Source organism: Nesterenkonia marinintestina (genome assembly GCF_025420485.1).
Taxonomy (GTDB): domain Bacteria; phylum Actinomycetota; class Actinomycetes; order Actinomycetales; family Micrococcaceae; genus Nesterenkonia; species Nesterenkonia marinintestina.
Genome location: NZ_JAOEFD010000007.1, coordinates 113,448 through 156,259, shown reverse-complemented (window position 1 = coordinate 156,259; position 42,812 = coordinate 113,448). Strand labels below are relative to the sequence as shown.

The window sequence follows — 42,812 nt, the reverse complement described above, 5'->3', positions numbered from 1 at the left end:
AATGTCACCGATGTCCTGACACAGAACTGTCACACAAGTCCTGAGACATCACACGAAGTAGTGTCGCATCCTCGGCAGCAAATGTAGAGAGATGGGCTGTTTCAAGACATGAAAGCCGACCGCGACTTCTCATTCGCCGGAAACGATGGTAGAAATGCCTAACTGGTCGATTCGAGTGTCGACCATGAAATCGGACCGGTTTTCGAAGGACTCTGTTTATGAGCGCTCTGAGAGATGCTGACTTGAGGCTTGGGGATTTGGACATCGGCGAGATCGACGCCGAGTCGGACGCCGGCCTAGACGACTATTTCGTTAGGACTCCGTTCGTTGATCGAGCCATGGAGGGCCGACGCACACTCTTCCTGGGACGTAAGGGGAGTGGTAAATCGGCACTGTTCGGTCAGCTTCCGCGACTCGTTCGTGAAGCGGGTCAGAATCGGGTGGTTATCTCGATTACACCCGACCACTACGCATGGTCTGCACTGAAGGACTATAAGGAGCAGGGGTTGCTGGCGGAACAAGCCCACACCAATGCTTGGAAATTGACTTTGGCGATCGAGGTCGCGACAGCGGTTACTTCCCTCAAGCTGACGTGGACAACCGGTACGAGAAGGTCAGTAGACAAGCTGCAGAAATTCCTAGAGGACAATTTTGGAACAATAAATCCCGGAATTGCGGATACCGCAAAATCTATACTAAAAGGACTAAACTCCTTTAATTTTTCTGCATTCGGATTCGGTGTCGGTATGTCGAGCGACCCAAACAATGAACAGGCGCTCACCCCGGCATTGGCATCTCAGATCTTCACCGTCATAGGTGACGCAGTATGCGAGATTGGTGTGATGGTCACGATTGATCGTTTGGATGACTCGTGGGATGGCTCAGAAGAGGCGAAGAGTCTCTTAGTAGGTCTGTTGAAGGCCAGCAAAGAGATCAACAGTCAGTTGAGCAAGCGAACAGGCGACCTGGGTCTCCGTATCTTGGTATTCCTACGTTCCGATATCTATGATGTGTTGCAATTCGACGACAAGGATAAGCACCGTCCCACCCAAACGCCTATCGAATGGACCCCGACGGAGCTGGCACAGATGCTTGATGCTCGCCTACCGGACGGAATTGTCGTAGGACAACTCTTTGAAGAGGGCACTATGAGAGGTTCAATCGCGCCATTTAATTATATTGTGAAGAGAACATTCCTACGTCCTCGAGAGGTCCTTCAATTCTTAGATGAGTGCATAAATATTGCTGGTCTGGATGCTGTAGAGATATCGAAAGCAGACGTGCAATATGCTGAAAAGCGATATAGTTCATGGAAAGTAGATGATCTACGGCAGGAATATATAAAAGTATTCCCGGATTTTAACCGTCTTTTGGAATGCTTGAGACAGGGTGTACATCGATATGATTCATTGGATGAACTTACGCAACTACTCGAATCTAAAGATCCTGAATTAGTCGATAAGTATGGAGCTCGATTTCTCTTGGAGAAACTTTTTGAATACTCTGTTATCGGAGTTCGCCTCGCCGACACTGGACCAACTCGGTTTAGAACCGAAGATCCGGAACTAATGCTTCCCGGTTCCGCGGCCGCATACGTTCACCAGAGTTTGCACAAAGGTCTAGCTATTGTAGAGAAGCGCGCTCCAGCAAGTGGATAGTTGTACGGAAATACTTCACCCAGAGCTATGGTCGAATGAGCCTCTCTCACTGAGGACGTGGTATCCCGTTGACTAACAAATAGCGGTACGCAATGGATGTGACAAGCTCTATAAACTAGAGCCCCTGTCGGTTGGGGTGCTGGCGCTGTGTGGTCTTGGATTAGTTTTCCCGTATGCCGGCCTTTTGGCGCTGCTTATGGCAGTCTTCAATTTGGGGGACCTGTCCACGCTGGCTATGATGAATGAGGTTTCATGACCGGATCCTCAACATGAATGCGTAGGGCCTTCCGGCTAGTTGGATAATACTTCAGCTGGCCTGCGAAAAAGGGCAGTCTGAAGCGTTTTAACTTGGCCCGAGACTTTGCCGTTTGACGCCATTGACGAGGTGGTTTGCGTTGCGGAGTTTAGTGAGTCCGGTGTTACGGTCGAAAGGATCACTGGAGACTTCAGTCTTGACCCCATGACATGGTATGAGCCGATGTCCCGCACCGATATTGATCAGAGTATCAAGTCCAGCGAATACCGTATCGAAGCCATTAAGCTCCTGACGTTAGTGAGATGATATTGGGCCGATCAGTTGGTCGGATCGGCTCGGCGAAGGGTTGGTACAGGTAGTCCGGAAATCCCAAGCGGGGCCACGAAGCTGTCCCGGCCCGCCGGTTTACCGTGACCTTTTCATCGGGGCGAGGAGCACGGCGGGTCCGGCGCGTGTTCATGGCAGGGTCGCCGAAGCAATCCTGGTGATTGATATCACGTAAGTGGAGACTTCTGAGGACAGGCTCAATCTTTGCGAAGTCAACCATAGCTTCTCACACCGAATCGTCGATAGTGGAGCGACTGGAGTAATGGTCAGAGTGGCCATTAAGGTGTTCAGAACGTGGTCGCCACGCGTGTCGATTTTCCTGGCCGTGTGGTGCATTGGGTTGAAAGACTTCCGTGCCGAATCCGGAATTCTATGCGTGCTTTGACTTGTTATCGCGTGCTCGGATCCGTGCTCCGGATGGGCTTGAGCGGGGACAAGACCGGATCGGAAGGCTTCGTAGCGCTGCTGTCGAACAACGTCCTGTACCGCCTCCTCTGGAGCAGTCGCGGACCGTTGCACATCGCCAAGGTCATCCAAATCGGGCGAACCTACTACCGCGGGCGCTGGGGACCTCACACATAGACCGATTCACCCCCACAGAATTCAGAACCATCACGAACACGACTGGCACACTGGCGGCGCGACAAGAACTAGTCAGCTAACCATGTAGCAGGCTCGAGTTGCAGAATCAGCAATGGTTCTACCTCGTGCACTGTCACCGGCGACGCTTGCGACCTATCATTTGACTCATGACACTGCCTGCTCCCTTCATCAACGCCGACATGGGTGAGGGTGTCGGTCTGCATCGGTTCGGAAACGACGAGACTCTGATGGAGATCGTCGACGCGATCAACGTGGCCTGCGGGTTCCATGCGGGGGATCCCGAGGTGATGGCCGAGACAGTGCGCCTGGCTGGTGAGCACGGTGTCGTCATGGGTGCCCACCCCGGATTCCCCGACATCCCTGGATTCGGACGTCGGCGGATAGATGTGGCACCCGGTGAGGTGGAGAACCTCATCCGGTATCAGGTCGGGGCGCTGCAGTCCTTCATCCGGGTTGAGGGGCTGGACCTGCACCACATCAAACCTCACGGTGCCCTCTTCGGTCTTCTGGCCGGCGACGAGGACCGCATGCGTGAGGCGGCCCGAGTGAACTTCCAGTACGAGGTTCCGTTCTTCGGCCTCGCGGGAACAGCCCACCAGACCGTGTGCGAAGAGATGGGCGTCCCGTTCATCAGCGAGCTCTACGTCGACCTCAACTACTCCGCGGAGGGGAAGCTCCTCATCCGCCGCAGACCCGAGCTCGCAGACCCCGAGAACGTCCGCGATCGAGTCACCCGCGCCCTCGCCGGACGCCCCATCCTCTCCGAGGACGGAGCCGAAGTCATGATCGAGTTCCAGAGCATCTGCGTCCACTCAGACGCCTCCAACTCACCTGAAGTGGCCTCCACAGTCCGATCGGTCCTGGACGCCCACCGATGAACGGAAGAACCGCCCCCACCCCCCCTCCCCGTCGTTCGAAAGGCCCCACATCATGGCTGAAGTCATATCCCCGCTCCCCGGCACGTTCTACGCCGCACCGGCCCCCGACGAAGATCCGTACGTCAACGAGGGTGACGACGTCGAAGCCGGACAGGTCATCGGGCTCGTCGAAGTGATGAAGCAGTTCTCCGAAATCAAGAGCCAGGTCGCCGGAACCGTCAGCTCCATCGAGGTCGCCAACGGGGACGCCGTCACCCCCGGCACCGTCGTCGCGGTCATCGAAGAGAAATAGTCGTGCGATGAAGCGGCTCCTGATCGCCAACCGTGGCGAGATCGCCCGACGCATCCTGCGCTCGGCGAAGGTGCGTGGCCTCGAGACCGTCCTCGCCTGCTCCGAAGCCGACGAGGACAGCGTCGCAGCTCGCGAGGCCGACTCCTTCGTCGTGATCGGTCCAGCCCAGGCCCAGAAGAGCTACCTCAACATCGAGGCCATCCTCGAATCTGCCCGAGACAGTGAGGCCGATGCGGTCCACCCCGGGTACGGGTTCCTCTCCGAGAACCCCGACTTCGCACAGGCCGTCATCGATGCCGGCCTCACCTGGGTGGGACCGTTGCCGGAGACCATACGCCTCATGGGAGACAAGGCCGCCGCCAGGCGAGCGGCGGAGGAGGCAGGAGTCCCCATCCTGCCCGGAAGCGACGGGCTCGTCGACGACAAGTCTCAGGCCCACGACGTCGCGGAACAGGTCGGATTCCCCCTGATGATCAAAGCCGCCGCCGGCGGGGGAGGCCGCGGAATCCGTGTGGTCCGAGAGGCCTCCGACTTCGACGGCGCCCTGGACCAAGTGCGCACGGAAGCCCAAGCCTCCTTCGGCGACTCCCGGTTCTACATCGAACGGTTCGTCGAGCGGGCACGCCACGTCGAAGTGCAGATACTGGGCGACGGAAACACGGCGATTCACCTGGGAGACCGTGACTGCAGCATGCAGCGGCGTTCGCAGAAAGTGCTGGAAGAGGCCCCAGCACCGAAGCTGCCCGACGACATCCGTGAACAGATGCGCAGCTCCTCCGTCGCGCTCGCCGAATCCTGCGGCTACACCGGTGCCGGCACGGTGGAGTTCCTCTACGACCCGCAGCGCCGCGAAGCCGCATTCATCGAGATGAACACGCGCCTGCAGGTCGAACACCCGGTCACCGAAGTCATCACCGGCATCGACCTGGTGGCCGAACAGCTGCGCATCGCCGACGGCGAGGCCCTGGAGCTGGACCAAGGTGACGTCGAGTTCCGAGGACACGCCTTCGAGTGCCGCCTCAACGCCGAAGACCCGACGCAGAACTTCTTCCCCAGCCCCGGACGCATCACCGGGCTCACCTGGCCCGACCGTCCCTCGGTGCGCGTCGACTCAGCCGTCGAATCAGGATCCGACGTCGCGCCCTACTACGACTCCATGATCGCCAAACTGATCGTCCACGGCAGCGACCGAGCCGACGCCCTGGACGAACTTCGACAGGCCTTGGACGAGACCACCGTCGACGGGGTGGCCACCACGCTGGACCTGCACAGAAGCCTCGCAGCCAGGCCGGAACTGGTCGAGGTCACGCACCACACACACTTCATCGAGGAGACGCCTGATGTGTTGCCGAAACCGGAGCAGTCATGAGTAACCAGATCACCATTCCTGACAACGCCCGCTACACCTTCGGCGGAGACGAGTTCCTGCTGGTCGAGATCGACGAAGCGATGAGCCTGGAAGCGAACATGCGGGCCGTGGCCATCGCACGAGCACTGCAGGACCGCGACGTCGACGGTGTGGTCGAGATCTGCCCCGCCAACGCCTCCCTGCTGATCCGGTGCGATCCCGACGTCATCCATCCGCACGACCTGCGTTCCCTGGTCCAAGAGCTCGAAGAGGAGGCCAAGGCCGGCGGCCCCACCACGCTCGACACCCGGATCATCGAGATCCCGGTCTGGTACCAGGACGAGTACACCGACGCCGTGGTGCGGAAGTACCGCGAGGGCTACCACCAGGACCCCAGCGGGACCGACGTCGACTATGCGGCGGCGATCAATGGGCTCAGCGATGCCGACGAGTTCGTCCGACGCCACCACGAACAGCCCTGGATGGTCACCATGGTCGGATTCGTCGCCGGCCTGCCCTTCATGTTCCAACTGGCCGATCCCGACAAGCAGATGGAGGTGCCCAAGTACCTCAGCCCCAGACCCGCGGGAACCCCGGCGCTGACCGTCGGCCACGGCGGTGCGTTCGGGGTGATCTACTCCGTCGAGGGTGCCGGCGGCTATCAGATGATCGGCATCGCCGCAGGGCCCATCTTCGACCCCGAACAGCGACTCTCCCACTTCGAGGAGTCCATGCTGTTCTTCCGCCACGGCGACATCGTGAAGTTCACACCCATCGACGGCGACGAGTACAGGCGACTGCGGCAACAGGTGGAGGACGGCACCTTCGAATACCGGACCGTGCCCGTGCAGTTCGACTCCGGGCAGGCCGTCGAAGACCGTGAAGGCTACAACAGGACACTCATGGAGGCCCTCGATGGACGTTGAGATCATCCAGCCTGGCCTGGCGACGACGGTCCAGGACAGAGGACGCACCGGCTACTACCACCTGGGCATCCCACAGGGCGGGGCGCTCGATCAGTACTCCTACGAGCTCGGCAACGCGCTGGTCGGGAACCTCGACGGCGAGGCCGCCCTGGAGTGCACCTACATGGGCCCCGAGATCAGGGCGCACGGGCGCTGCCTCGTCGCCGTGACCGGGGCGAGTGTGGAAGTGCGCGTCAACGACGACGTCGTCCCGCAGTGGACCAGCTTCACGATGGAGACGGACGACGTGCTGTCCTTCGGCATCATCTCCGAGGGGGCACGCTTCTACATCGCCTTCGGCGGTGGAGTCGACGTCCCCGAGGTGCTGGGAAGCCGATCGACCTACCCCATCGGACGGCTCGGCGGGGTAGAGGGTCGGCAGTTGGACGACGGCGACCGCATCAGCATCGCTGGGACCGGTGCGGGTGAGGTCGGAGCCGAGATCCCCGAGGAACTGCGCCCGACGTTCCCCAAGGACCTGACCGTGCGGATCATCACCGGCCTCTACGACCACCTCCTGACCGAGAAGGGGCGGCGAAACCTCCTGGAGGAGGAGTGGAGCCTCACACCGGTGGCAGACCGGATGGGCATGCGGTTCGAGGGTCCGGGTGTGGAGTGGAAGGAACGTGAGCAGCCCTTCGGTGCTGGATCGGATCCGTCCAACATCGTCGACGCCGGCTACGCCGTCGGGTCCATCCAGATCCCGGGAGGCACACAGCCCATCATCCTGCACCGGGATGCGGTGTCCGCCGGGGGATACGCCATGGTCGGCACCGTCATCAGCGCCGACATGGACGCCGTCGGGCGTGCCGCGCCGGGGACCGTCGTGCACTTCTCGGACGTGACCATGGATGAGGCGCTGGAGGCTCGTCGGAAGCGGGGCGAGGCGCTGCGAACGGCGATCGATTCGCTGAGGTGATCACCTCCGGCAGATCGATGTGATGACAATCTCCCTCGGATGTGTCACTATGATCTGGATCACCCGATGATCCGTGCTGGAGAGCGTCGGCCCACCATGGCTGGCCGCCGAAGGAGCAAACGGCCCAGAAACTCTCAGGCAGCAGTACAGTACGGATCGGGGACTCTGGAGGGCAGGCGCGATGCGCCTCACCGATGGGGCAAGCAACCTCACCATGGTTGCCTATCTCTCAGGTATCACAACAGAGGGGCTCAGGCGTAGCCACGTCTCAGTGGCTTGCGTCGGCCGTACCTGTCCTGTGTGAGCCCATCGAGGTTTGGGAGCCTCCTATGTTGCCTTTTGCCCTGTCGGCGAGTTCGTCCACAGATATCCTCGACGTAGCGAACATGCCGATCCTCTGGGTCCTTGCCCTCGGCGTCTTCGCAGTCATCATCGTCCAGACGTTCCTCTACGTCAGAGCCGCCAAACGGGTCGCCCCGACAGTCGGCATGACCTCTGGTGAGCTCAACACCGCATTCCGCACCGGTGCGGTGGCCTCTCTCGGCCCCTCCTTGGCGGTGGCGCTGGTAGCCGTCGCGCTGTTGGCAGTCTTCGGCACACCTGCCACGCTGACCCGCATCGGGCTGATCGGGTCCGTCCAGTTCGAGACCGGCGCGGCAGCCATTGCAGCCGGAACCATGGACGCTGAGCTGGGAGGACCCACCTACACCCAAGAGGTCTTCGCCGTGGCGTTCCTGGCGATGAGCCTGGGCGGTGCGATGTGGATCCTCAGCACCCTGATCCTCACCCCTGTGCTGAAGCGCGGAGACGCCAAGGTCAAGCGCGTCAACCCCGCTGTGATCACAGTGATCCCGGGGGCCGCCCTGCTCGGGGCGTTCTTCGCCCTCGGATTCGCTGAGCTGCCCAAGTCCGGGTACCACGTCATCGCATTCGTCAGCGCGGCCCTGGCTTCAGCGATCTTCCTGGCCCTCTCCAAGGCGTTGAAGATGCCCTGGATCCGTGAGTGGTCGCTGGGATTCGCGATCCTCATCGGCATCGGCGTCACCTACGTGAGCGTCAGCGCCGGCCTGTTCCCCGCTGCTTGACAGTTCGACTCGAACGATCGGAAAGATCTCCTCATGAGCATCAATGATTCGACCACTGCGTCAGCCTCATCCCTGCAGACCTTCGACGACACCACAGCCCGTTGGGGTCGTCTGACGATGATCGCAGGGCTCATCATCTCTCTGTGCGGGCCCGTCTATCTCGTGTTCTTCTCGGGCCTCGGTGTGGACAGAGCCCTCATCCCAGTCGCCTTCCTCGCCGTCGCAGGCACCTTCGGGGTGCTGTGGTTCGTCGAGCCGGTCACCTACTTCCCGATCCTGGGACAAGCCTCCATGTACCAGGCATTCATGATCGGCAACATCTCGAACAAGCTGCTTCCCGCGGCGCTCATGGGTCAGACCACGGTCGGAGCGAAGCCGGGCACCCGCCGAGGAGAGCTCGCCGCGATCATGGCGATCGGCGGAGCCGTGGTGGTCCACCTGCTGTCCCTGCTGATCTTCGTCGGAATCTTCGGCACCTGGCTCCTCAACATCATCCCGTCAGACCTGATCGAGGTCCTGCAGACGTTCATCCTTCCCACCGTGCTGGGGGCCGTCCTGGTTCAGGCCATCGTCTCGCAGAAGCAGCCCCGCACCACGGTGATCGCATTGGTCATCGCCTCCGCGGTGGTGTTCGTCCTGATTCCGGCTCTGCCTCAGCTGACCTTCTTCGCCACGGTCATCGTGGTCTTCGGCACAGTGGCCGCCGCCTGGTTCTTCCGCAGCCGAACCGCCGAGAACACTCAGCACGAAGATGTGACCTGATTCCACCACGGGGATGAGGCACTGGTCCTCACCTCTGAGATCCAGATGATCGCCGACTTCACGAAGGACACCATGAACTCGCTGACCGTCCCTCCGCTCACCGATGACCTCCGGGAGCAGATGCACGCTCTCTACCGTCACCTTCACGCCCACCCAGAGCTGTCGATGCAGGAGCACGCGACCGCCGACCTGCTCCAACGAGAGCTCGACGAGCTGGGTGCCGAGACCTTCAGGTGCGCAGGCACCGGGGTGGTCGGGATCCTGCGGAACGGGGAGGGCCCCACTGTGGCCTTCCGCGCCGACACCGATGCACTGCCGCTGCGTGAGGAGACAGGGCTGGACTATGCCAGCAGCGCCATGGGACATCTCGAGGACGGAACCGAAGTGCCGGTGATGCACGGCTGCGGTCACGATACGCATATGGCGGTGTTGGTGACCGTCACCAAGCTGCTGACTGAACGTCGTGACCTGTGGCGAGGCACGTTCGTCGCGATATTCCAGCCCGGCGAAGAGATCGCCGCCGGAGCTCGCGCGATGGTCGCCGACGGGCTCTGGGAGCGAGCACCGGTGCCTGAGGTGGTCTTCGGCCAGCACGTGATGCCCCAGGCGGCAGGAACCATCCACTATTCGACCGGGGACGCCATGTCCATGGCCGATTCCTGGAGGGTCACTGTCCGGGGCAAGGGCGCCCATGCCTCCCAGCCGCAGGACTCCACCGATCCTGTGCTGCTGGGCGCACACATGATCACCCGCATCCAGGGGATCGTCTCCCGAGAAGTCGATCCTCGTCAGGCCGCCGTCGTGACTGTGGCGACCTTTCAGGCAGGCCTCAAGGAGAACATCATCCCCTCCTCGGCGGAGTTCACCCTCAACGTGAGGACGCTGAACCCGGACGTGAGGCAGCGGGTCCTCTCAGCCTTGGAACGGATCATCCACGGTGAGGCCGTCACCTCAGGGGCCCCAGAGCCGATCATCGAGGAGATCTCGTCCTTCCCGCGGAACTACAACGCGCCGGCAGAGACCGCTGAGCTCATCGAGACGATGAGGACCGTGCTCGGTGAGACTGACGTGGTGGAGGTCCCGCCCCTGATGGGGTCCGAGGATTTCGGAGTCCTGGGGGAGGCTGCTGGTGTTCCGTCGGTGTTCTGGATGTTCGGCGGTCACGACGATGCCACGATGGACGGTGCTGCGGAGATCCCGGTCAACCACTCTCCGAAGTTCGCACCGGTGGTCGAACCGACGCTTTCGACCGGGGTCACGGCAGCACTGACCGGAGTTCTGTCGAGGCTCGGCGTATCCCCTGCGGAGGTGCGGGACGAGGACTGAGGAAGACGCGTTCGCCGAGAACCTCAGTACACCAGGTGCGCGACCCCGATGATGATCGGGAGGCTGATCAGGGTCCGGAGCAGGAAGATCATCACCAGGTGGTGGAACTTCACCGGGATGCGGGAAGCCAGGAGCATGCCGCCGGTCTCGGACATGAAGATCAGCTGGGTGACCGAGAGGGCGCCGATGATGAACCGGGTCATCTCGGACTCGATTCCGCTGCCGATCACCGCCGGCAGAAGCATGTCGGCGAACCCGATCAGCAGAGTCTCGGAAGCCGCCTGCGCCTCCGGAACCTGCAACCACTCCAGCACCGGGACGAACGGGTAGCCCAACCAGGTGAACAGCGGGGTGTACTCGGCGATGATCACCGCCACCGTGCCCACCGCGAGCATGATCGGGATGACCGCCAGCCACAGCTCCAGTGCGTTGTAGACACCCGTCCGGCCGACCTCGGAGACCCGGACGGTGTTGCCACGGTCCACTGCGTCGCGCCAACCGCGCCGCAGGGCGGATTCCGACTCCGTCGAATGGTGGGCCTCGGCCTGCGCCGTGGTCCCGGCGGTGCCGTCGATGAACTCATCGGGGATCCGTGACAACGGTGGGATCCGCGGCAGGATGATCGCGGCGCCCAGTCCGGCGAGGATGATCGTCAGGTAGAACGGGCCGAACATGTGCTCCAGGCTCAGCTGGCCCAGGATCACCACGATGAACGTCACCGAGACGATGTTGAACGTGGTGCCCAGCACGGCGGCCTCGCGCTTGGTGTACTGCCCCTGGGTGTACTCCTGATTGGTCATCAGCACGCCGATGGTCCCGTCGCCCAGCCATGAGGTCAGCCCCACCACCGACGAGCGGCCGGGCACCCGGAACAGCGGACGCATCACCTTGGTCATCAGGGCGCCGGCGAAGTCCAGCAGCCCGAAGTTCAGCAGCAGCGGCAGCAGCAGACCCGCGAAGGCGAACACCACCACCAGCAGCGACGCCAGCCCCATGATCAGCCCACCGGTGTCCTCGCCCCACACCCACTCGGGTCCGACCTCGAAGACGATGGCCGCGCCGAGCAGCAGACCGATCAGCCGCACGATCAGCCAGAGCCGCGACGTCCGGAACAGGGACCGCCCGAGCGGGTTGTCCAGGAACGCCGGGTTCGCGACGGTGAAGACTGCGGTGCCGAGTGCGGAGGTCGCCGCGAGGCCCAGGACCATCCAGGGGATGATCGGCACCAGGGTCTCTTCGGCCGTGTTCGCCAGGAAGGCGATGGAGATGGTCACCGACCCGGCCCCGTCGGGCACCGGCACCATGAAGATGAAGATCCCGATCAGCGACGGGATCAGGAATCGGAGGGGACTCCTCCGGCGGGACGCGGTCTCGGTCATGGGCTCGATTCTCATGGACGGCGCACGGCCCGGAGGGATCCCGGGCACCCTGGGAACTTAGTCCCACCGAGGACCGAGGGCAATTCCCGTCCTGTCAGGTGACCGGTCCGTCTGCTTCACGCCTGAACGATGACGATGCCGCCGGAGATGATCGCGAACCCCAGCACGATGTACCGGAGAATGGGGCCGTCCATCCGGTGATGGACGAATCGGCTGAGCACGGATCCGACCGCCAGGAACGGGAGCAGCCACAGCGTGACCGTCATGGTCTCGGCGGAGATCTGCCCTGAGAGGGCGAGTACGACCAGCGAGATCACCTGACCGACGAGGAAGCAGACGGCCACCGTGGCTCTCAGCTCGGGCCCGCGGCTGTGCTGATAGGCCAACGCGTATGGAGGTCCGCCGACACCGGTCGACGTCTCCGTCACGCCGGTGATGAGACCGACGGATGCCAGGGCGGTTCTGTTGGGGGTGAACCGGGGCGCCAGGAGCGCCACGACGGCGGCGAGCACCGTAGACCACCCGATGAGCAGTGCGAGCTGGTGGAGGTCCACGACCACCAGGATCCACAGGCCGAAGAATGTGCCGGAGAACCGTCCGACGGTGATCCACCGGACTCCGTGCCAGTGGATCGCCCACCTCTCACGGGCGGCGACGTAGGCGCTGAGGGGGATCATCAGCACCAGCAGCATCACGGGGATGAGGCTGGGGTCGATCATGCTCACCACCGGAGCCGTGATCATCGCGAAGCCCATCCCCGTCGACCCCTGGACGAAGGCTGAGATCAGGACGGTGACCCCGATGACGATGAATGCGAGTGTGGTCATCCATCATCCTTCGTCGGGCGACTCGGCGTCGGACATGTCCGGTGTTCATCACCACCCATGTGAGGCAGCGGTGTCAGAGGCGGGCCCGATCGGCCACGAGCCGGGCCCACTGCTGATAGCCGTCTGCGTTCGGGTGGAAGCCGTCGACGGCGAAGAAGTCCTCGGTGGTGTCGAGCTGATCGGCGCCGAACCACTCGACATCGTCTCGAGCGGCGCAGACCCGTCGGGACACCTCATCCAGGCGTGAGGCACGGTCGTCGAGGTGCCGGGCGAGGATCCCCGGCAGGGCGGGGAAGGTCCCGAACTCCGGGATGCCGGTCATCAGCACCTGGTCGCCGATCGTCGCCGCAGCATCGAGCAGAGCGCCGAGGTCCGACTCCCACCGGTCGGGGGAGTGGTTCGAGAGGGCGTCGTTGACGCCCACCAGCACGGCGACGACGTCGAACCTCCCTTGTTCCGCCGAATCCTCGAGCTGGGGGAGCACGTCGCGGGTGACTTCGAAGGCGCGGGCACCATTGCGTCCGCGCACGGACCACTGCACCGCACGCTCGGTGCGCGCGGCCAGGGCTTCGGCGAACTGTGCGCAGAAGCCCTCCGTCTGCTGATCCACCCCGCAGCCGGCCGCCGTCGAATCACCCACCACCGCCACGCGCAGCGGCAGCTCAGCAGCGCCGTCGTCGGTGCCGACCAGGCCGTCCCGCGGACCCGACGCCTCCGGCAGCCGCATCCCGTTCCTGCGCACGTGCGCCCCCTGCACCGCCGCAATCGGCAGCAGCGCAGGAGGCAGTCGCTTCGTCCCTCGTGTCATGTGCCTCAGCCTACGAGGCGACGGGGAGGAGCGGACCTCAGGACTGGTCGAGCATGTTGCCGGCGAAGAAGTCCGCCAGCCCCTGGGTGTCGTCCAGCGGGAGCACGTGTGCCACGTACTGGTCCGGGCGGACAACGACGACGGCGCCGTCCCGGGAGATCCCGCGCTCCTCGAAGATGTCCTCACCCTCCAGGACGGCGAACACCTTCTCGTAGTTGAAGAGCTTGAACGGACCCACCTCCGGGCGGAAGATCGCCGGAGCGTCGGTGACCTCGAACTCGGTGTGCGTCTGCTGGTAGATCACCTTCACGTCGAACACCGCGTCACGGTCCTCATCGCTGCGGGTGAACCGGTTCACCGGCGACTCCGGCGACTCGTCCAGCCACTGCGCCCACCGACGCAGCGCCGAGGTCTCCTCCGCCGGAGCTCCCGGGTTCGCCCCGCACGCGAACGCGTAGATGCGCCACCGCCCGTCGGCGGTGGCGTGATGCCCCAGGTGCATCGGGTTGGTGTCCCCCCGACGCACCACCCGCGCGGACTTGAACCGCTTGCCCACGGTCCACCCCTCGGCCAGACCCTGGTGGTCGGCCTCGCCGGTGATCATCGACGGCCGGTACTCGGTCATGAACCCCGCCGGGAACTCGAAGGTCTTGTTGTAGAACTCCTCCAGCTCCTTCGGGTTCTCGAAGTCCTCCGGCTTCTTCGCCATCATCGTCGACCACTCGCGGTCGAAGTCGATGAGGTTCTGCGCGATCTCCTGCCGCTCACCCGAATACGTGTGCAGCAGCGAGGCCGGCGCCCGGCCGGTCAGCACCGACCCCAGCTTCCAACCGAGGTTGAACCCGTCCTGCATGGACACGTTCATCCCCTGCCCGGCCTTGGCCGAATGGGTGTGGCAGGCATCCCCGGCGATGAAGACGTGCGGGTCCTTGGACTCGCGGTCCACGTCGTCGACGTCGTCGAAGTGGTCGGTGACCCGGTGCCCCACCTCGTAGACGCTGTTCCACGCCACATGCTGGACCTCCAGGGTGTACGGGGTGAGGATGTCGTTGGCCCGCTCCGCGATCTGCTCCACCGTGGTCGCTCGGATCTCCTTCGACTGCTCGGGAGTCGCCACACCCAGATCCACATACATGCGGAACAGGTGCCCGCCCTCCCGCGGGATCAGCAGGATGGACCCGCCCGAACGGGACTGGATCGCGCACTTGAGACGGATGTCCGGGAAGTCGGTGCGGGCCAGCACGTCCATCACGCCCCAGGCGTGGTCGGCCCGGTCCCCGTGCGGGACCCGACCGATGTCCCGGCGGACCCCGGAGCGCGCCCCGTCGGCACCGAGGACGTACTTCGCGCGCACCGTACGCTCCTCGGCCTCCCGCGGACCGGCGGTGTGACGCACCGTCACGTGGACGGGGTGCTCGGCGTCGTCGGTGACCTGCAGGCTCAGGAACTCCACGCCGTAGTCCGGGGACATCCGCGACGGCGAGTTCGCCATGCACTCGGCGAATTGGTCCAGGATCCGTGCCTGGTTGACGATCAGGTGCGGAAACTCGGAGACCCCACCCGGGTCGTCGGCCGGCTGGCCGGTGCGCACGATGTGGTCCGGGTTCTCGGTATCCGGCTTCCAGAAGGCCATCTCCGTGATGTGGTACGCCTCCTCGGAGATCGACTTCGCGAAGCCGAACGCCTGGAAGGTCTCCACGCTGCGCGCCTGGATCCCGTCGGCCTGACCGACCACCAGCCGCTCGGGGCGCTTCTCGATGATGCGGGTGTGCACCTCCGGGTACTCGGCCAGCTGCGCCGCAGTGATCATCCCGGCCGGGCCGGTGCCGACGATCAGGACGTCCATCTCGTCGGGGAGCTCCTGGGGCCTGTCCAGCCCGATGCCGGCGGCCGGCTGCACTCGAGGGTCGGTGGAGACGTATCCGTGGTGGTGGAACTGCATGTCTGCTCCTCAGGGGTTGATCAGGAGTCGTCGGAGGGGATGAATTCGGCGGCCAGGCGTTCGGAGCCCCGAGCCACCAGGGCGACGTCGGCGCCGACCAGCACGAAGCTCGCCCCGGCGTCCAGGTACTTCCGGGCGGCGGCCGGATCGAAGGCGTTGACCCCGACGGGGACGCCGGCGGCGCGCACCGCCTCGAAGGTGTTCAGCACCTCGGCGACGACGTCGTCGTGGGTCTGCTGCCCGATCAGGCCCATCGAGGCCGACAGGTCGCTGGGACCGACGAATATCCCGTCGACGCCCTCGACGGCGGCGATCTCCGCGGCATTGCGGACACCCTCCACCGTCTCGATCTGCACGTACACCGAGACGTGTTCGGCGGCCTCGGACAGGTACTGCGGCACCCGGTTCCAACGGCCGGAACGCGCCAGAGCCGCACCGATGCCGCGACGCCCCGCCGGCGGGTACTGGGAGGCCTCGGCCACCTCTCGGGCCTGCTCGGCGGTGGAGACCATCGGCACCAGGATGTTCTGCACCCCCAGGTCCAGAACCTGCTTGATGGTGACCGTGTCCGCGGCGGGCACCCGCACCATCGGGGTGATGTCGTAGGCGGAGGCCGCGTGCAGCTGGGCGAGCACCGACTCCAGGCCGTTGGGGGCGTGCTCCATGTCGATGAGCAGCCAGTCCAGGCCGGAGCCGGCCATGATCTCGGCCATCGTCGCCGAGCCGGAGCACACCCAGCCGCCCATCAGCGGGCGGTCGGCCTCGGCCAGGCGGGCACGGAAGGTGGGACTCAGACGAATCGACATGACACCGTCCCCAGCTCTCGGTAGTCGCACAGCACCGTGTCCCCGGGGTGGACCCACATCGGGCGGGTGAAGGAGCCGGCGAGGATGACCTCCCCGGCCTGCAGCCCGTCGCCGTGGGCGGCCAGCTTGTCCGCCAGCCAGGCCACACCCATGGCCGGGTGGTTCAGCACCGCCGCGGCCACCCCGGTCTCCTCGATGGTCTCGTTGCGGTACAGCAGCGCCGAGGCCCACCGCAGGTCCGTGGCGTCCGGGGCGACCGGGTTCCCGCCGTAGACCATCCCGCCCATCGCCGCGTTGTCGCTGATGGTGTCGACGATGGTCCGCCCCTCCATCTCGATCCGCGAGGACAGGATCTCCAGGGCGGGGATCACGTACTCGGTGGCGCGCATGACGTCGAAGACGGTGGTGTGCGGACCGGTCAGATCCTCACCGAGGACGAAGGCCAGCTCCACCTCGATCCGCACGTTGGAGAACTGGGCGTGCTCGATCTCCGAGCCGTTCTCGAACACCATGTCCGAGAAGATCGCCCCGTAGTCGGGCTCGGTGATCCCGGTGGCCTGCTGCATGACCTTCGAGGTCAGCCCGATCTTCCTGCCCACGGGCCGACGCCCGGCCTCGATCCCCCGGCGGCGCCACTCGTTCTGCACCGCGTAGGAGTCCTCCACGGTCATCTCCGGGTGCCGCGCGGTCAGCCGCGGCACCGTGGTGCGGCTGCGCTCGGCCTCGGCCAGCTCGTCGGCGATCGCCGCGACCTGTTCTGTCGAGAGCATCAGCGCTCCTCCTCCCTCTCGTCCTGACGTGTTCAGCGGCTCAGAGCTGGTTGCCGAGCTTGTACTCGCCCTGCTTCCAGTCCGGCATGGAGTCCTCGCCCTCTTCGGCGCGGGTGTAGGAGAACCCGTCCGCCCCGATGGTGACCTCCATCTCGGAGTCGTCGGTCCGCTCCACCGTCGGCACCGGGTTGCCGTCGAGGTCGAGGACCGTGGAGGCCTCGGTGTACCAGGAGGGGACCACCGGGTTGCCCCACCAGTCGCGGCGCTGGTTGTCGTGGACGTCCCAGGTGACCACGGGGTTGTCCGGGTCGCCGGTGTAGTAGTCCTGGGTGTAGATCTCCACCCGGTGGCCGTCCGGATCCCGCAGGTAGAGGTAGAACGCGTTGGACACCCCGTGGCGGCCGGGGCCGCGCTCGATGCGGTCGGAGAGCCGCAGCGCTCCGAGCTTGTCGCAGATGGCCAGGATGTTGTGCTTCTCATGGGTGGCGAACGCGACGTGGTGCATCCGCGGTCCCGCCCCGCCGGTCATGGCCGTGTCGTGGACGGTGGGCTTGCGCCGCATCCAGGCGGCGTAGGTGGTGCCGGCCTCGTCCTGGATGTCCTCGGTGACCCGGAAGCCCAGGTCCTCCATGTAGGCCACCGCCTTGGGCACGTCGGGGGTGACCTGGTTGAAGTGGTCCAGGCGCACCAGCGCGCCCGGGGTGTAGAGGTCGTAGCGCCAGGCCAGCCGCTCGACGTGCTCGACGTCGTAGAAGAACTCGTAGGGGAAGCCCAGCGGGTCGACCACGCGCACCGAGTCCCCGATGCCCTTGGTGAAGCCGTCGGCCTCCCGGCGGACCTCGCAGCCCAGCTCGGTGTAGAAGTCGACCGCCCGGTCCAGCTCCTCGGGGCTGCGCACCCGGTAGGAGAAGGCGGCGACGGCGGCGATCGGTCCCTGGCGCAGCACCAGGTTGTGGTGGATGAACTCCTCCATCGAGCGCAGGTAGACGGCCTCGTCGTCCTCCTCGGTGACCACGAGGTCCAGCACGTCGACGTAGAAGTCCCGGGAGCGCTTCAGGTCGGTGACCACCAGCTCCATGTAGGCGCAGCGCAGCACGTCCGGCGCCGGGGACTGCGGGGTGGGGATGCGGTCGCCGGTCTGGGCGCCGCTGGCGGTGTCGGTCATGGGTGTCTCCTCGGTGGCTCGGAGCGGTAGGGGCTCGGATATGTGGTACCGGTCACGTCTATATCAGATCGTATATGATCGACCGCGGGCGGGGAAGAGGGCTGCGGCGCATTCACAGGCGCAGGGACTCGACAGGCCAGCAGATGCGCGATCCAGCCGATGAGCGCACCGATCCCGGCGAAGAGCACGATGCCCAGACGCAGCGAGTCATCGGCGGTGACGATGGCCTCGATCCACACCGACGCGAAGAGCAGGGCGCACAGGACGGTGGCCGCCGACAGCACCCAGCCCGAGATCCCGGCCAGCCGGCTCCAGGCACCCCGGACGGCGCCGCGACGCATCAGCAGAGCCCCGGCGTGGACGCCGAACGTGGTGCCCAGCAGGAACAGCACGGCGATGACGGAGTCGAGCACGGGTGCGCCCAACGGCGGTCTCCACCACGTCTGGGGCAGCAGGCCCAGCAGGGCCCAGAGGGGCAGCGCCAGGACCAGCACGCCGACGCCCACGCCCAGGGAGGCCCAGGTGGCCCGATGCAGCCTCCGATGTCCCAGACGCAGCCCGGTGCCCGGACGGTGGACGGCGATCAGGCTCAGCGGTCCCGCCGCGACCATCGCGACGACGGCGAACGCCGTCAGTCCGGGCGGTGTGAGGTCCGCGCCCGCCGGGCCGGAGAGTCCGACGAGCCACAGGCCCAAGGTCACCAGCGCCCCGAGCAGCAGCCACACGATCAGCGCTCCGAGCAGGAACGACCCCCAGGGAATCGGCCCGACGGCGACGGGAGGACGGGGCGGCACGTACTGCTGAGCCTGTTGTGCCTGCTGAGCCTGGTGAGCCGGCTGGGACGGGTCGTGCGACGGCGCCGGCTGGTGCGGCCGGTACGACTGGTACGACTGGTGCGACTGGTGCGACTGGCGCGGCTGGTGCGACGGGGGTGCACAGGTCGCGGTCACCGCCGGGACGAAGGGACCCCAGCGCGCGGGCGGCGGCCCCAGCGGCTCACGGGCCACCGAGGCCCGGTACCAGAGCAGCAGCAGGACGTAGACGGCGGCACCGCTGAGTCCGTAGCCGCCGAACAGCACCAGCAGCGACCCCGGGTCGGCTCCGGGATCCAGCATGCGGAAGACCGCGACCAGCAGCCCGCCGAGCAGCGCGAGCAGGAACAGCGGCAGACCCACGGCCGCTCCGACGAAAAGCGTCTCCCAGCGGGCCGACATGCGCATCATGAACAGCCCCGCGGCCACCGGCCAGGCCGCCATGCCCACGGCGTACCCGTAGAACGTCAGCCACGCCGTCGGATCTTCGGGGATCCCGGCGATCAGCGACCCCGCCGTGTGGACGTCGGAGCCGATGCCGACCAAAGGGGTCAGCAGCGCGGCCAGCAGCACGAGCCCGGTGGCCTGCGAGAGCAGAAGCAGCCGCAGGAAGCGGGGGCTCTGCACGCGGTAGTCGTCGTCGGAGGCGTCGGCGCGCAGGAACACCGGGTAGAAGCCCTGCAGCCCCACCCACGCGATCAGCAGGTATCCCGGTTCCACCAGCGCGGAGTCCGGCCGTCGCCCCGGGATAAGCCCGGCCCCGGCCGCGAACATCAGCAGGGCCAGGACCGCGTAGCTCAGGGTCCACAGCCCCAGCGTACGCGCCACGGCCGCCACCCAGGAGAACTCGCCCTCCGGGGTGAACCTCGTCTCCCGCGTCGGGACGCTCATCGGACCCGGTCGGATCCGTCCATGCCCAGGGGGCTCACGAGGCGTCCTTGCCGAAGACGGGGTTGTGGACCTCGCCGAGGTTGATGTGCACCGCCTGCTGATCGGTGTAGAAGTCGACGGACCGGTAGCCGCCCTCGTGACCCAGTCCCGAGGCCTTCACCCCGCCGAAGGGGGTGCGCAGGTCCCTCACGTTGTTCGAGTTCAGCCACACCATGCCCGCCTCGACGTTCTGCGAGAAGTTGTGGGCGCGCTTGAGGTCGTTGGTCCAGATGTAGGCGGCCAGCCCGTAGCGGGTGTTGTTCGCCAGCTCGAGGGCCTCCTCGTCGGTGTCGAAGGGAGTGATGGCGACGACCGGACCGAAGATCTCCTCCTGGAAGATCCGGGCCTCGGGGGAGACGTCGGCGAAGACCGTGGGCCGCACGAAGTTGCCCTCCGGGAACTCCTCCGGACGAGCGCCGCCGGCCACCAGCCGCGCCTCCTCCTTGCCCAGCTCCACGTAGCTCATGACCTTCTCGAAGTGCTCCGGGTGGACCAGGGCCCCGACCTCCGTGGCGTCGTCCTGCGGCAGCCCGACCTTCACCCGGTCGGCCTGGGCGGCGTAGCGGGAGACGAACTCGTCGTAGATGCTGCGCTGGACCAGGATGCGGGAGCCGGCGGTGCAGCGCTCGCCGTTGAGCGAGAACACGCCGAAGATGGTGGCGTCGATCGCGGTCTCCAGATCGGCGTCCTCGAAGACCACCGCCGGGGACTTCCCGCCCAGCTCCATCGAGAGGCCCTTCAGCTGCGGGGCCGCGTTGGCGAAGATGATCTGTCCGGTGGTGGACTCCCCGGTGAAGGAGATCAGCGGCACGTCCGGGTGCTTGACCAGCGGGTCGCCGGCGAAGCCCTCCTCGCCGAAGCCGTTGACCAGGTTGAACACGCCGGCGGGCAGCCCGGCCTCCTCGAAGATGCCCGGCCACAGGGAGGCCGAGAGCGGGGTGAACTCGGCCGGCTTGAGCACCACGGTGTTGCCGGTGGCGATGGCCGGGGCCAGCTTCCAGGACTCCAGCATGAACGGGGTGTTCCACGGGGTGATGAGTCCGGCCACGCCGATCGGCTTGCGGTTGACGTAGTTCGCCTGGCGGCCCGGCACCTTGAACGCGTCGTCGTGCTGGGCGACGATCAGGTCCGCGAAGAACCGGAAGTTCTCGGCGGCGCGCTTGGCCTGGCCCAGCGCCTGGGTGATCGGCAGACCGGTGTCGAAGCACTCCATCTGTGCGAGGTCCCGGCCGCGGGATTCGACGATGTCGGCGATGCGGTTGAGCACCTTCGCGCGCTCACGCGGCAGCATCGAGGGCCAGGGTCCGTGCTCGAAGGCGTCCTTCGCCGCGGCGACGGCGGCGTCGACGTCGGCGGGCTTCCCGGAGGCCGCGCGGATGTAGGGCCGGTTGGTCACCGGGTCGAGGACCTCGAAGGTCTCCCCGTCGATCGAGTCGACGAACTGCCCGCCGATGTAGTGGCGCAGCACGTCGGGCAGGTCCGCCGGGGGCTGCTGGGTGGTCTGCTGGGTGGTCGGCTCGGTCTCGGTCATGGTGTTCTTCCTCCTGCGGTGGGGGACGTCCGGAAGGTCTTCGGAGTTCGGGGTCGGCGGAGACGGCGGGCCTCAGGGGGTGCTGTGGGAGGCCTCGCGGTACGCGGAGACGGTCTTCCACCGATGGTGGCGCACCGCCATCTCCACGTCGAGGGCGTCGGCGCCGGTGCGGATGAGTTCGAGGATGCGCTGATGCTCGGCCACCGACTCCTTCGCCCGGGCGGGCACGAAGCTGAAGGTGGACCGGCGCAGACCGGCCAGCCGGTTCCAGCCGCGGCCGACCAGTTCGCCGATGTGCGGGTTGGGGCAGCGCACGAACAGCACCCGGTGGAACTGCTCGTTCAGGGAGGTGAACCGCACCGGGTCGAAGTCCTCGAGCAGCCTGCGCATCTCCGCGTTCAGGGCCTCGGCCCGGTCCAGGTCCGAGGTCGTCAGCAGCGGCAGCGCCAGGGCGGTGGCCACCCCCTCCAGGGCGCCGAGGGTCTCCATGGTGTTGTGGTAGGCGGCCTCATCGATGGTGGCGACCCGCGCGCCGACGTTCTTCTCGAACTCGACCAGCCCCTCGGCCTCCAGCCGGCGCACCGCTTCGCGGACCGGCACCGCCGAGACCTCGAGCTCTGCGGCGATCGCACCGAGCACCAGCCGGTATCCGGGGCTGAACTCCCGGGACAGGATCCGCTCCCGCACCCATTCGTAGGTGCGCTGAGACTTGCTGACCGTCGGGGCGGCCTCAGCCGTCACGTCCGCGCTCCTGCTCATAGCGGGCGCGCCATTCGGCGTTCATCGGGAACAGCCCGTCCACCGGGTGTCCCTCGGCGACGCGCGCGGCGACCCAGGCATCCTCCGACTCCTTGGTCAGCGCGGCCTCGACGACCTCCTCGGCGATGTCCGGGGGCAGCACGAGCACACCGTCGTCGTCGCCGACGATGATGTCGCCCGGCAGCACGGCGGCCCCGCCGCAGGCCACGGCGACGTCGACGTCCCAGGGCACGTGCTTACGGCCCAGCACCGCCGGGTGGGCGCCGTTGGAGAACACGGGCAGGCCGATCTCGGCGACGGCGGCGTCGTCGCGGACCCCGCCGTCGGTGACCACACCGGCGGCGCCGCGGGCCTGAGCGCGCAGGGCGAGGATGTCGCCCAGGGTGCCCGAACCGGTCTCTCCGCGGGCTTCGATGATGAGGACCTCACCTTCGCCGACCGAGTCGAACGCGCGCTTCTGGGCGTTGAAGCCGCCGCCGTGGGTCTTGAACAGGTCCTCCCGGTTGGGCACGAACCGCAGGGTCTTCGCGGTGCCGACCAGCTTGGTGCCGGGACGCTGGGGTCGCACGCCGTCGATGACGACGTTGTTCAGCCCGCGCTTCCGCAGCTCCTGGGCGAGCCCGGCGACCGGGACCTCCTCGAGCTTCTCCCGCAGGGCGGGGGACAGGGTGCGTGCCGGGGCGGGCTCAGACGCCTGCTCCGACGCCGGTTCAGACGCCTGCTCGGCCGCGCTGGGCTGCGGGGGCAGGCCGGCGGCCTCCCGGGAGCCCCAGGCCTCCTCACGCTGGTGGTCGTCCACGCTCGGACTGGAGCCCAGGGCCGGGTCGAAGGAACCCTCACCCTCGACGATGTGGGTGACCAGCCGCCCCGTCGACGGCGAACCTTCGGCGGCGGGGGCGTCGACCTCGACCTCTATCACGTCGCCGGGCACCGCCACGCTCGCACCGGCCGGGGTGCCGGTGAGGATCAGGTCGCCCGGCTGCAGGGTCAGGTGCTGGGAGAGGTCGGCGACGATCTGTACCAGCGGGAAGATCATCGCGGCGGTGGTGTCCTCCTGGACCAGCTCCCCGTTGCGCCAGGTGCGCACCCGCAGGGAGTTCGGGTCCACCGCCCGGGCGTCGATGAGCTGCGGACCGACGGGGGTGTAGCCGTCGCGGCCCTTGTTCCGCAGGTTGGAGCCCTTGTCGTTGCTGCGCAGGTCGTAGAGCCCCAGGTCGTCGGAGGCGGTGATCCAGCCGACGTGGTCCCAGGCGCGCTCCAGCGGCACCTGGCGGGCCGGTGCGCCGATGATCAGGGCGACCTCGCCCTCGAACCCGAGCAGCTCGGTGCCGGCCGGCCGGACCGCCGGGGCCCCGGAGGAGCTGAGCGAGCTGGTCGGCTTGAGGAAGTACGACGGTGCCTGGGGGCGGCGCCCACGCTCGGCCGCGCGCGACTCGTAGCTGATGTGGACGGCGATGACCTTGCCCGGCGCGGGCGGTCCCGGCGGGGGAGTCGACGGCTGTCCGGCGGGAGTCTCGTGCGGGTCGGATCCGGTCACAGGGCGTCCTCCAGAGCTGTGGTCCACATCATATGTATACCCGAAGATATACGATCCGCCCGAGGGCGACAAGAGCCGCGTTCCCGGGAGGGGACGGACGACGGGCGGGATCGTCCGGGACGGTCGAATCACACGTGTGTAGTTTCTTCACACTGTGGATAACGCCTGTGGAGAACGGGAGCCGGCTCAGCCGGCCACGAGATCCGCATAGCTGAGCATCCCCGCCCAGGTCAGGATCACCAGCAGCACCGCCGCCGAAGCCAGACCCAGCGCCTGCCAGGTCCCGCGGAGCCGTCCCCTCGGGGCGTAGGCGATCACCGCGGCGCACAGCACGCCGGTGAGCAGCCCGCCCAGATGCCCCTGCCAGGAGATGTTCGGCACCGCGAAGCTGAAGACCAGATTCACCGCCAGCAGCACCGCGATCCCGCCGACCTGCCCTCCGGCGGAGCGCATCAGCACGAACAGGGCGCCGAAGAGGCCGAACACGATGCCCGAGGCACCCAGGGTCGGAGTCTGCGGGTCGGTCAGCCACAGCACCGCCGCCGAGCCCCCGATCGCCGAGAGCACCAGCAGTGCGGCATAGCGCCAGAGGCCCAGGGCCGGCTCCAGGGTGCGGCCGATGAACCACAGGGCGAGCATGTTGAACGCCAGATGCATGGCGTTGCCCGGCGAATGCACGATCGACGAGGTCAGCATCCGCCACGGCTCGAACCACACCTCGGACATCGCCGCCGGGGCGAACGCCGTCGCATCAGTGAGGCCCGAGACGCCCAGCTGCAGCGCATACATCACCACGCAGAGCGCGATCAGCCCGTAGGTCAGCAGCGGACGCCCGGACCGCGACGCCGGCGCGCCGAACCGGGTGCGCGGAGTCGGACGGGCCGCCGCGGCCCGCCGCACGCAGTCCACGCACTGGAATCCCACCGGCGCCTGCACCAGGCATTCTGGGCAGGCCGGGCGCTCGCAGCGCTGACACCGAAGTCCGGTGGCCCGGTCCGGGTGGCGCAGACACGACGGGGCCGCCCCGGCAGGAGCGGCCCCGTCGTCGTGATGCTCAGTGATGGCGGGTCAGAGCTCGGTGATCTCGATCGTCTCGATGACCACGTCCTCCTTCGGGCGGTCGCGCATGTCGGTGCGCACCTTGTTGAGCTCGTCGACGACCCTGCGGGAGTCGGCGTCGACGACCTCGCCGAAGATGGTGTGCTTGCCCTGCAGCCAGGTGGTCGGCACGGTGGTGATGAAGAACTGGGATCCGTTGGTGCCGCGGCCGTTGCGCACCCCGGCGTTGGCCATGGCCAGCTTGTACGGCTCGGTGAAGTCCAGCTCCGGGTGGATCTCGTCGTCGAACTGGTAGCCCGGTCCGCCCACGCCCATGCCCAGGGGGTCTCCGCCCTGGATCATGAAGTCGGCGATGATGCGGTGGAAGATCGTGCCGTCGTACAGCGGCGTCCCGGTCTTCTCCTCACCCGACTCCGGGTGGGTCCAGGTGATCTCTCCGGTGGCCAGGCCCACGAAGTTCTGCACGGTCTTCGGGGCGTGGTGGCCGAAGAGCTCGAGGTGGATCTCTCCCGCGGAGGTGCGGACGGCGGCCTTGTGAGTTGCTGCAGCAGTCATGCCACCCATCTTCTCATCCCCGACGGGGGCCGCGGACCCGGTGGTGACGTCCCATGTCAGCCCTGGTCGTGTGCGTCATAGCGGTGAACCCCCGCGAGGTCGTAGGCTGGGGGGCAGAGCACACGATCCTGAATCGGAGGACATGCATGTTCGGCAAGAAGAAGAAGGCGTCCCACACCTGGCGGCACAACGTGCTGGCCGGCGTCGACTCAGCCCGGGACTGGACGGCGCCCAAGCTCGCCCAGGCCGCCGACTGGGCCGAGGACGCATACCGCAAGGGCGCCCCGAAGGTGCAGGACGCGTCGCAGCGGGCCGTGAGCCAGGCCGGCGTCGGCGCCTCCGTGGCCGGTGAGAAGATCCGCGACTACTCCTCGCGCGCGGCCTCCGGCCTCAGCGCCCAAGCGGACAAGCAGTACGGTCGGCTCTCCCCCCAGGCCAAGGCCCAGGTGGAGCAGGCCCGCGCCAAGTACGGCGACGCCAAGGCCAACCTGACGGAGAAGTACGTCCCGGAGGCTTCGGCACGGCTGGGCGACTACGCGGACCGCACCGCGAAGCTCATCCACAAGGCAGAGGTCGACCCGCGGGTCGAGAAGGCCCTGATCAAGGCCACCGGCGACAAGAAGATCGTCAAGAAGCTGCGGAAGAACTCCGAGAAGTACGCCAAGCAGGCCTCGAAGTCGCTGAAGAAGCAGCAGCGTCGTCAGTCCCGCCGCAAGGGTCTCCTCGTCTTCGGCCTCGTCGCCGCCGGTGTGACCGCGGCCGTCGCCGCCTGGCGCGCCTCCCAGCCGGTGGAGGACCCGTGGAAGAAGCCGCAGCCGGTGACCGCCAAGGCCACCGACTCGACGCCGATCAAGCCGGTGGAGACCCGGCCCGCCGCCGAGAAGGCGCCGCAGGCCGCCCCGGCGTCGGCCCCGGCCACGGAGTCCAAGCCGGCGGAGAAGCCCGCCGCCCCGGCCCCGAAGCCGGCGGAGAAGGCTGAGACGAAGCCGGCCGAGAAGCCCGCTGAGAAGCCGGCCGAGAAGCCGCAGGCCAAGTCGGCGGAGAAGCCGGCCGGACAGCAGGCGGAGACCAAGCCGGTGGAGAAGCCTGAGGCTCCCAAGAAGGACGACGGCGGCGAGGTGCCCAAGCCCAAGCCCGCCACCTGATCGTCCCTCAGACGGTCACCACGCACGTGGGGCCCGCACCGATACGGTGCGGGCCCCACGTGCGTCCGGGGTGGGCCGGGGGAGGCTACTGCCAGCGCATCATCATCATGAAGCCGGTCATCGAGATTCCGAAGCCGATGGCCACGTTCCAGTTCCCGGCCACAGCCAGAGGCAGCAGGCCGTCGGTGATGTACCAGACCACCAGCCACAGCAGGCCCAGGATGAGCAGACCGATCATCGTCACCCGATACCAGGTGGGCAGACCCTCATCCTCGAACTCCAGATGCTCGACCTCCGGCTCGGCGCGGAACGGCGACGAGCTGCGCTCGACGGCGTCGTTCTGGGGCGCAGACCCGCGGCCTCCGCGGTTCCGACGCTTCTTCGACTCTGGCACGGTGGGCTGATCCTCCCGATCGCTGCGACGCCGGAGCGGCCGGTCCCCGTCACGGGGCGGAATGCCGTCACGTCGACGTCGTCTATCCTGTCAGTGTCCTGATCTGCGGCCACCGCTGCGCCGCAGGCGCCGCATCAGGGCGTCAGTCTATCGTGCGGCCCGGCGGCCGCGGGATCCCCGCCCCACACCTCACCCCTCTGGAAGCACACCTGATGACCGCACCGACCGAGTCCCCACGGGCCCCGCGCCGCCCGGGGCCCGTCACGCGCACCGTCGGAGTCCTGGGAGAGGTGCTGCTGACCCTCGGTGTGCTGGGACTGCTCTTCGTGGTGTGGGAGGTGTGGTGGACCGGGCTCGGCGCCGACGCCGAAAGGGACCGGGCCGCGGGGGAGCTCTACGCCCAGCTCGACCACCAGCAGGATGGTGCCGACGCCACAGAGGACGACGAACCCAGCGCGGACCTGATCCACGACCTCGCCGAGGACACCGAGGTCATCGGCATGCTCTACGTCCCGCGCCTCGAGGAGGACGGCACGCTGCCCATCCGGGAGGGGGTCGGCTCCGACTCCATCGACCGCATCGCCGTGGGCCACTACCCCACCACCCAGATGCCGGGGGAGCCGGGGAACTTCGCCCTGGCCGGACACCGGGACATCTACGGGCGCATCCTCTACGACCAGGACCAGCTGGTGCCCGGAGATCGGATCTATGTGCAGAGCCCCGACGGGTACTTCACCTATGAGGTCACCGAGAGCTATGTGGTGCCTCCCGACCGCACGGAGGTGCTCGAACCGGTCCCCGGGGCTCCCGGCGAGGACCCCGGAGACGCCTCGGTGCTGACCCTGGCCACCTGCGACCCGCCCTACGTGGCCTCCGACCGCCTGATCACCCACGCGGACTTCGTGGAGGCGACGCCGCTGTCCGAGGGCCCGCCCGAAGCGATCACCGATCGGGTCGAAGCGGCCGCCGATGCGGGGACGGGTCCCGCCGCCGAAGGGGAGGACTGAGCATGTACGCGTGGATGTTCCGCCGGCTGCCCGGCCCCCTCTGGGTGCGCATCGGCATCACACTGGTGCTGCTGGCCGCCGTCGTCCTCCTGCTCATGGAGGTCGTCTTCCCCTGGACCGACCAGTTCCACCCGCTGAACGAATCGACCATGGACATCGAGTCCGCCGGCGGATCCGCCGACCCGAGGCAGGAGGGCCCACGATGAGCAGCAGGACAGGTATCCGCATCCTGGTGATCGACAACTACGACAGCTTCGTCTACACGCTGGTCGGCTACCTGAGGGAGCTCGGCGCCGAGACGACCGTGCTGCGCAACGACGCCGTCACCGGGGAGGAGGCCGGTCGGCTCGCGGCCGAGCACGACGGCGTCCTCATCTCACCCGGGCCCGGCGCGCCCCACGAGGCGGGGGTCTCGGTCGAGCTGATCCGGCGGTGCGTCGAGGACGAGGTCCCGCTGCTCGGAGTCTGTCTGGGGCACCAGGGGCTGGGGGAGGCGTTCGGGGCGACCGTGACCCACGCCGAGCAGCTCATGCACGGCAAGACGAGCACCGTCACCCACACCGGCCACCGGTCCTTCGCCGGACTGCCGGAGAGCTTCGTCGCCACCCGCTACCACTCCCTGGTGGTGGACCCGGCCACCGTGCCGGAGGTCCTGGAGGTCACCGCGGCCACCTCCGACGGGGTCATCATGGGGCTGGCCCACCGCAGCGCACCGGCCTGGGGGATGCAGTACCACCCGGAGTCCGTGCTCACCGAGGGCGGCTACCGGATGCTGGGGAACTGGCTGGAGGAGCTGGGGCTGGTCGGGGCCGCCGAGCACGCCGCGCGGCTGAACCCCATCCGCCGCGGCTGAGGACGATCACCGCCGGGCGCGGTCAGTCGTCCCCGTCGTCGTCATCACCGTCGTCATCGTCGTCCCCGCCGTCGTCGCCACCGCCGTTCCCATCGCCGTTCCCATCGCCGTTCCCGTTCCCGCCGTCGTCGTCGGTCGGGGAGTCGTCCGCCGTGGGCGAGTCGTCCTCGGTGGCCTCGTCGGTGGTCTCATCCTCGTCGGGCTCATCCGTCTCATCCTCGATGGCCTCGTCGGTGGTCTCGTCCTCGTCCGGCTCGTCGGTCTCCTCGTCGTCCTCGTCGTCCTCGTCGTCCTCATCGTCCTCATCGGTCTCGTCCTCGTCCGGCTCCTCGGTCTCGTCGTCGTCCTCCTCCGGCGTCGGCTCGGGACGCGGGGCGGTGGCGATGGCCAGGGAGACGGTGGAGCCCTGCGGGATCTGCGAGCCGCCCGTGACGTCGCTGCCGCCCGACTGCATCGAGAGCACCTGGCCGGCGGGGACGTCTCCGATCTGCCAGGTGTAGGTGGTCACCTGCAGGCCGTAGTCGTTCTGCAGCGTCGAGACCGCCTCGGACTCGGTCATACCGGTGACGTCGGGCAGTTCGACCAGACCGTTGGAGAGCAGCAGGTCGACCTCCGTGCCGCGGCTGACCATGCTCCCGGCCTCGGGATCCAGGCTGATCAGCGTGTCCTCCTCCACGGAGGGGTGGGGACCGTCGCTGACGTCGCCGACCTCCAGACCGACCTCCTCGAGGGCCTCGCGCACCTCCTCCTCGGTGCTGCCCTGCAGCCCTTCGGGCACCGCGACCTGGTCGGGTCCTGCGGAGATGAGCAGGGTGACGTCGTCGTCCGGATCCACGGAGGTGCCGGCCTCGGGGTCGGTGCCCACGGCGTGGTCCTCCTCGACCTCATCGTCGCCGACCGTCTCGATCTCCGGATCGATGTCGGCGTCGTTGAGCTCCTGGATCGCCTCCTCACGCGGCATGCCGGCCACGTCGGGGATCTCCGTGTCCTGCGCGTCCACCATGCGCATCAGCGCCCAGGCGCCGACTGCGATGAGCAGCACCATCAGCACGACCCACAGCCAGATGAGGCCCCGGCGCCGCGCACCGGTGCCGGCCACGGCGGATGAGCCCTCATGGACGGCCGGATCCTCCGGGGTCCGGGCCGAGGGCGCGGCGGCCGCCCCGGCCGCTCCGGCGGCACCCACTCCGGCCGCCGGTGCCGCGGCCACCGCGGAGACGGCCTCGGTGGGGTTCTCCTCCTGGTGCACCGCCGCGTAGGCGGGTTCGACGTGGATGCCGCGCAGCGACTCGGACAGCGCCTGGTCGAACTCTGCGGCCGACTGGAACCTCGCGTCGGGGTCCTTCGCCAGCGCCTTGGCCACCACCGACTCCACGGCCGGGGAGACGCTGTGGTTGAACCGCGAGACCCGCGGCGGCTCCTCGCGCACGTGCTGGTAGGCCACCGAGACGGGGGACTCGCCCTGGAACGGCGGACGGTTGGTGAGCAGCTCGAAGAGCACACAGCCGGCGGAGTAGAGGTCCGACCGGTGGTCGACCAGCTCTCCGCGCGCCTGCTCGGGGGACAGGTACTGGGCGGTGCCGACCACGGTGGAGGTCTGGGTCATCGTCGAGGACGTGTCCGCCATCGCCCGGGCGATGCCGAAGTCCATGACCTTCACGTCGCCGGTCTGGGTGACCATGACGTTGGAGGGCTTGATGTCACGGTGGACGATGCCGCGCGAGTGGCTGTAGCCCAGGGCTCCCAGGATCCCGGAGAGATAGTCCGCCGCCTCCTGGTCGGAGACCGGCTTGTTCAGGGCCTCCTCGATGCGGGCCTGCAGCGGGGAGCCGACCTCGGCGGCGGGCCTGGTCCCGGCGGACTGTTCGTCCTCGGAGTCGGCCAGCTCCAGGACGTCGGGGCCCTCAGGCTCATGGTCCTCGTCGAAGGGTGTGCCCGCCTGGGTCTCCCCCGGATCGGCGGCCGCGGCGTCGACGGCTCGGGTGTCGTCGTCGGCCGCCTGCCCGGACTCCGCGGCCCGGGCCTCAGCTTCGGCCCGTCGACGTCGGTCGGTCTCCTGGGTGTCCTCGCCGTCGGGGTGCGGGGTGCCGTGCATGACGTGCCGCAGCGTCACCCCGTCCACGTACTCCATGACGATGAAGGGCGTATGTACGGCGTGCTCGTGGGAATCCTCCACATCGGTGCGCCCGGTGTCGTAGACGCCCACGATGTTCGGATGGTTCAGCGACGCCGAGGACTGGGCCTCCCGGCGGAATCGGCCCTGGAACTGGGGATCGCGCGCCAGGTCCGGCCGGAGCATCTTGATCGCGACGTCGCGGTCCAGGGAGAGGTCCCGGGCCAGGTACACGTCGGCCATGCCGCCGCGCCCGATCAGCGAGGCGATCCGGTAGCGCTCATTGAGGATGCGCGGTTCTTCGGAGTCGTTCATCCCGACGTCTCCGTCTCGCCGGCGACGCCGGAACCGGAACCCTGGCTCGCACCCTGGCCCGCACCCTGGCCGGCGCTGTCGTCGGCGCCGGGATCGGAACCGGCGTCGGGCGCCGGAGGACCCTGGTCTCCGCCCGCCGAGTCGGTCGCCGTCCCGGTCTGGCCGTCCTGTCCGTCCTGACCGTCTCCGCCGGTGCCCGGGCTCTGTTCGGCGGCGTCCTGGTCCGGCGAGGCCTCGTCCTGGCCCTCGTCGTCCGGGGTCGGGGAGGCCTCATCGGTGGGCGAGGCCTCGTCCGTCGGCTCCTGGGTGCCGTCACCGTCACCGTTTCCGTCACCGTCGTCCCCGCCGCCGGTCTGGTCGTCCGGTACGGCGGTGTCCTGCTGGGTCGGCTCGGAGCGGCCCTCGGTCCCTCCGGCGTAGTGGAGGGTGACCGTGCTGCCCACCGAGACTTCACCGGTGGGGGTCACATTGACGACGATGCCGGCGGCCTGCGAGGACTCCACCTCCTCGGCGGAGACCTCCAACCCCTCGTCCTCCAGGATCTCAGTGGCCTCCTCCACGGTCAGACCCACCAGCTCGGCGGAGTCCACGTCCACCAGGTCGGAGCCTTCGGTGTAGGTCTCGGTGACCGTCGGCTGCGGGTCCGGGTCCTCGTTGCCCAGGGCGGGCAGCACCAGCGCACCGAAGACGGCCAGCAGCAGCAGGGCGATCAGCGCCACCAGGGGCCACCGCCACTGGGAACGGCGCCCGCCGCGGGAGTCCTTCGTCGTCCTGTCGTCGGTCTCGGTGGTCTGCCCCGGGTCGGTCGAACGGGTCGCGTCGGAGGCCGCGGCGGCACCTGCCGCACCTGCCGCGGGGGCCGAGGCGTGAGCCGCGGCGGTGCCGGAGGCGGCGTCCTCGGGCCGGGGGTCGTCGGAGCCCTCACCGGAGTTCGGCAGCGGACGTGCCGGATCGGAGGACTGCGACGCCGCCCCCCGCTCCTCCGGCGGCTGCTGAGGGGTGCCGGCAGAGGGTGCGGCCGCACCGGCACCTGCAGCCGCACCGGCTCCCGCCGCGCCCGCGGCCGCACCGCCGCCGGCGGACTGCCCGGCATCGGACGCGTGCGGACGGGGCACGACCTCGGTCGGCCGGGTGGCGTTCTGCGTGGGGATCAGCTGGGTGGAGTCGTCTTCGTCCTGGGAGGCCATGTGCTGCCCCATCGTCGGCACGGCGGCCACCGCACCGTCGACGTCGTGGCGCAGCAGCGCATCGGCGGCCTCGGCCAGCTTCGTGGCGTTGGCCGGACGGTCCGCCGGATCCTTCGCCAGGGTGGCCATGATCAGCGCGCGCACCGGCTCAGGCACCGACTCCGGCAGCGGAGGCGGGGCGTCGTTGACCTGCTTCAGGGCGATGGCGATCTGCGCCTCGCCGGTGAACGGCCGGTGCCCGGCCAGGGCCTCATAGGCGATGATGCCCAGCGCGTAGATGTCCGAGGACCCGGTGGCGTGCTGGCCCGTGGCCTGCTCCGGCGAGAGGTACTGCACGGTGCCCATGACCTGACCGGTGGCCGTCAGCGGCACCTGGTCGGCCAGCCGGGCGATCCCGAAGTCGGTGATCTTCACCCGGCGGGTCGGGGTGATCAGCAGGTTCCCCGGCTTCACGTCCCGGTGCACCAGCCCCTGATCGTGGGCGACCTGCAGAGCCCGGGAGGTCTGGGCGATGATCGAGAGCGTCTTCTCCCACGGCAGGGTCCGATCCTTCTCCAGGAGCACCGAAAGCGGACGACCGGGGACCAGCTCCATCACCAGGTACCCGGACCCGGCCTGCTCGCCGTAGTCGTAGATGTCGGCGATGCCCGGATGGTTCAGCAGCGCGGTGTGGCGGGCCTCGGCACGGAAACGGCGCAGGAACGCCTCGTCGCCGGTGTACTCCTCCTTGAGGATCTTGATCGCCACGGTGCGGCCCAGGACCTCGTCGGAGGCCGTCCAGACCTCACCCATCCCGCCGACGGCGATGCGCTCGGTGAGCTTATAGCGCTCACCCATGAGGATGCCGACAGTCGGCCTCATTCCTCGATCACCGCCTCGAACATGGTCAGCATATTGGGCGCCGTCAGACCCGTGCCGGTCTCGAAGACGATCCTCTCATAGGCCACAGTGACGGCGTACTGGGGGTCGTCGGCCGGGGCGAAGCCCGTGACCCAGGAGTTCACCAGATCGGTCCCGCCGATCTGCCCGGTGCCCGTCTTCGCCGCGATGTCGATGTCGGAGCTGTTCGCGCGGTGGGCGGTGCCCTCCTCCACGGCGGCCTGCATCAGCTCGGTCATGTCGTCGGCGACGTCGGAGCTGATCGGCTGCCCCAGCTCCTCCGGCTCATGCTGCTCGATGACCTGCAGGTCGGAGCCGCGGACGGTCTCGATCAGGGTGGGCTGCATCATGGTGCCGCCGTTGGCGATCGCCATGGTCATCATGTTGATCTGCATCGGCGTCGCGGTGACGTCGTACTGCCCGATCGAGGACTGGGCCAGCGCGGCGTCGGTCAGGTCCTCCGGGAAGTGGGAGGCGGTGACCGACAGCGGGATCTGCATCTCCGAGTTCCATCCGAAGTCCTCGGCGGCCTCCCGGATCGGGTCCTCCCCCATGTCCATGGCCGCCTCGGCGAATGGGGTGTTGCAGGACTGGGCGGTGATGAACGTCAGGTCCGCGCGCGAACTGGTGTGGCAGTTCCCGCCGAAGAAGTTCCCCAGCTGGGTCTGCGACTGCGGCAGGGTGATCTGGTCCGGGTTGTCCAGCATGGTGTCGGGCGAATAGTCGCCGGAGCCGAGCATCGCGGCCAGGTCGACCAGTTTGAACGTGGAGCCGGGGGCGATGGTGGAGTTGATCGGCCGGAAGTAGTAGGGGCTCAGGCCCTCCACCGACTCGATCTCGGCCTTGTTCTCGCTGAACTGACTGGTCGAGTGCACGGCCAGCTCATTGGTGTCGTAGCTGGGCCTGGTCGCCATCGCCCGGATCTCGCCGGTCTCGACGTCGGTGACGATGATCGAGCCCCGCTCTCCCTGGGCGAGGGTGTCGTAGGCGACCTGCTGCAGCTCCGGGTCGATGGTCAGCTCCACCTGGGCGCCCTCGTCGGCGGACCCGGTGAACAGGGCGGTCATCCGGTCGAAGAACTGGGAGTCGGCCTGACCGGTGAGGTACTCGTTCATCGCCGACTCCAGGCCGGTGGGAGGTTCGGCGATGGAGTAGAACCCGGTGATCCCGGCGTAGAGCTCCGGGTCGTGGTAGACGCGCTGGTGGTCGAAGGCCGAATCCGAGGGGACCGACTCGGCGATCGGATCGCCGTCGACGGTGATGGTGCCCCGGTCCGCGCCGCGGTCCTGGTACATCTGCCGGACGTTGTGCGGGTGGGCGTTGAGCTCATCGGTCATCGGGACCTGGATGACGCTGATCGCGATGAACAGCGTCATGAACAGGCCGACGGAGACCACCCAGGTGTGACGGATCGCGTTGTTCATCGGGCGCCTCCCGTCCCGGAGCGGGCCTCGTCCTCGTCCTGGAACGCGGCGGCCTCGTCCTCGGACGCCGTCGCCTCAGCTGCCTCCGTGGTCGGGTTCTCGATGCCCGAGGCCTCGTCACCCGAGGCGTTGACCATCGGGCCGACGACGATGGGTCGGCGGGCGGCATGCGAGATCAGCAGCACCAGGGCCACGATCAGCCAGTTGCCCAGCAGCGAAGAGCCTCCGGCGGCCAGGAACGGGGCGGTCAGACCCGTCATCGGGATGACCCGGGTGATGCCGCCGAGGACCACGAAGACCTGCAGCACCAGCATCACCGCGAACCCGACCGCCAGCAGCTTGCCGAAGGCGTCCCGGGTGCCGAGGCCTGCGCGCATGAAGCGGCTGAACAGCAGCAGGTACAGCAGCAGCATGGCGGTCAGCCCGATCAGGCCCAGCTCCTCGCCGAAGGCCGCCAGGATCATGTCCGAGTTCGCCAGCGGGACCCGGTTGGGCATGCCCGAACCGAGTCCGGTGCCGGTCAGCCCGCCGTTGGCCAGGCCGAAGATCCCCTGCACCACCTGTTCGGAGCCGCCGAACTCCCGGGAGTAGATGTCCTCGTCGAAGGCGTTGAGCCAGATGTCCACGCGGGCGGTGACGTGGGGGACGAACATCCACGCCAGCACTCCGCCGACGGCGACGAGCAGCCCGCCGATGATGATCCAGGACAGTCGCGAGGTGGCCACGTAGATCATGGCCATGAACAGCCCGAAGAACATGATCGAGTTGCCCAGATCGGTCTGGACCACCAGCACGCCGATCGCGACCAGCCAGCCGATCATCAGCGGCGCCAGGTCCTGGATCCGCGGGAACTGCAGCGGACCGAACTTCCGGCCGGCCAGCAGGATCAGGTCGCGGTTGTTGGCCAGGAACCCGGCGAAGAACACGCCCAGGGCGATCTTGGCCAGCTCGGAGGGCTGGAAGGAGGCGAAGCCCAGGTTCACCCAGATGCGGGCGCCGTTGATCTCCATGCCGATGCCCGGGAGCATCGGCAGGAACAGCAGCACCGTGCCGACGACGAGCGAGAGGTAGGTCAGCTGACGCAGCCGGCGGTGGTCCTGCAGGAACCACAGCAGCGCCATGGCGAACGCCATCGACACCGCCGACCACAGCAGCTGCCGGTCGGCGACGGAGCCGTCGCCGCCGGCCAGGTCGATGCGGTGGATCATCGCGATGCCCAGCCCGTTGAGGGTCACCACGATGGGCAGGATGAACGGGTCGGCGTACTTCGCGCGGATGCGCAGGATGATGTGGAAGACCAGCACCACTCCGGCGTAGATCCCGCCGTCGACGTAGTAGCCCTCGTCGATGGGGGCGTCCATCGCCGCGGCGGTGATGATCTGGGCGCCCACGGCGACGACGAGGGCGAGCAGCAGCAGGAACAGCTCCAGGTTCCGGCGCGGTGCGGGAGCGGTCTCGGTCCGGATCATCGGCGACCACCCCGTGCCTCTGCGGTCTCCTCGTCCGTCTCCTCTTCTGTGGCGTCGTCGGTGGCCTCGTCCGTGGCCTCATCGGTGGAGTCCGACTCCTCGTCGGTCTCCTCGTCCTCGTCGTCGACGCCGGCAGAGTCCCGCAGCTGGTCGACGATCTGATCCGCGTGGGACCTCGAGTCGGCCGGGATGCCCCCGGAGACGCGTTCGCGCTGGTAGGCGGTGAGGTCGTCCACGCTGATTCCGGTCAGCTCGTCCGACTCCGAGAGCTTCCACGGACCCAGGGACTGGGAGACGCCGTTGAACACGGCCACCTCGCCGTCCTCCTCACCCACGTAGTACTGGGTCTGGGTCCAGATGTATCCGAGGAACAGCACTGCGGCCAGCAGCACCGTGACCAGCCCGACGACGGTGGTCAGCAGCCATCCGACCCGCCGCGGACGGTGCACGGCGGCGCGGGCGGCGATCTCATCCTCGATGTCGAGCTCGTCGTCCACCTCGTCGGCCACGTCCCGGTCGCCGGGGTCGCCGCCTGCCGCCAGCGGCCCGGTGCGGTCGCCCGGTTCGGAGGACCGCTCGGCCGATGCGGGCGGGGCGTGCGGGTCGGGGGCGGCGGCCTCGGTCGCGGCCGAGGCGGCACCGGCCTGGGCGAGCAGGTCGTCGTGCTCGTGACGGACCTGCCGCAGCGGCTGGCCGGTCAGGCGGGCGGCGAGCACGGGCTCGTCCACGCTGCGGCGCACCACCGGGATCATGCCGGTCTCGGTGGCCTGGGCGGCGGCTCCGACCAGGCGGTGGGGCCGGGCCTCGAGGTCCTGGCCCAGCATGGACGCCGAGAGCGGGGACAGCTCGTCGTGGTCCTCGGGGGGATGTTCGGAGAGCGCGTCGACGTTGACCACCGGCACCATCTCCATGGTGTGCTCCGAGTCGGCGGCCTCGTCCTCGGACACCGGGCGCTCCTCGGCCACCGGCTCGTACACCTCGGAGGCCGAGGCGACCGCGGCGGGGGACAGCGGGGTGGGACGGTTGCGGGTCAGGTCGCCCTCATCGGCCTCGACGACCTCCAGGCACACCACGGTGACGTTGTCCGGGGCGCCGCCCTCGATGGTGAGGTCCACCAGGTCGTCGACGATCGACTCCAGGGACTGGGTGGAGCGCAGCTTCTGCTCGATGAGCCGGTCCGAGACCACCGCGTTGAGCCCGTCCGAGCACAGCATCCAGCGTTCCCCGGCTTCGACGGGGAAGGAGGTGATGTCCAGCTCCGGGGAGGCGTCGACGTCGCCGAGCACACGCATCAGCACGTTCCTGTGCGGGTGGTGCTCCGCCTGGGCGGGGTCGAGGCGCCCCTCGTCGACCAGGCGCTGGACGAAGGTGTGGTCCTTGCTGACCTGGCGGAAGCGGCCCTTCTTGAGCCGGTAGGCGCGCGAGTCCCCGATGTGCGCGAATTGCATGCGGTCGTCGGTGATCAGCAGGGAGGTGATGGTGGTGCCCATCCCGGCCAGCTTGGGGTTCGCCTGCACCAGGCGGTTGAGGAACGCGTTGGCCGTCTGGATCTCATCGGGCAGCACGGTGTCCGGGGCGGTGAAGCCGCGGGTGTCCAGGTGGGCCAGGTCCAGCACGGTGGAGGCGGAGGCCACGTTGCCCCCGGCGTGTCCGCCCATGCCGTCGGCGACGACGGCGAAGTAGCGCCCCGCGTACCCGGAGTCATCGTTCTTGGAGCGGACGACGCCGGTGTTGGAGCGGGCGGCGAATCGGAAGACCAGGGACACGGGCTCAGGCCTTCAGTTCCAGGACGGTCTTGCCGATGCGGATGCGCTCGCCAGGCTCGACGGTGGCCGCGCGGGTGAGCTGCTCCTCGCCCAGCCAGGTGCCGTTGGTGGACCCCAGATCCTCGATGAACCAGCGCGAGCCCTGCGGGAACAGGCGGGCGTGCTTGCCCGAGGCGTAGTCGTCGACCAGCACGAGGGTGGACTCCTGGGCACGCCCGAGCATGATCGGAGCCGATCCGAGCTCGACCTCGGTGCCGGTCGCCGGGCCCTCGACGACGACCAGCGCCCGCGGACGCGGACGCTGCGCGGAGGCGGCCGGAGCCTGCTCGGCCTGCGTGGGGTGCCCGGATGCGGCGGCACTGTGGCCCCCTGCACCAGCCGCACCGCCGTGCCCCGCCGGTGCGCCGGCCGTCGCGGCGGCGGACTCACGACGACGTCGTCGGCCCTGACCCGAACGGGTCGATTCGTCCTGCGGCGCCCGGGAGCGCTTGGAGATCATCAGGTCGCGGCTCTGTGCGGCCACGATGGAGAGGATGAGGACCCACAGGAGCAGCAGCAGACCGAACTGCAGGACGGTGACGGCGAGCTGACTCATCAGGGTCAGCCCTCGGTGACCATGCGGAAGCGCAGGCGCGCCCCGCCCAGGGAGATCAGCGCGCTGTCGAAGAGCTCCGTGCCGGGCGCCTCCGGGTCGAGCCGCTCCCCGTCCACGTAGGTGCCGTTGGTCGATCCGAGGTCGCGGGCGAAGTACCGCTCGCCCTGGCGGTAGATCTCCATGTGGCGCCGGGAGATCCCTGAGTCGGCGATGGAGATCCCGGCTCCGGAGGAGCGGCCGACGACGGTGTTCGCCGCCAGCTCGTGGCGGGCGCCGTCGTGCTCGACCACGGCGACCACCCGGGGCGGGGCCACCACGGGGCTGACGATGGTGGCGTCGGAGTCGTAGCCCGAGCCGCGGTGCCCCCCTGCGGCAGGCGCGGACGCCGCCGAAGGCGCCGACGACGACGTTGTCGACGACGTTGCCGAGGAGGCCGGGCGCGCCGAGGGGGCGGCACCCTTCTCCGTGGTCGATTCGATGTTCAGCTGCCCGCGCCTGAGGTCGGTGTTCTTCACGAACGTCGCCCGCACCGGTCCGCGCAGCGTGTAGCCCTGGGAGTCGGCGTGGCGGATGATCTCCTCGCACAGCTCCTCGGCCAGGGCCACCCCGTACTTCTTCGCCTCGGCGAAGTCGTCCGGGGACAGGCGGATCTTGTACACGTTGGGGACGAACGAGCGTCCCTGCGACATGGTGAAGGACTCGCGGTCCATGTGGCGTCGTACTGCGGTGGCGATCTCCACGGGGCCGAGGCTCCCTCCACGTCCGGAGAAGGCTCCGCGCACGGCCTTCTCGATGCCTCGTTCGAGGTTGTCGAGCAGTCCCACGGCGCCTCCTCTCGTCCGGTCTCTGGCCCCTGCCGCCGAGGTTCCGGGCGGCGGGACGTCGGTCAGTCCATGGTCGATTCTAGCGGCCAGGTCCGCACAGACGGCATCGGGCGTCCGCGCGCCGGGGAACACGGCGTCCAGGGGTGTGATGCATCCCACTAATCAAGATTTGAAATAAATCGGCGGGGTCTGCCGTTGTCCCTGATGCACGCCGCAGGACGGCGTTCCGCAGCATCGAAACCACACGTCGGAAGGACGACCCATCATGGCAGCACTGACCGCCGGCACCTGGAACTACGACCCCTCCCACTCCGAGGTCGGACTCACCGTCCGCCACGCGGGCATCTCCAAGACCCGCGCGTCGTTCGAGGACGTCCGGTCCACCCTCGAGGTCGGAGCAGACGGCATCGCCGCCGTCGAGGCCCAGGTCCAGGCCGCCTCGTTCTCCTCCGGGAACGAGGACCGCGACGGACACATCCGCAGCGAGGACTTCCTCGACGCCGAGCAGCACCCGGTGCTGACCTTCCGCGCCGAGGGCGCGGCGGTCACCGAGGAGGAGTTCGAACTCTCCGGCGACCTCACCATCCGTGGGGTGACCCGCCCGGTGACCTTCGACGCCGAGTTCGGCGGCCAGGCCGTGGACCCCTTCGGAGCCACCCGCGCCGGGTTCTCCGCCACCACGACCATCTCCCGGAAGGACTTCGGCCTCACCTGGAACGCCGCCCTCGAGGCCGGCGGAGTGCTGGTCAGCGACAAGGTGAAGATCGAGCTGGAGGTGGCCTACGTCCTCGACCAGGGCGAGTGAGCCGCCCCGACCGGCGGACGAGCCGGCGGGACTAGAGTGGTCGCGGAGCGCCTGAGCGCGCTCCGCGACCACTGTCGTCCGTGCGATCAGCGAGGTGCCTGCCATGAGCGTGCTCGGCATCTCCGCGGTGATCGCGACTGCAGTGCTGGTCGGCACCGTGCTGCAGCGGATCTCGGGCTCCGGGGTGGGGCTGGTCGTCGCCCCGGTGCTCACCATCATCATCGGCCCCGGACTCGGCGTGCTCATCACGAACATGACCACGATGGTCTCCGGGTTCCTCATCATGCTCGCGGTGCTGCCGCGGATCGACTGGCGGCGCTACCGCAGGGTCGGACTGCCGGCCGTGCTCGGCGCCGTCCCCGGTGCGTGGCTGGTCGGCCAGCTCTCCGCCGGGTGGCTGGCGATCATCCTCGCCGGGCTCGTGCTGTGCGCGCTGGCGCTGACCATCGGCCTGCCGAAGCTCCCGCAGTGGACGGGCCGGACCTCCGGGATCATCGCCGGGACCCTGGGCGGCTTCTTCAACACCACCTCGGGGGTGGCCGCGCCGGTCATGGTCGTCTACTCCCGGGTCTCCGCCTGGGGGCCCAGCAGCTTCGCGGCCACGATGCAGCCGATCTTCCTGACCATGGGTGCCGCCTCCGTGGTCACCAAGCTCGCCATGGGCTCGGTGGACACCGACGGCCACGTGCCGGTGGATCTGTGGGTGCTCTTCCCGCTGGTCGTGGTCACGGTGCTCGTGGGCATCGGCGCGGGCGGGCTGCTCGCGAAGGTCGTGACCCCCACCGGGGCACGACGACTCGCCATGACGCTGGCCACCCTCGGAGCCGTGGGCGCGCTGATCCGCGGCGTCCTCGAGGTCGCCGGAGGCTGAGCGGAACGCTCAGGCGCGACGGGCGGGTGCCGCCTCCGAGGCCATCGCGGGGGAGGAGGCGACGTCGTCGGCCTCGATGTCGATGCCGACCTCGTGCTCGGAGAGACCCTGCTCCTCGGCCACCAGACGGCGTGCTCCCTGATGGTTCGTGGCCCAGGCGCCCAGCGACACCGCCGCCCAGCCGATGGCCACGCCGGCGATGTTGTCGATCAGGTAGTGCCAGCCGAAGTACAGCGTGGCCACGAAGGTCATCCCGAAGAAGGCCCAGGCGACCCACCGGACGACCACGTGCTGGTTCGACCGGTGCATGAACAGGGCGGCGGCGAAGGTCACCGACACGTGCAGCGACGCGAAGGCGGCCACACCGTGGATGACGTCGCTGGTGGCCGGATCCGCGAGGAACTCCAACCTGTTGTTCATCAGCGCCGCCTGCAGACTGCTCACGCCGGTGTCGGGGAGCTGCTGGTACAGGTCCGGACGGGCGTAGATCGGGCCCAGCGCCGGCATGATGTAGTAGCTGATCGTGCCCAGCACCCAGTTCAGGCTCAGCGCCGTCGCGTACCAGGCGCCGACGGTCAGGTCCCTGCTGAGGACCAGGAAGATGCCCAGCGTGATGGGGATCAGCGGCAGGTACGCCACGTAGATGAACGAGAGCACCTCGGCGGTCAGATCCATGCCGAAGACGTTGTGCAGGATGATGGCCGGGTCGGTGCCGCCGAACATCCAGCGGTCCAGCTCGAGCAGCTCCCGGTCGTAGAGCGTGCCCTCACGGTAGACCGGGAGCACGCTCTTCAGATTGCGGTAGCCGACGTAGCAGACGTAGAACGTCAGCAGACCCGTGGCGATGTAGAGGACGCGGCGCAGGTTCCATTCGTGCCGAACCACTTCCACCACGCCTCGGGGGATCTGCTTCCATCCGCAGCGTCGGACCGCCGCCGGCAGGATGCCCAGGGCGAACATGAGCAGGGCGAGCAGAGGCAGGCGGATGTACGCCGGCCCCAGGAAGCCCTCCGGGTCGCGGAGGGGGACTTCGAGGGCCAGCGAACCGATCGCCGCGACCATTCCGATGAGCAGGGAGACGCCGACGATGAACGTGTACGGCCACTGCCGAGCAAACTTCATCTGTCAAGTGTATGACGTAGACGTGTCTTTTGGGTGAATCGAACGGCGTCGAACGCGTCCATGGTGCCGATCGGGGGCCCTCGCGCGCGCTGCGCGCGGTCGGTGCCCCGTGCTGGGACCGGCCTCGTGCCCTGCGATGACGCCGCAGACGACCGGATGTCCGGCTGATCTGGGCGCCTTCGTGTGGAATCGCTCACAGGGTGCCTGTGGGGTGGTCGCTAGGGTGGTGATCGAGGGTCGGGGCCCCCTGGGGCCTGCCGCAGACGCCCTGACCGACGCCGCAGAATGGAGCCCCATGTCCGAGAAGACTCCGCACCGGAACGGCGCCGTCGCCGACGGCGGGGCCCACGGATGCCCGACCGCGCCCGCCCTGCGGACCGAGGTCGCCTGAGTGGAGGACGGAGCCGAGCAGCCCGTGCTGCGTCTGGGGGCGCTGCCCGGTGCCGCCCCGGACCGGTGGGCGGCCCGATGGCGCGACCGCCACCCGGAGGTGCGGCTGCAGATCGACCACTTCGACGAGGACGGGCAGGTGCGGCGTGTGCACGACGGCGTCGTCGACGTCGGCTACCTGCGTGTGCCCGTACAGGAGGACCGCGACGTCGTCGACCGGGACGTGTTCCACCGGGTCTGGCTCTACCGGGAGCACGCCGTGGTGTGCGCGGCCCGAGACCACTGGGTGGCCGCCGCCGAGGAGTCGGTGACCTGGGACGACATCGGCGATGAGACGTTCCTGGAGCCCGCTGA

General features: G+C 67.9%; 38 protein-coding genes and 2 riboswitches (1 of these 40 only partly in view). Of the genes, 16 read left to right on the top strand and 22 right to left on the bottom strand.

Annotated elements, in window-relative coordinates:
* The first annotated feature begins 218 nt into the window (after positions 1 to 218).
* The 9 genes from N7E59_RS07605 (at position 219) to N7E59_RS07565 (ending at position 10,419) form a co-directional block, all read left to right on the top strand.
* Positions 219 to 1,658: a P-loop ATPase, Sll1717 family gene (locus N7E59_RS07605; protein ID WP_261624317.1), complete on the top strand. Its 1,440-nt coding sequence runs from the start codon at positions 219 to 221 to the stop codon at positions 1,656 to 1,658.
* 1,332 nt (positions 1,659 to 2,990) lie between these two features.
* Positions 2,991 to 3,722, top strand: coding sequence for a 5-oxoprolinase subunit PxpA (locus N7E59_RS07600; RefSeq protein WP_261624316.1), 732 nt, complete (start codon positions 2,991 to 2,993; stop codon positions 3,720 to 3,722).
* Positions 3,723 to 3,774: 52 nt separating this feature from the next.
* Positions 3,775 to 4,014, top strand: coding sequence for an acetyl-CoA carboxylase (locus N7E59_RS07595; protein WP_261624315.1), 240 nt, complete (start codon positions 3,775 to 3,777; stop codon positions 4,012 to 4,014).
* 7 nt (positions 4,015 to 4,021) lie between these two features.
* A complete protein-coding gene (locus tag N7E59_RS07590) occupies positions 4,022 to 5,383 on the top strand; it encodes an acetyl-CoA carboxylase biotin carboxylase subunit (RefSeq protein ID WP_261624314.1) in 1,362 nt (453 codons plus the stop codon).
* A complete protein-coding gene (locus N7E59_RS07585; RefSeq protein WP_261624313.1) occupies positions 5,380 to 6,288 on the top strand; it encodes a 5-oxoprolinase subunit B family protein in 909 nt (302 codons plus the stop codon). The genes N7E59_RS07590 and N7E59_RS07585 overlap by 4 nt, the downstream gene beginning before the upstream one ends.
* Positions 6,278 to 7,246, top strand: coding sequence for a 5-oxoprolinase subunit C family protein (locus N7E59_RS07580; RefSeq protein WP_261624312.1), 969 nt, complete (start codon positions 6,278 to 6,280; stop codon positions 7,244 to 7,246). Before N7E59_RS07585 ends, N7E59_RS07580 begins: the two co-directional genes overlap by 11 nt.
* Before the next feature lie 66 nt (positions 7,247 to 7,312).
* Positions 7,313 to 7,406: riboswitch (glycine riboswitch) on the top strand.
* A gap of 3 nt (positions 7,407 to 7,409) precedes the next feature.
* A riboswitch (glycine riboswitch) is annotated at positions 7,410 to 7,493 on the top strand.
* A 139-nt stretch (positions 7,494 to 7,632) separates the two neighbouring features.
* Positions 7,633 to 8,331: a DUF5058 family protein gene (locus N7E59_RS07575; RefSeq protein WP_261624311.1), complete on the top strand. Its 699-nt coding sequence runs from the start codon at positions 7,633 to 7,635 to the stop codon at positions 8,329 to 8,331.
* A 33-nt stretch (positions 8,332 to 8,364) separates the two neighbouring features.
* Positions 8,365 to 9,093, top strand: a complete 729-nt coding sequence (locus tag N7E59_RS07570; protein WP_261624310.1) for a hypothetical protein — start codon at positions 8,365 to 8,367, stop codon at positions 9,091 to 9,093.
* 45 nt (positions 9,094 to 9,138) lie between these two features.
* Positions 9,139 to 10,419, top strand: a complete 1,281-nt coding sequence (locus N7E59_RS07565; RefSeq protein WP_261624309.1) for an amidohydrolase — start codon at positions 9,139 to 9,141, stop codon at positions 10,417 to 10,419.
* 23 nt (positions 10,420 to 10,442) lie between these two features.
* Here the strand turns inward: N7E59_RS07565 and N7E59_RS07560 are convergent, their stop codons facing one another.
* The 13 genes from N7E59_RS07560 to N7E59_RS07500 all read right to left on the bottom strand — a co-directional run bounded on the left by N7E59_RS07560 (position 10,443) and on the right by N7E59_RS07500 (position 25,299).
* Entirely contained in the window at positions 10,443 to 11,798 is a 1,356-nt protein-coding gene (locus N7E59_RS07560) for a YjiH family protein (protein WP_261624308.1), read from the bottom strand.
* Between the two features lie 116 nt (positions 11,799 to 11,914).
* The gene (locus N7E59_RS07555) at positions 11,915 to 12,625 is read right to left on the bottom strand and encodes a sulfite exporter TauE/SafE family protein (RefSeq protein ID WP_261624307.1); all 711 of its coding nucleotides are present in this window, start codon (positions 12,623 to 12,625) and stop codon (positions 11,915 to 11,917) included.
* Between the two features lie 73 nt (positions 12,626 to 12,698).
* Positions 12,699 to 13,433 carry an SGNH/GDSL hydrolase family protein gene (locus N7E59_RS07550; RefSeq protein ID WP_261624306.1) on the bottom strand — a complete coding sequence of 245 codons (735 nt, stop codon included), beginning with the start codon at positions 13,431 to 13,433 and terminating at the stop codon, positions 12,699 to 12,701.
* A gap of 37 nt (positions 13,434 to 13,470) precedes the next feature.
* On the bottom strand, positions 13,471 to 15,375 hold the full coding sequence (locus N7E59_RS07545) for an FAD-binding monooxygenase (RefSeq protein WP_261624305.1): 1,905 nt from the start codon (positions 15,373 to 15,375) through the stop codon (positions 13,471 to 13,473).
* A gap of 20 nt (positions 15,376 to 15,395) precedes the next feature.
* Complete coding sequence (locus tag N7E59_RS07540; RefSeq protein WP_261624304.1) at positions 15,396 to 16,181, bottom strand: HpcH/HpaI aldolase family protein; 786 nt, start codon at positions 16,179 to 16,181, stop codon at positions 15,396 to 15,398.
* A complete protein-coding gene (gene hpaH, locus N7E59_RS07535) occupies positions 16,166 to 16,951 on the bottom strand; it encodes a 2-oxo-hept-4-ene-1,7-dioate hydratase (RefSeq protein WP_261624303.1) in 786 nt (261 codons plus the stop codon). The genes N7E59_RS07540 and hpaH overlap by 16 nt, the downstream gene beginning before the upstream one ends.
* A 40-nt stretch (positions 16,952 to 16,991) precedes the next feature.
* Entirely contained in the window at positions 16,992 to 18,116 is a 1,125-nt protein-coding gene (hpaD, locus tag N7E59_RS07530) for a 3,4-dihydroxyphenylacetate 2,3-dioxygenase (protein WP_261624302.1), read from the bottom strand.
* Positions 18,113 to 19,819 carry a hypothetical protein gene (locus N7E59_RS07525; protein ID WP_261624301.1) on the bottom strand — a complete coding sequence of 569 codons (1,707 nt, stop codon included), beginning with the start codon at positions 19,817 to 19,819 and terminating at the stop codon, positions 18,113 to 18,115. The genes hpaD and N7E59_RS07525 overlap by 4 nt, the downstream gene beginning before the upstream one ends.
* 34 nt (positions 19,820 to 19,853) lie before the next feature.
* On the bottom strand, positions 19,854 to 21,389 hold the full coding sequence (hpaE, locus tag N7E59_RS07520; protein ID WP_261624300.1) for a 5-carboxymethyl-2-hydroxymuconate semialdehyde dehydrogenase: 1,536 nt from the start codon (positions 21,387 to 21,389) through the stop codon (positions 19,854 to 19,856).
* A gap of 72 nt (positions 21,390 to 21,461) precedes the next feature.
* Complete coding sequence (locus N7E59_RS07515) at positions 21,462 to 22,148, bottom strand: GntR family transcriptional regulator (protein WP_261624299.1); 687 nt, start codon at positions 22,146 to 22,148, stop codon at positions 21,462 to 21,464.
* Positions 22,120 to 23,685 (bottom strand): fumarylacetoacetate hydrolase family protein, encoded by a 1,566-nt coding sequence (locus N7E59_RS07510; RefSeq protein ID WP_390905023.1) that lies wholly within the window; start codon positions 23,683 to 23,685, stop codon positions 22,120 to 22,122. Before N7E59_RS07510 ends, N7E59_RS07515 begins: the two co-directional genes overlap by 29 nt.
* Before the next feature lie 186 nt (positions 23,686 to 23,871).
* A complete protein-coding gene (locus N7E59_RS07505) occupies positions 23,872 to 24,609 on the bottom strand; it encodes a rhomboid family intramembrane serine protease (protein ID WP_261624298.1) in 738 nt (245 codons plus the stop codon).
* A gap of 144 nt (positions 24,610 to 24,753) precedes the next feature.
* Positions 24,754 to 25,299: a peptidylprolyl isomerase gene (locus tag N7E59_RS07500; RefSeq protein ID WP_261624297.1), complete on the bottom strand. Its 546-nt coding sequence runs from the start codon at positions 25,297 to 25,299 to the stop codon at positions 24,754 to 24,756.
* A 146-nt stretch (positions 25,300 to 25,445) separates the two neighbouring features.
* Between N7E59_RS07500 and N7E59_RS07495 the strand changes: the two genes are divergently transcribed.
* Entirely contained in the window at positions 25,446 to 26,444 is a 999-nt protein-coding gene (locus N7E59_RS07495; RefSeq protein WP_261624296.1) for a hypothetical protein, read from the top strand.
* Between the two features lie 85 nt (positions 26,445 to 26,529).
* Here the strand turns inward: N7E59_RS07495 and N7E59_RS07490 are convergent, their stop codons facing one another.
* Entirely contained in the window at positions 26,530 to 26,838 is a 309-nt protein-coding gene (locus N7E59_RS07490; RefSeq protein ID WP_261624295.1) for a cell division protein CrgA, read from the bottom strand.
* Between the two features lie 212 nt (positions 26,839 to 27,050).
* On the opposite strand from N7E59_RS07490, the gene N7E59_RS07485 reads away from it, so the two are divergent.
* The 3 genes from N7E59_RS07485 to N7E59_RS07475 are packed head-to-tail and all read left to right on the top strand — an operon-like array spanning position 27,051 to position 28,698.
* Positions 27,051 to 27,845, top strand: coding sequence for a class E sortase (locus tag N7E59_RS07485; protein WP_261624294.1), 795 nt, complete (start codon positions 27,051 to 27,053; stop codon positions 27,843 to 27,845).
* Between the two features lie 2 nt (positions 27,846 to 27,847).
* A complete protein-coding gene (locus tag N7E59_RS07480; RefSeq protein ID WP_261624293.1) occupies positions 27,848 to 28,051 on the top strand; it encodes a hypothetical protein in 204 nt (67 codons plus the stop codon).
* Positions 28,048 to 28,698 carry an anthranilate synthase component II gene (locus tag N7E59_RS07475; RefSeq protein WP_261624292.1) on the top strand — a complete coding sequence of 217 codons (651 nt, stop codon included), beginning with the start codon at positions 28,048 to 28,050 and terminating at the stop codon, positions 28,696 to 28,698. The genes N7E59_RS07480 and N7E59_RS07475 overlap by 4 nt, the downstream gene beginning before the upstream one ends.
* 22 nt (positions 28,699 to 28,720) lie before the next feature.
* Here the strand turns inward: N7E59_RS07475 and N7E59_RS11830 are convergent, their stop codons facing one another.
* From N7E59_RS11830 to N7E59_RS07435, 7 genes are read right to left on the bottom strand one after another with little or no spacing between them, the layout of a single operon-like run.
* Positions 28,721 to 31,126 (bottom strand): protein kinase domain-containing protein, encoded by a 2,406-nt coding sequence (locus tag N7E59_RS11830; protein WP_315943001.1) that lies wholly within the window; start codon positions 31,124 to 31,126, stop codon positions 28,721 to 28,723.
* Positions 31,123 to 33,174: a serine/threonine protein kinase gene (locus N7E59_RS07460; protein ID WP_261624291.1), complete on the bottom strand. Its 2,052-nt coding sequence runs from the start codon at positions 33,172 to 33,174 to the stop codon at positions 31,123 to 31,125. Before N7E59_RS07460 ends, N7E59_RS11830 begins: the two co-directional genes overlap by 4 nt.
* Positions 33,171 to 34,616 carry a penicillin-binding transpeptidase domain-containing protein gene (locus tag N7E59_RS07455; protein WP_261624290.1) on the bottom strand — a complete coding sequence of 482 codons (1,446 nt, stop codon included), beginning with the start codon at positions 34,614 to 34,616 and terminating at the stop codon, positions 33,171 to 33,173. Before N7E59_RS07455 ends, N7E59_RS07460 begins: the two co-directional genes overlap by 4 nt.
* Complete coding sequence (locus tag N7E59_RS07450) at positions 34,613 to 36,085, bottom strand: FtsW/RodA/SpoVE family cell cycle protein (RefSeq protein ID WP_261624289.1); 1,473 nt, start codon at positions 36,083 to 36,085, stop codon at positions 34,613 to 34,615. Before N7E59_RS07450 ends, N7E59_RS07455 begins: the two co-directional genes overlap by 4 nt.
* Positions 36,082 to 37,851, bottom strand: coding sequence for a PP2C family protein-serine/threonine phosphatase (locus N7E59_RS07445; RefSeq protein WP_261624288.1), 1,770 nt, complete (start codon positions 37,849 to 37,851; stop codon positions 36,082 to 36,084). The genes N7E59_RS07450 and N7E59_RS07445 overlap by 4 nt, the downstream gene beginning before the upstream one ends.
* Positions 37,852 to 37,855: 4 nt before the next feature.
* Complete coding sequence (locus tag N7E59_RS07440) at positions 37,856 to 38,446, bottom strand: FHA domain-containing protein FhaB/FipA (RefSeq protein ID WP_261624287.1); 591 nt, start codon at positions 38,444 to 38,446, stop codon at positions 37,856 to 37,858.
* 5 nt (positions 38,447 to 38,451) lie between these two features.
* The gene (locus N7E59_RS07435) at positions 38,452 to 39,270 is read right to left on the bottom strand and encodes an FhaA domain-containing protein (RefSeq protein ID WP_261624286.1); all 819 of its coding nucleotides are present in this window, start codon (positions 39,268 to 39,270) and stop codon (positions 38,452 to 38,454) included.
* Positions 39,271 to 39,535: 265 nt separating this feature from the next.
* Here N7E59_RS07435 and N7E59_RS07430 point away from each other — a divergent pair, with 265 nt between their 5' ends.
* Together N7E59_RS07430 and N7E59_RS07425 are read left to right on the top strand one after the other, a co-directional pair.
* On the top strand, positions 39,536 to 40,075 hold the full coding sequence (locus N7E59_RS07430; RefSeq protein ID WP_261624285.1) for a YceI family protein: 540 nt from the start codon (positions 39,536 to 39,538) through the stop codon (positions 40,073 to 40,075).
* A gap of 103 nt (positions 40,076 to 40,178) precedes the next feature.
* Positions 40,179 to 40,946: a sulfite exporter TauE/SafE family protein gene (locus N7E59_RS07425; protein WP_261624284.1), complete on the top strand. Its 768-nt coding sequence runs from the start codon at positions 40,179 to 40,181 to the stop codon at positions 40,944 to 40,946.
* Positions 40,947 to 40,955: 9 nt separating this feature from the next.
* On the opposite strand, the gene N7E59_RS07420 is transcribed toward N7E59_RS07425, so the two are convergent.
* Positions 40,956 to 42,068 carry a phosphatase PAP2 family protein gene (locus N7E59_RS07420; RefSeq protein WP_261624283.1) on the bottom strand — a complete coding sequence of 371 codons (1,113 nt, stop codon included), beginning with the start codon at positions 42,066 to 42,068 and terminating at the stop codon, positions 40,956 to 40,958.
* Positions 42,069 to 42,459: 391 nt separating this feature from the next.
* On the opposite strand from N7E59_RS07420, the gene N7E59_RS07415 reads away from it, so the two are divergent.
* On the top strand, positions 42,460 to 42,812 hold the 5' end (the start) of the coding sequence (locus tag N7E59_RS07415; RefSeq protein ID WP_261624282.1) for a LysR family transcriptional regulator substrate-binding protein. It continues 454 nt past the right edge of the window; the window shows 353 of its 807 coding nt (coding positions 1-353); its start codon is at positions 42,460 to 42,462; the stop codon falls past the right edge of the window.

Coding starts and splice junctions, on each gene's coding strand:
- N7E59_RS11830 (WP_315943001.1), bottom strand. CDS start 31,126: ATGAACGACTCCGAAGAACCGCGCATCCTCAATGAGCGCTACCGGATC.
- N7E59_RS07540 (WP_261624304.1), bottom strand. CDS start 16,181: ATGTCGATTCGTCTGAGTCCCACCTTCCGTGCCCGCCTGGCCGAGGCC.
- N7E59_RS07450 (WP_261624289.1), bottom strand. CDS start 36,085: ATGATCCGGACCGAGACCGCTCCCGCACCGCGCCGGAACCTGGAGCTG.
- N7E59_RS07600 (WP_261624316.1), top strand. CDS start 2,991: ATGACACTGCCTGCTCCCTTCATCAACGCCGACATGGGTGAGGGTGTC.
- N7E59_RS07595 (WP_261624315.1), top strand. CDS start 3,775: ATGGCTGAAGTCATATCCCCGCTCCCCGGCACGTTCTACGCCGCACCG.
- N7E59_RS07440 (WP_261624287.1), bottom strand. CDS start 38,446: ATGAGTCAGCTCGCCGTCACCGTCCTGCAGTTCGGTCTGCTGCTGCTC.
- N7E59_RS07570 (WP_261624310.1), top strand. CDS start 8,365: ATGAGCATCAATGATTCGACCACTGCGTCAGCCTCATCCCTGCAGACC.
- N7E59_RS07495 (WP_261624296.1), top strand. CDS start 25,446: ATGTTCGGCAAGAAGAAGAAGGCGTCCCACACCTGGCGGCACAACGTG.
- N7E59_RS07480 (WP_261624293.1), top strand. CDS start 27,848: ATGTACGCGTGGATGTTCCGCCGGCTGCCCGGCCCCCTCTGGGTGCGC.
- hpaH (WP_261624303.1), bottom strand. CDS start 16,951: ATGCTCTCGACAGAACAGGTCGCGGCGATCGCCGACGAGCTGGCCGAG.
- N7E59_RS07475 (WP_261624292.1), top strand. CDS start 28,048: ATGAGCAGCAGGACAGGTATCCGCATCCTGGTGATCGACAACTACGAC.
- N7E59_RS07515 (WP_261624299.1), bottom strand. CDS start 22,148: ATGAGCAGGAGCGCGGACGTGACGGCTGAGGCCGCCCCGACGGTCAGC.
- N7E59_RS07500 (WP_261624297.1), bottom strand. CDS start 25,299: ATGACTGCTGCAGCAACTCACAAGGCCGCCGTCCGCACCTCCGCGGGA.
- N7E59_RS07605 (WP_261624317.1), top strand. CDS start 219: ATGAGCGCTCTGAGAGATGCTGACTTGAGGCTTGGGGATTTGGACATC.
- N7E59_RS07560 (WP_261624308.1), bottom strand. CDS start 11,798: ATGACCGAGACCGCGTCCCGCCGGAGGAGTCCCCTCCGATTCCTGATC.
- N7E59_RS07575 (WP_261624311.1), top strand. CDS start 7,633: ATGCCGATCCTCTGGGTCCTTGCCCTCGGCGTCTTCGCAGTCATCATC.
- N7E59_RS07555 (WP_261624307.1), bottom strand. CDS start 12,625: ATGACCACACTCGCATTCATCGTCATCGGGGTCACCGTCCTGATCTCA.
- hpaE (WP_261624300.1), bottom strand. CDS start 21,389: ATGACCGAGACCGAGCCGACCACCCAGCAGACCACCCAGCAGCCCCCG.
- N7E59_RS07425 (WP_261624284.1), top strand. CDS start 40,179: ATGAGCGTGCTCGGCATCTCCGCGGTGATCGCGACTGCAGTGCTGGTC.
- N7E59_RS07455 (WP_261624290.1), bottom strand. CDS start 34,616: ATGAACAACGCGATCCGTCACACCTGGGTGGTCTCCGTCGGCCTGTTC.
- N7E59_RS07545 (WP_261624305.1), bottom strand. CDS start 15,375: ATGCAGTTCCACCACCACGGATACGTCTCCACCGACCCTCGAGTGCAG.
- hpaD (WP_261624302.1), bottom strand. CDS start 18,116: ATGACCGACACCGCCAGCGGCGCCCAGACCGGCGACCGCATCCCCACC.
- N7E59_RS07585 (WP_261624313.1), top strand. CDS start 5,380: ATGAGTAACCAGATCACCATTCCTGACAACGCCCGCTACACCTTCGGC.
- N7E59_RS07565 (WP_261624309.1), top strand. CDS start 9,139: ATGATCGCCGACTTCACGAAGGACACCATGAACTCGCTGACCGTCCCT.
- N7E59_RS07460 (WP_261624291.1), bottom strand. CDS start 33,174: ATGAGGCCGACTGTCGGCATCCTCATGGGTGAGCGCTATAAGCTCACC.
- N7E59_RS07550 (WP_261624306.1), bottom strand. CDS start 13,433: ATGACACGAGGGACGAAGCGACTGCCTCCTGCGCTGCTGCCGATTGCG.
- N7E59_RS07525 (WP_261624301.1), bottom strand. CDS start 19,819: ATGAGCGTCCCGACGCGGGAGACGAGGTTCACCCCGGAGGGCGAGTTC.
- N7E59_RS07430 (WP_261624285.1), top strand. CDS start 39,536: ATGGCAGCACTGACCGCCGGCACCTGGAACTACGACCCCTCCCACTCC.
- N7E59_RS07580 (WP_261624312.1), top strand. CDS start 6,278: ATGGACGTTGAGATCATCCAGCCTGGCCTGGCGACGACGGTCCAGGAC.
- N7E59_RS07420 (WP_261624283.1), bottom strand. CDS start 42,068: ATGAAGTTTGCTCGGCAGTGGCCGTACACGTTCATCGTCGGCGTCTCC.
- N7E59_RS07485 (WP_261624294.1), top strand. CDS start 27,051: ATGACCGCACCGACCGAGTCCCCACGGGCCCCGCGCCGCCCGGGGCCC.
- N7E59_RS07590 (WP_261624314.1), top strand. CDS start 4,022: ATGAAGCGGCTCCTGATCGCCAACCGTGGCGAGATCGCCCGACGCATC.